Here is a 57,671-nt window from a genome sequence, read left to right on the forward strand (position 1 = left end):
GTCTTAATCCTTATTATACTGGAAGTACTCTATGAGATATGAAAGTAACAAAGAAAGATATTCTAAGCATTAGTCTTAATCCTTATTATACTGGAAGTACTCTATGAGAGTTATCATTATAATCACGTCATTTTCAACAGAAAACAACAGAAAGCATAAAAGAGTCACCCTAAAAAAAGAAAAAAGTTCTCTTTTTAAAAGCCTGCAAAGATAAACAATATTTCAAAGAACGAAAACATAAACATTCTAAAAAAACAGTGTATTCTTAGAATTCATTATAATATCAATATCTATTGACTTCCCAATAATCTTCATAGAACGAAGAAAGTCTGTAGATATCGGTACGATCATAATGCTATCATGATTATCATAACAAGCCTGCACTTCTGATAAATCTGAACGAATCTGCTCATAGTCCTGATTATTCAAATCTGCCAAGAAAATAGAACGTTGAACACGAAAGCATCCTTTCCTCAACAAGTACTTAGCAACTTGATTACGTACTTTATTACTTTCTATATCGTACATGACAAAAAATAACATATTCAATGATTTTTTTTTAGGAACATTTAGTAAGCCTATCACCCGTTTGATACGTTCGTCTAAACTTTCAATAGAAGAAAGATCGTGTTGACGATTATAAATCATCTGGTTATTATCTACGCCTGCATGCATCAATTTATTCATCTTCTGTGGAAATGTCAATTCTTTCTTTTTACTCTTTCCCATATACCAATTAAATCATTTCGTTAGTCAATAAGTAAGATGTTATCAAATCAGCCAATAGTCTATTCAATTCATCCGATGTTCCACTACGAGGGGACTGAACAACACTAAAGCCACGCTTACCATAAAACAAATTGATTTCGCCCAAACGTACCCCCATTTTACAACGAATCTTCTTAGCATACTGAATATTCATTATTTCGTAAACGATCAGTCCCGTTTTTTCTATATATTTTTTCAAATCGTTTATTATATCATCCAAACATTCAGGCACATAAGGGACTTTCTTATTTTGCAATTTCTGTTTCAACTGAGGTTGCAATAATTGTTTTATTCGATTTATAGTTTCTTGATCCAGATCTTTTATCTTTTCATCCGGTGACACAACTGTTATCTTTTCTTTTTTTACCTGTTGTTCCAACTCATGTTTCAAATCGAACATAGAAGTAGTATCCGAAACAGACAGATAAGTGCTCATATCTACCGGAATTGATTCCGAACAATAATAAGCATACGGATCAATGCTTATAAAACAGGCTCGGCATACATCACAAGTACGTTCGTCAATCACCTGTTCCAAATGATATTGCTTTGAAAAAGCCAACAAAAATGCTTTATAGAACAAAGAATAAATTCCTGCATCATAACAGCGTTCCTTCAAACGAAACAATACTTTCAATCCATCCTCACTCGGAGATAAAAAAGAAAGCACAACCCTTTCGTCCCGTTCCACCTGATCGCGAATCACACCCAGATTCAACCCTTTTTCAGATATATGATCTATATCAACTATAAAATATTCAGTATAAGCAAAGTTCTCTGTTCGCCGATAAGGAGGATTGAACATTCCACATACAATATATGGAAGTTCACGTTTCAAAACTTTATATTGTTTTTCGTCCAAACTCCTCACAACACGCAACTGATGAATACGAGATTTCACTTCCTCTTTCGGATTCCGAAGGCTATGATATAAATAATCAACTGTGACTTTCCTGAGCGTATCCGAATCTCTCAAAAGATTTACTCCTGCAGATAACATATACTATTCATATTTTTTAAACAATTGTGCCAAATCCTGCGCATAAAGTTGAATCTGAGTCAAACGCGAGCGATTTACCCCTTTTACAGTGATTATCTCATCCAAATAATCATTCAAAGATTGAATAAGAACACGCCGTCCCAATGATTCTAACCAATAAGAGCCATCTTCACGAACCGAATAATATTCATCCGTTACTACTTGCTGTACAACCAAACTATACACGACATAATCTACCCAAATCCGATAAAGTTCTATCACATCATAGACCAATACTGGACGATTATAATCATCTCTATGCAAAATTCCGATATAAGGGTCAATTCCCGCTTTTATCAAAGCACCTTCTATTTTTCCATACAATACACCATAGCCATAGTTCAAAAAAGCATTTACCACATCCATAGCCGGATGTTGAGTACGCATTTCAAAACGGTATTCTTCAGGAATCAAATCGTTCAGTGTTTCAAAATAAATCTTTGAAGCTACGCCTTCCCACCCTCTCAGTTGAGCTGCCACATCTGAAACGATTTCACCGTTCAAAGAAGTGATTTTCGTTCGATAGTCTTCCAAACGAGCTATATTTTTTTCACGTTTCCGATTGATAGCTACATTATCTGTCCGCATCATCAACAACAAAGCTTGTTGGTTCTCTATTTTACGACGAATAATCTCCTTAATCCATTGCAAGGCATCGTTAGAAAACGTGAAATTCAACTGTCCTTTACGAATGGTAGATACAGAACCATACCTAGGACTCCAGATTCGCCCAATCGGCATACCGGACTTATCCATAAACAGCACTTCTATTTCATGCTCTATAGCAAGCATTACTGCATCGCTTGTGATCTGAGCTCCTCGACTAATCTGTATCGACTTTATTCCAGCTACAGGAATCCGCTGTCTGCCATCTTTATGAGTGACAACAAAACCTTCATTATCACGATTAAGAGAAGTTCCAAATGTATTCAAGACCAGTTCCATCTTCTATTTTTTTAAATTACCCAAAAATCATCTACAATATACAATTCTTGCTTAGCACGTGTCATCGCCGTATATATCCATTGATATACATAAGGCTTTTCAATACAAGGTACCGAACGAGGAATATCAAGAAACACGTATTCCCATTCTCCACCCTGTGCCTTGTGGCAAGTTAACGCATAACCAAACACAGCCCTCAAAGCATTCAAGTAAGGATCCTGCATCATCTGCCGATTAAATTCATCCTTTCCCTGCCGAATACCTCTCAGTTTCATTCGTTTATAAAAATCTATAAACAATTCTTTTTGTTGGATTTGTGAAAGATTTATCTGATTCTGATATAAAATATCCGCAATCATCAGTTGTGAATAGCTTTTCTCCGTGAACAGTTCTTTTACCGTCACATTCAAAAACGTCAATCCAGCTCGCACTTCTTTATGAGTTACAGATTCTACAACAACCAAATCACCATTCATCAATCCAGATATATAGTTATTTTGCGTCACCAACAATAAATCACCAATAGCCAACTCAGCACTGTTTATATTTAAGGATGGACGAACGATTTGAGTAATCGTATCACACTGCCGATTAGAATAACACAACAGGGTAGAGTTATTCAGACCTTTCTTCTTTATCCGCTGTATATACAGTTGTATCAATTCTACCTGACTATTTACAATATGTATGTTTTTACAACCACGAAATGGAAATTTCGCCCACTTCCACGGCTGTGGATTAGCATACAAACGCCTTATTTTTTGAGAGGAGAGTACAATATCGTTTCCTTTGTCTTGCCGCACGATTTCAGTCAATTCGACTTCTGATGCTAATATAGAGAAAACATCCCTAAAATACTGAAGAGATAATGCCGGAGACACCTTTTGAGAGATAGGTGGAAGTTGACAAGCATCACCTACAAACAGAAATTTACCCTTCGAATCATAATCCAACAAATCTTTCAACAATCTTCCGCTTCCAAATGAAGCCTGCACGGCTGTAGCATCTTCTTTATCAGAAATCATAGAGGCTTCATCCACAATGTAATACCACTCTTCAGTCCTGTTTGTATGAGAAACCGGATTCAACTCAAAATTAAGCAACAACTGTCCGCTAGAATCAACCCCTTTTGCTTCGCGTTGTTGGATCAATTCTTCCAGATTTTGATTCAAATCATTGTATTTATAGATTGTACCATGTACAGTTGCAGCTTGTTGACCCGTTGTGTTACTCAGAATTTTTGCAGCCCTACCCGTAGAAGCTAATAAGGAAAAGTGCAAATTTCGACGTTTCAACTCTTCTATCAGAACTTTCATCATCGTAGTTTTACCAGTACCCGCATATCCTTTCAGAATAAAAACTTTCTTATCCTTATTGCGAATAAAATCCTGCAACAACTCAAAAGCCCGCTGCTGCCCATCTTTCAGTATGATTTTCTTATTTGCAGCCATATTCTCTAAAACGTTCAAAATTGAAAACAACTTGCTTTATACTATTACCCACAATTTCAACCTGCCGTTCGGCACAAGAAGCAATACATTTAATGCCATTTTTGCGCAACTTTTCAATTAGCGAACAAGAAAAAGTAAATTCCCCCATCACATGAACAGTTAATTGACGGTCACCTCTCATTTTTTGGATTTTATCAAAATATTCCTTCGCCAAGCGTTCTATCTCTGTTTCATCATAAGATGGTTCTATATTCGGAAAAGGTAAGTCGACACATTCACCATAGACTTCAGCAGCATCTCGTTGTTTCTGTTCCCACAAAGCATAAGGATGATTAGACAAATTTATCAATAATTTCTCACCCATTTTTGGTACGGTCGGCATTTCCAACGACTGATCGAGTATTGAAAAACAGGCCTCTATTGTTTCCTGAAGTTGTTTAATAATCAGCGTTGCACTGACTGTACCCAAAAAACCGGCATGATTAATCTGATTTCTATTCGTTGTCATTTTCCCATACGGTTTCCGCAATTGCTTTACCCATTCTAATGAAAAGAAAGCTCTACTTAATAAACGATGTCGGGTTAATGTTATGTTCCATTCTTTCTCATCATTCACGTATTTTACATTAATTCCTAAAATAGCAGCTATATAGCTACGGAATTCTTTTTCCTCTGTAGGAGCGAATGGATTAACAGCCTTCATTTTTTCGCACAAAATAGTGATTATAGATTCTTGTCCCAAAGTATATGCTTGCTGCACCATATTATATTTAATGCACCAATTGATAGCATATCGCAAATTATCAACCGATTCATTAGAGAACTGCATAATCCCATCTTTCAGACTTCGCAAGATTTCTTTTATAGGTTGAGGGAAACTACTGTCTAACGCCATATCGATATGCTGTTTGACAGCATTCACAGCGTCTCCTTTTAGCAGTTCACGTCCTCTGCAAGTCACTATACGTTTTTCAAATTCATTGATATTATTCTTTAAGTTTATGATTGACTCTTTTACTCTTCTTTCTTGCTTGGTCGCTATGGACCAACGATTGGTAACAGAAACAATAGAAGTAGTCAAATCTCCCATTTTTCCGAAGTTCTTAAAGTTTGCAGCTGCAAAAGTCCACTCCTGTAAAGCAACCAAAGGTAATAAATCAATGATGGGAGCCTGATTCATTAGCAAATCACGTGCTTCATAATTACCATAAGATATATGCTTCACGGTTGTATCTTTTAAAAACTTTGCATAATTTCCAAAAACCAAAATCAGCATTGGAAGATAACGGAAACTGTGAGTCAAATCAAAATATAATTCATCACCGCTATCTAATACATCGAAAAGTTTCGTAAAAATCTGCCACATTTCTTCTTCATTTTTTCCATCAGGAATGGAAATGTCATGAACCAGACAAGGCAAATTCATTTCTTTCAAAACAGCTTGCAAACTTTTATAAGATTCTACTTCATTCGTCCGAAAGTTTTTTCTAGAAGTAATCTCCATATCCCAATTATTCTTTCGGGAGCCATCCGTCAATAAAATGAAGACTGCATCGTCCACACCCCAATGAGCAATATCCACGTACTCCATAGTGGCTTGTTGTACAAAACGAGTTTCCGAAGAGATGAAATCACCTTTTACATAACTACAAGAGCTATAAAAACCTGTTCCAAGCACAGATATAAAGACTTTTCGATTCATAATTTGTTACGATTTCTATTTTTTATTAATAGCAAATAATTCTTGTTCCAACTTTAGATGCAACATCTCTTGAATACTAAAAAAAGATTGGTTACAGTCTTGAATACTAAATGATGAAATGCCACTGTCTTCACATTTCTCCGCAGCAGTCTCCTTCATTCGAGCATAGGTCACAAATAAAGCTTTGCAGGCCATGCCACCATAATTTTTCACAGCAGTTCTGAATTTATCAATGTCTGTAATGTCGTTTATCTGCGTTTTACATTCCACAAACAAAAGGCGATTGCCCGTATTTACAATCAAATCAATCTCATTCTTCGGATTCCGCTCCGCATTATAAGGGAACTTGACATTCATGCGTATTTCCTTTGCATATTGCCATGTAGAAAGCAGACTCGCAACTTCATATTCAAACCAACCTGTATGAAAAAACAGATTAAATATATGCGGGGAAGTCAGCATATCATTTAATTTTTCTGATTTATTATTTATCAGCAATATCTTGATTGTTGTTGTTTCCTTGTCCCATTCTATCTGACTACCGTCTTCCAGCCTCCAACTGCCCAACTTCTTTTGTTTCAACTCATTCTCCCATTTTTTATTTGGAATAGAAAAAGCATTAAATTTTTCATAAGAATGACGACGAAGTTTTTTGATTCTATTAATACAGTTTTTATCAGCCTCTGTATAATCTTGATATAACAAATAGGATTCTGCTTTCGTTCCATTCAAACGGAGCACAGAATCGGTATCAAACGAAACAACAGATTGATACTTCTCCAAAGTAACAAGATTGCAGACACAATTATTTTGATCGATATAAATCAGTTTGGCATTGGAATATCGCTTAAAATATTCATAAAAAGCTATAGACCATAATTTAGTTCCACCGGTTATATTAACCGTATAAATATCATCCGAAGAAAGTCGTGTAAAGTTCTTTTCCAACTGATGATAGATGCTCTGAATATCAACAGGATCAAATTCCAGCAAATGAGTAGGAACATCAATCTCTTGTTGTATGCGTTCTGCTTCTTCTCTCGACTGAGAAGAATGAATCAATATAATCCCATCCGGATTTAAATCTGCAATACCCAAATACACAGGATAAGATTGACCACCGATTAAAGAAATATGAATATGAGCCATTATTCAGTTAGTATTGATAGTTTCACAAATCCAAGTACATCACACTCTTCATCAACACGCCTTGTTTTTGGAAAATGAAATTGCGTATATTTTTGATTGTTACGACGAGCCGCAGGGACAACTGTTGTTTCAAAAGTTCTCCAATTTTCAGTCCAAGCACCGGTTATAAAACGCCAACCGGATCCAGCACCTACACGCAAAACACACTCTTTATCAGGCTGACATTGTTCTACTTCCGCCAATAGTTGTCTCATTCTTTCCAAATAGTCATCCACTTTACCGCTATCATCTTTGTCTTGACGTTCCATCCAGTATGAGATTTCTTGTTTTATCAAATTCTTTGTATACTGATTAATCGTTTGAAACAATTCAGGCAATGTATGCATACACTCAGGCAACAAAGCGGTAGCAACTTTTGCTCTCTCATAAAGTTCGGTTTTCAACCTCAATTCAAAAATCGCTTCATCATCTGGAGACAACACCTCCAGCAATTGTGACTTCGTCATATCCCAGAAACCGGCTTTCTCTCGCTCATTAATATTCACCATGCGAACAGCCGCCTCATAATTTTTCCCGAAAAAAGCATCACCAACATGCAAGAAACGAAACACATCAGAATTAGCATCCTTTCCAAAGAACTTTTGTTCTATTATTTTTGCTGTCACTTTGCCTGATTTATTTCTAGCATATTGTTCCAAATCGTCTCTTTCTTTGCAACAACTTGCCAAAACTGCCGTTCGAATCGCTCCTTTTATAGAACTACCCGGAATATAAGGTCTACCCAATCCGTCATGAATATATTCTTTCAACGTATCTGTCGGCTTTATCTCATTTGCCCATGACAAGATGATACGACGAGAATACTGTTCAAGTTTCGCTGAGGGAGCATACTGCTTCACTATTTGGTCCGTAGAACGTCCCCCATCAATCGCTGTTACCCATGCGTCCAGATTTTTTTCTCCAATTAGTGCCAATACTTGTTTTGGTTCTACAATGCCTATGATGGAATCACCGTCCGCATCTTTTCCCCGAACAAAATCATTTCCATATTGAAACGTCTCTCCCGAACCAATATGGACGGATGTCAAGGTTTTTATTGTTATTTGACTCATAGCTAATTCAATTTAACAGGTAAGCAAAATGGACGTCCACTGCGCAAAACCGTATGCATCCGCTCGTCATTCCAATTGGGTCGCAAATCCACAATCTTGCCTTTTAATGGCTGAGTAGTGAGAAATACCGAACCTACACCAAACGCATATATAGATTTCTTACGCAAATGGCGCAGACTCTCTTCCCGGCTTCCTGCCATATATCCACCACGTAATAACAACGTATACTTTGATTGTGACAAATTCAAAAACTCGGTTTCATCTTTTGTCGGAATATATAAAGACAACAATTGCATAGCATTTGCATCTCTGACACTTTCAATAGAAAGAGTACTTGTTTCAACAGAGAATTTTCCTCCTCCTATATTTTTGTCCGTTCCCAATCCCGTCTCTCCCAAAAGAATAAACAACTGGATTATTTCATCCAACAATTCGCCCTTTGCATCTGTCAAACAGTACAATCCGGCTTTTCGGTCAAAGAATTTCCAATCAAAAAAGAAAGGTTCAGCATCTTCTGAAGCTCTGGATACACTAACCCTTTCGCTTACTTGCGATTTACACACAGAAATACCATCTTCTTTCTTCAACAACAAATCTCCTTGAATCTGTTGGATGGTTTCTAACTCCAACGTTTCTCCTCTCGACAATTTTTGCCAAAGTTCAGATTCTATATAGTGAATTTTCTTCAAACTCTTCCGATATTCAGATTCCGCTTTTCCTTTCACGACAATCTTTATTTTTCCCTGCATTTTAGGAAGAAAATAACGGTTCTCATAAAAAGGAAAAGCTGAGCTCAACAGAAAAGAAGAAAGAAAAGATTCTAAATTCTCCGTCTGCCCCATCTGCACCCTCATTGCCGCTAAAGCAGATAAAAGAGTATCCGAATGTAAGTCAGAAGCCGAAAAATCATAGTTTTCCTTTCCCGTACCGATATGCAAAGGAGAAAAATGAGTCATTTTTATAACGGTAAACGTAGCCATGATCAATACGTTTTAAATTCTTCCTTTACTATTTTTACCGAAACCTGTCCATAGCCACGTGACCCGTTTCCTCCCAAATAATCATCTTCCAAAAGACTAATGGCTTGAACCACTGTTGCTTTTAAAGAAGATTCATCTTCTCCTTCAAAAACATTCAGAACCATATTCAGTTTGAACTGGGCACCTGCCGGAACACGCTCGAACGTACGCGGATTTGCCTTTGCTGTAATCCGATCTATCGCAACCTCCGTCTTACTTTCCGTATAGGGAAGATCCGTATGGCTGAAATCTGGAACATCTTTCCGAGTTAATCCATACAGATTCAATTCATCCTCTGTGTCCAGCTCCGTAATCATCACTGAATCTCGTACAATCAAACGGGATGGATGTCCACCTGCATCAGCCGAGACACCAAACAATGCACCTGCCTTTGTATCTACTCTGTTTGTTGGTTTACCACCATTCGTTTCTCCATTTAGAATCTCTACCAAAGCACGCATCTTCCCTTTCAACGAACTTCCTGGTATATATGGGATGTTATCAATCGGATTGCGTACTACAAAGTTATCAGGACCGCCTATATTCAAAGACGCGTTTGTTCCACCAATATGTAAACCGGTCTTCAATGTGATAATCCCGGTATAAACTATTTTCTTTTCCAATTTTATTGTTGCCATGATCTAGTGTATTAAATTATATTAGTCAATCTCCTCCATTCGCTTTGTGATAAGCCAGAATAGCTTCCAACAAGTTGCAAAAATTATGATATGTTTTTTGATCCGACACATCTTTGGCTGACCTGTCAAAGATGAATTTAAACAACTGTAAACCCTTATTTTTGTTATCCCGCCCTAAAGCATAAGCGACTTTAGGCTTCAATAAATAAAAAGAGGCTTTTTCTTTTTCAAATTCGCCCATTTGAATGCGCTTGATTTCTCCATAGATACTACGAATCTTTGAATTAGTCAATTTATTATCAGCCATATATTTCCCCATTTTATCCGCAAATTCCGGCAATAGGGCATCCGCTTCGTTAGTTATCCACTCCGCCTTATAACCCGCACTCTCAAATATGTATTTAGGATCCGCAGCTTGATTCTCATTTGAATATCCACCTTGCCTATCCGATGAATATTTTTTCGTTTTTTGATAATTGTCTCCCATCATAAATTTATTATTTAAACGTTATTACTACTTTTCTGTCTAATCTCTAATTCTGCCCACCGACATGCCATTGCCCATAGTTCCAACAAATGATAATCAGTCTCTATCGGTTGTCCGTTCAGTGATCCGTTGTTTGTACAAACTTCTGTTTTACAACAATTAATCATATTTCTCACTAATAGATCCGATATGCGACTGCACATTCGGCTTAAATCATAAGTTATCATCCAATAAGTCTTTATGGCTTCTATTTTATGATTTTCCATTTCCGCATTGGCCAAATGACTTAAAATTTTTGATATGAAAGATTTAGGCAACTGGTTCTTTGCATTGGCTGCTACTATTTCATCCTTCAAAGATTGTACCTGCGGAAATTCACGTTCCCAATTCAAAGGCATACCCATAAATGAAACCGAATTTTTCGTCTGTCCGAAGTTTTGATGTCCTTTAGCCCTTTTTTCTTCTCCATCGCTCTCTTCCGCACCTTTCATGATGGGGAATTTGGGAGAAACAATAGCAATCCCCCCCGATAGCGAGAATACTGGATTTTCGCAGGTAAACTGTTTGAAATCACCACGTATACGTTCTGCTATTTTAATCGTAATTTCCCAACTACCTACAATAAAGACATCATCACCACCACTATATATAATGAAGGATTGCTCAGGAAAATTCTCTTTCCAAATTGTATTCAGGTATCCAGAAAAGAAATAATCAAACGAACGACTTAATGCAGCATATCTTGACAAGGTTGCTCGCTCCGGAAGGATTCCCTGTTGGAAAATTTGGCCCAAATTATCTACATCCATTCGCAAAACGCCCAATCTTTTGAAAGCATCTTTCGCTATGTGCTTGTTACACATATCCTCAAATGTTGGCATTTCCTTCTCTCCTATTTCATTTCCACCGTAGAATTCCAAACCGTAAATGTTATTGATTCCGTCAATTTTGCTCATAAAATCGCAATTCCCATTTTTCCCGTTCAACGTGATAACAGAAACCTTATCAGCAGAAGCACGAAGTTGCTTCTGCATCGCATACAAGTCTTCTTTCTGAAGGAAATAATAATGAAAACCCAAACCACCAGGTTCTATCATTTTCTTATCTGCCCAGTAGGCAATCGGTTCTGTCGAGATAACCATTATTTCAGATTCCCTCAAAACACGCCCCAATACAATCTGATCTTTTGTTATTTGCTTCAGCGGCTTCAATTCTCCTTCCGACACATATTTTTCACCTGGCAAGAAGTCTTCTCCTGTCACGACATCTCGTCCTACAGTATCATCATGTTCAATAGGCATAAAGAACGCCTCATAATGTTCTTCTATTTGTGATGCAAATTTAGCGCATTTTTTCTGTTCCCGTTTTTCAAACAACTCTTTCCACACTTTTTGCAGATTTTCTCCAGAAGCATGAATCAACGCATCCTTAGACACAGAGACACTATCAATAGCCACAAACAATGCGGTCCCATGTATTTTAAACAACTGCTGTTCAATCTTCTTCACGGCTTTTTCTAATCTGGTTTTCGTTGCTGTAGTATCAGGCGCAATCATATAAAATCCTCCACCAGAATTATAAACAACATTTGCCTGAAACAACCCTAATTCTTTCAACAAAAAGCGAACAATAGAATCGGACAGTATACGCAAATAGAAAGAACGTCCTTTCAAATTCTTACCAGCATATTTAGAGACAACCTGATAAATGTAAGATTGTATGCCACTCAAATCCGCTCCTATCAACAAAAAAGGATTTTCCGGTTTTTCCTCAGACTGTCGAACATCATACAAACATACAGCCAACGCAGCGGTCGTCTTCAAATGATCGTACAAAGACACATCTGGAAAATTGATGGTACTGGCAGGAATACAAGTTGTATATTTAAACAAAAGATTTAAAAGAGTTTCAGAGAATGCATGATAAGTGTTCGCCTGAATAAATTTAAATTCATTCAGAAACTGCCCCCACAGTTTCGAATAATCAGGATCACCCTCCGATTTACCTGACTGCGGAAAACATCTTTTGTGCAAAGAAAGACTTTCTACAGGTAAATAATGCCATTGACATTTTTCATTCTCCAATTCCGCCTTAGACAATCCGACGGTTTCTAAGACTGAAATCATCCGTTTCTTCTTGAAAGCATCCCAATTCGTATTCTCATCCTGTTCGTCTCGCAATGCAATCTCCGAATTTCTATCCATACCGGAAGAAAGACAATCAGCTTCCTTAATCAGTGATCCCCATTCTGATAGCTGCTCATTTGACAAATGATGTCCGGCAGCCAAATTTATCAGATTATTTTTATTCGTCCAATCATCAAAGTCCTCTTTTACCAATTTCTGAAAAACCGATCTATATTCATCTATAAATTGCGCTGTCCATAAAACGTGTTTATGAGAATAACGTCCGTTAAACAAAGGACAAAAAGAACTTTCATCCTTACAATGTTCCTTCAAGTATCTACTTGTTTTCACAGAACCGGTATCTGCTCGCTGATAGAACTTTCCTATATCATGCAGCAAAGCAGCTAAATAAATATGTTCTCTCATTGTTTTCATTTATTTATCATTATTGTTTCATTACGTACATGAGTGACGACTCCATAGCCAATGCTAGCATTTTTTCCGATACCAATATAATCAGGTAAAGACATATTAGTAACAAACTCAATATCAAATGCCATTAGTTTAATGCCCTTATTTTTAACCAAGAAAGGATCATACAAGGATGTCAGCTTACACTGAATTTCTTTCTCCACATAAACCCCTATCCCTTTCGAAAAAGACAAAAGATTGGCTATCAGAATACTCTCCAAAAAAGAAATCTTTTCTGAAATGCCTTCCATTGCTTTATATCTCTGGTAATTTTCCGAATTAAGAGGTATCCATCTACGAATACGATACTTAAACATTGAGTTCCATGTCTGAACCAAGCATTTTCTAGACAATACGGATCCTAATTCCATTTTCACATAGCGATTGCCTAGATTAAAAGTAAAAGTTCCTTCTGAAAAAAATTGACCAATAGCTTCCGTTCCTTCTTTCAAACAAACAATAGCCGCTTTTCCCTGAATCCTTTTATATTGTATCAACGGATAAGAATAGCGAAATGATGATTCGTCAACATGATTATGAAATAATACATTCGCTTCACCGTGCAAAGCATGAAGAATTGCACCTCTGAAAAACGGTATTTCCAACAAAGAAATTTCATTTTTAAACCGTATAACTAATATATGTATATCGTTCTGCATATTATAATAGATTTGTCAGGACCAGCATTTTTCATATTTTTAAATTCACTCACAAATATAAAGTTTATGCGATAATAAACAACCTTTTATTCCATTTTTATCTCAGGAATAATTCAGGACTTGCCCCAGTTAGAATACACCCATACTGGGTGAACAAAAAATCCGAACCGCTAAAAGCGGTTCGGAAGTATAGTTTTGTCATAGAAGCCAATGATTGATTATTTGCTTCGTATGAATCATTCTGTAGATAGAAGTGAATATTTACGGATATTTTTTATTGGTGCTCCGCTGGCAATTTTTTCATAATATTCCCGGTTTATTTATTGTATGTGATTCTATATATATTGTCTTTTACCCAATCAGTTTGTTCATTTGACATAGCCACATTATAATACTCTGTAATAGAAACGGGGAAAGCATCCACTTCGGTAATAGTAGCCGTCCATACTTCGGTAGCTATGAATTTGATACCGTTGTTTAGGGTCGTTTCGTCGGCAAAGACTGTTTGTGTGGTTTGTGTACCTCCAGTCAGTTCAATTGTTTTTAAAGATTCGTCGTCTCCATCACTGCAACTTGCCATTGCTACGCCAATGGTCAATAAAGCTAAAAATAAGCTTTTCTTTAGTTTCATCATTTCAAAAAAATTTGTATTCCGCGTCCCCCCGGAATATTACAAAAAAACAGAAAGCGGAACTGCGTGCTATCACTTGTTTCTGAAGGTCCTAGGAAAACCCAAACGTACAAATGAAAAACAGCAGACCCACGCCTATACGACGTGAGAACCGACTATGCCATTCTTGTACGTTTTGAAAATTTCCTAGGTTTTCAGAAACAAGAATGAAGCACAACGCTTCTTACAATTTCTTCTTTAAATAAATATATAAAAGTCCATCACTACAGACTTTGTTCACAAATGTATGATTTTTTATTATAAACACAAAGATATGCAAAGGAATCTTTCATCCAAATACAGAAAAGAGATAAGACAAACACTCTCTCAACCTGACTAAATCAATCAACTACCTTTCAGAATCAGTCCATCATTGCTCTTTATCTCATTCATTATTACTTCTCTCCCAGTCTATTAACAAATAAATTATTTTTTATTACTGATAAACTTGCTTTTGACGAACAGATAACTTACCTTTGTGTAATAGCAAACTATAAATGAAAGTTTTGATTATAAAAACAGAACTTTCATTTTTATAAACGCAAGTTGCATTTATAAAAACAAAACTTCCGTTTACAGTTTACATTTAACCCAAAGGAACTTTTCTATTAGAGGAAAGGAAGTTTACTTCCAATAGAAAAGAACTTATCTATTAATACTTTAAACGACAGATAGTATGGCACGATACATTATGGAGGAGATGCCCGACATACAAAAGACGGGCAAAAGAATTACATATCCGAAGTTTGCACGGATAGACAATGCAAGCATAAAAGAGTTGGCACGACGGGTGGGCGATGTCAGCGGCTTCAGTGCCGGAGACATAGAAGGCGTACTGCTTCAGACAGCTATTGAAATGGCACACCTGATGGCAGAGGGACGTTCGGTAAAGATAGACGGGATAGGCACATTCACTCCGTCGCTCACCTTAGGCAGAGACAAGGAACGGGAAGATGCGGAAGAAGGTGGAAAGCACCGCAACGCACAAAGTATTTTTATAGGAGGTGTTAATTTCCGGGTAGACAGGGAAATGGTAAGAAATATCAGCGATAGATGCCGGTTGGAAAGAGCTCCTTGGAAAAAGCAAAAATCCTCGAATAAATTCACACCGGAACAACGACTGGCATTAGCCCTAAAGTATCTGGACGAACATCCTTTCCTGACCGTTTGGGAATATCGGAAACTAACCGGATTGCTACAAACAGCAGCAACCACTGAACTGCGACAATGGGGACATCAACCCGATTCGGGAATAGAAATCACCGGAAGAGGAACACATAGGGTATATACAAAGAAGAAAATAGTCGAAGAAGGGCAATAATAGTATGAGAAATGACTTAAAAAAGTATGAGAAATAACTGTTTTTAAGGCTTATTTCACCCGGAAATGATGAGAAATGCGATTTATTAAAAACATTTCTCATACTATAATTCACTGATTATATGATGATTAATGTAAAATCATGAGAATATGAGAAATAAAAACGTTTTTTCTTTTCTAGTAGAAGAATAATCCCTGACGTTAAAAACTGCGTTTATAATTAGATAAAAAATAAGCGCAAAAGAATGGAATATCCATTTCAAAAAAACTATCTTTGGTAATTAATTGTTTGGAAAACAAGAAGAAACAATCTGAAAAAGTTATGGGAACAATAAAAGGAATTCCTTATGGTATGTCCAATTTTGAGGATGTAATCACGCAAAACCGCTATTATGTGGATAAAACAATGTATATCCCCATGTTGGAAGATCAAGCCAACTATCTGATATTCATCCGTCCGAGACGCTTTGGCAAGAGCCTGCTACTAAGCATGCTTCGTTCATATTATGACCTTTCACAGAAAGATAAATTCCAGCAACTTTTCGGGAATCTCTGGATCGGGCAGAATACAACTCCGCTTCAAGGCAAATATCAAATGCTTTATCTTGACTTTTCCAAGATTGGCGGCAACATTGATGAACTGCCGCAAAGATTTGATTCGTATAGCGCAGTGCAACTGGATGGCTTTCTGAACCGTTATCGTGAATACTACACGGATGAGTTTATTGAACGCTTCAGTACAGCGGAAAAAGGGATTGATAAACTGCATATACTAGACGATGAAGCACGCCGTCAAGGGTATCCCCTATACCTTATTATAGATGAGTATGACAATTTCACAAATGTCGTACTCAACGAGAAAGGAAATGAGATATACCACGCCATCACCCATGCCAGCGGATTCTACAGAGATGCCTTCAAGAATTATAAAGGAATGTTCGACCGTATATTCATGATTGGGGTCAGCCCCGTAACTTTGGACGACTTGTCAAGCGGATATAACATAGGTTGGAACATCAGCACTAATCCACTGTTTAATCAAATGCTGGGATTTTCTGAAGAAGACGTACGTACTATGCTCCGATATTATCAGGAAGCAGGGCAGTTACAAGGAGACATTGAAGAAATGATTCAGGAGATGAAGCCATGGTATGATAATTATTGTTTTGCTCGCCAAAGTCTAAAATCAGATCCTAAAATGTTTAATTGCGACATGGTACTCTATTACCTACGTAATCGAATTCAGTTAGGAGAATCTCCTGAACAGATGATTGATCCTAATACCCGTACGGACTACAATAAGATGAAAAAACTGATTCAACTTGACCGTCTTGACGGTAACCGCAAAGGTGTTATCAAACGAATTGCCGAAGAAGGGAAAATCATGACTAACCTATACCAGTCTTTTTCTGCCGATCAAATTACGAATCCGGAAATATTCCCCAGCCTATTGTTTTATTATGGTATGCTAACTATCATCGGAACACGTGGAAATCTGACTATCCTGGGAATTCCCAACACGAATGTCCGTAAACAATATTATGAATATATCCTGGAAGAATATCAAAATCACCATTATATCAACCTGATAGATATAGAGATTCTATTCAATGATATGGCTTTTGACGGACAATGGCGACCGGCATTGGAATTCATAGCCAAAGCTTATAAGGAGAATACTTCCGTACGCAGCAGCATTGAGGGCGAACGTAACATTCAGGGATTTTTCACCGCTTACCTTAGCGTGAACGCCTACTATCTCACAATGCCTGAAGTAGAACTGAATCACGGCTTTTGCGATATGTTTCTGATGCCCGATCTGCAACGTTACGCAGAAGTAGCGCATAGCTATATCTTGGAATTAAAATATCTGCCGAAAGAAAAATACGACACCCAAGGCACCGCACAATGGCAGGAAGCCGTTGAACAAATTCATGGTTATGCTGCCGGTCCGAAAGTTCGCCAACTATGTCAGGGAACTCAACTTCACTGCATTGTCATACAATTCTGCGGCTGGGAATTAGTCCGTATGGAAGAGGTTTGATTACAAACTCTTACTGTGATGCCCGGCAAATCGCATGAAAGCTTGAGATAAACCTCCCTCCTGCCCTTGCAGTTGCACAAAATTAAACTCGCGCTGCATGGGCATTCCTTTTATCTCAACCACACGAAAATTACCGGCAACCAGTTCCTTATAAACAGAACGGATAGAAACAATTCCCATACAATCTGTATGTTCCAAAAAAAGCTTGATGCTCTCCGTACTACCGAGATACATCAATACATTCAAAGAAGAAAGTTTCAAATTATGGCGTAACAGGGAACGTTCAAACACATCCAACGTTCCTGAACCTCTCTCCCGCAAAACTAAGGGGATATTTGGCAAATCTTCCGGAGCGATCTCATCCGAAACAGCCAATTTACTATGGGTATGAACCACGGCAACCAGTTCGTCTTGCAAAAATGGAGTATACTTCAGATTAGGCAAACGGAAGATTCCTTCAACCAATCCCAAATCAATCCGATGTTCTTGTAAAGCAGCTTCCACTCCCCGGGAATTTCCATTAATCAAAGAAAGATTGATTTGTGGAAACTTGGCTATAAAATCCGCCAACAAAGGAGGAAGTACATATTGCGCAATCGTAGTACTGGCACCCAGTTTCAGTTCGCCGATATATTCATTATGCAACAAATGCATCTCATATTCCAACTGTTTATAATCGTCCAAAATCTTTTCGCTATGTTTCAATAATAGTTCTCCGGACTTAGTCAACGAGATCTTACTGCCCTGACGATCGAACAAACGAGTCTGATAATAAGCTTCCAGTTCCTGAATGTGCTTAGTGATAGCAGGCTGACTGACAAACAGCTCTTGCGAAGCCTTCGTAAAACTTAAATTCTTCGCCACGCTCTGAAATACTTTTAAACGAAAATCGGACATGGAAAATAGTGATTAACTTATTAGTGATTAGCGATTAATGACTGAAATGGGTAGCTATGGCTATAATTCATCGGCTCTGATTCCCAATGCCTGCATGACAGGAAAAGCCAACATATCCCATTTATAAGCTACCGGAGTATCCGGTTCGTTCATTCGGAATTGGACAATCTCCTTGCCCTGTACTTCATTCAAAGCATCAGTCACTTTCTTTCCATATTCTTCATTGAAAGATACCAGAATCATTTTTTTCACATCGGCCGAATCGGCTACAATGGATAATAAGTCTAAAAACAACTCCTCTCTCGACACCATCCCTTCCGACGGAACACTGGCAAACGAATATTCTCCATAAGGGCTTTGAAAAGCAACTCCATTCAACTCTTTCTCCAAGTCAGAAGGCTGGCAATGCGCAAGATTACCTGACTCTTTATCATAAACAAAAAGAAACTGCACTTCATTTTTTCCTTCCGCAATCCCTGCATCCAAAGTCAGATAGGTAGTCAACATCGAAAGATCGATCTCTTGTAAAGAACGTTGCAAAGTCTCTTCGAAGTATCTCTTCATATCCGTAATTACAAAATTCAGGAAAGCGGCATCAATCAGCACCACTGTCTCTGATAATTTTATTTGTGGTTTATCATTCATATCATTAGTCATCAATTAGAAAACAGATTTACTCTCTACTATAGGGCAAAGATAAACTTTCTTATCTTCTCCGGAAAGAATATTTAAAAAAAAGAGAAATTATCAGGCTATTACTCAACAAAGAGGTGTACCTTTGGAGAAAATTGACAAATTTATTAAATGACACGATAATGAATAAGAAAAAGAACCAAACTTCGATTGATCTCGATGCGATTATGACTGAAGTATTAAACTTGTTTACACCCGAAGAACAACAAGAAGTGATAGATATATTAAGCAATAACGGATTAGAAAAAATCTACCAACAAATGGAAGAAGCTTTCTATCACTATCAGCATCCGGACTATAGCTCGGAAGCAACCCCCATTGCAGCTTACCTGCAAAGGCTTTGGGATATGCAGACATGCAAAGACTACCCATTTGACGAGTTTAAAAAAGATTGCACGACAGTACCCGCTGCCGAATTAGAAAAAGATTTGCGCAACTTTATCCTGCATCTATTTATCCATTATCAAGGACCTCTCGAAAACGCAAAAGAAGAAGACAGGCCTTTTAAGTTATGGTATATCTACTGGGCAATGGAACATTACCGAATGGAATCTTCTCTAAATATCATCTTGGAAATAATGCGGCAAAGTCCGACTTTCCTCGCTTCCTACTGCCACCTCGTACAGGATGAAGCCACCATTGCCATCATTTACCAACTCGGGCAGCACCAATTGCCTTTGCTACTTAGTTTCATGAATGAAGACGGAATCGCTCCTTTCGGAAAAGAAGATATTTGTAGTGCTGTCGCACAAATTGCCATAACCAACCCTGAACGAAGATTGGAAATTATTAACTGGTTCTGCCAATTATTGAATTCTTATTACGATCAGTTTGAGCGTGGGGAAGATAATAATATCGCGATAATTGACTATATCACAAATACGTTGATGAATATCCGTGCCATAGAAACGTTGCCTATATTGGAAAAAATCTATAAACGATTCAAAATACCCAATACATTAACGAGAAAAGGAATCAAAGAGATAAAAAAAGAAATGCCACACGCAGAACTGAAGGGATTGGAGGTGGACAGTATGGAAGAACTAATGAACTTATTGAATGAGTTCTTTGCCTTCAATGAGAATAATGAATTTGATGATAACGAATTTGATGAAGAATACGATGACGAGTTTGACGATGATGAATACGACAACTCTTTCTACATTGGAGAACAAACCTCTAAAAAACTCAATATAAAAATTTCTTTGATTGATTCCGACCCGGAAATATATCGTATAGTGGAAGTCCCTTCCGACATCCGTCTGGAAAGTTTTGCGGATGTCATAAATACCGCAATGGGTTGGGAAGGCTATCACATGCATCTGTTTCAAAAAGGGAAAACAATATATACAACCGAAGAATCCGATGACGATTTTTTGTTTGATCCCGTTAAAACAGTCAACTCCTACTCTCTCTCTTTAGGAGAGATCCTTACCCGAAAAGGCTCACATATTAAATATGAATATGATTTCGGAGATAGCTGGATGCATCGGATTACCCTGGAATCACAACAAGCATATAAAAAGGACGAAACACAAGGCGTCTTTCTCATAGACGGAGCAAATGCATGTCCACCCGAAGATTGCGGAGGAATATATGGTTACCAAGAGATGTTGGAGGCATTAAAACAACCACACTCAAAAGCTGCAAAAGAATATCGGGAATGGTTGGGAAAGAATTTCAACGCACACAAATTTAATGCAAAAAAAGTAGAAAGAGAGCTTAGAGACTTCCCGATAAGAATCTTCTAACAATCGTCTCTCCACAGAATAGTAAACTTCATTGAAAACCCATCTTATTCTGAAGCCCATCCTATTCTGTGGAGTATATGGTAAATTCGTCAGTCATATCTAGATAAAAAAGGTCATTTTGTCCTTTAACTCCTTAATACTCATGCTATTTTGTCATATTTTTATACTTGGCAAATCTTTTGAGCCCCTTTAGGTGTTATTAAAAACGTGAAATAAGAAAGGAGAACAAAGATATGAACTTTAACAATTTTACCATTAAATCTCAAGAAGCGGTACAGGAGGCCGTAAACCTGGTACAAAGCCGGGGACAACAAGCCATTGAACCTGTCCACATCATGCAGGGAGTAATGAAAGTAGGCGAAAACGTCACTAATTTCATCTTCCAAAAACTTGGTATGAATGGACAGCAAGTAGCTCTCGTGGTCGACAAGCAAATCGACTCCCTGCCGAAAGTATCCGGCGGAGAACCGTATCTAAGTCGTGAATCCAACGAAGTTTTGCAGAAAGCAACACAGTATTCTAAAGAAATGGGCGACGAGTTTGTTTCATTAGAGCCTATCATACTGGCATTGCTGACCGTTAAGAGTACCGTCTCCACGATCTTGAAAGATGCCGGTATGACGGAAAAAGAATTGCGCAACGCTATCAGCGAATTGAGAAAAGGAGAAAAGGTTACATCACAATCCAGTGAAGATACTTATCAATCATTGGAAAAGTATGCTATCAACCTGAACGAAGCTGCCCGTAGCGGAAAACTGGATCCCGTAATCGGACGTGATGAAGAAATCCGCCGGGTATTACAGATATTGAGCCGCCGTACAAAGAACAACCCGATTCTGATTGGTGAACCGGGTACCGGTAAAACGGCTATCGTAGAAGGTTTGGCACATCGTATCCTTCGCGGAGACGTGCCCGAAAACCTGAAGAACAAACAAGTTTATTCACTGGATATGGGAGCACTGGTTGCCGGTGCAAAGTACAAAGGTGAATTTGAAGAACGATTGAAATCAGTTGTCAATGAGGTGAAGAAATCAGAAGGTGATATTATTCTGTTCATTGATGAGATTCACACGCTGGTAGGTGCCGGAAAAGGTGAAGGTGCCATGGATGCCGCCAACATTCTAAAGCCCGCCTTAGCTCGTGGAGAACTACGTTCCATCGGAGCAACAACCCTCGACGAATATCAAAAATACTTCGAAAAGGATAAAGCATTGGAGCGTCGTTTCCAAATCGTGCAAGTGGACGAACCGGATAACTTGAGTACCATTTCCATCCTTCGCGGATTGAAAGAACGTTACGAGAACCATCATCACGTACGTATCAAAGACGACGCAATCATTGCAGCCGTCGAATTGAGTAGCCGTTACATCACCGACCGCTTCCTGCCGGATAAAGCCATTGACCTGATGGACGAAGCCGCAGCCAAACTGCGTATGGAAGTAGATTCCGTTCCTGAAGAACTGGATGAGATTTCCCGTAAAATCAAGCAGCTGGAAATTGAGCGCGAGGCTATCAAACGTGAAAACGATAAACCGAAACTGGAAATTATCGGTAAGGAACTTGCCGAGCTTAAAGAACAGGAAAAGTCCTTTAAAGCTAAATGGCAAAGTGAGAAAACGCTGATGGATAAAATCCAGCAGAACAAGGTTGAGATAGAGAATCTTAAATTTGAAGCAGAAAAAGCCGAACGTGAAGGCGATTATGGTAAAGTAGCCGAAATCCGTTATGGTAAACTTCAGGCTTTGGATAAAGAAATAGAAGATACTCAAAAGCAACTGCGTGATATGCAAGGCGATAAAGCCATGATTAAAGAGGAGGTAGACGCTGAAGATATTGCTGATGTTGTTTCCCGCTGGACTGGTATTCCTGTCAGCAAGATGCTGCAAAGTGAAAAAGATAAACTGTTGCACTTGGAAGAAGAACTTCATCAACGTGTAATTGGTCAGGACGAAGCGATTGAAGCGGTGGCAGATGCTGTGCGCCGTAGCCGTGCCGGATTACAAGATCCGAAACGTCCGATCGGGTCATTTATCTTCCTGGGAACCACCGGCGTAGGTAAGACCGAATTAGCAAAGGCATTGGCAGAGTTCCTGTTTGATGACGAAACGATGATGACTCGTATCGATATGAGTGAGTATCAGGAAAAGCATAGTGTCTCCCGTCTGGTCGGAGCGCCTCCGGGATATGTTGGATACGATGAGGGCGGTCAGTTGACAGAAGCTATACGACGGAAACCTTACTCTGTTGTTTTGTTTGACGAAATAGAAAAGGCTCATCCGGATGTCTTCAATATTCTGTTACAGGTATTGGATGACGGACGACTGACTGACAATAAAGGAAGGGTGGTCAACTTCAAAAATACCATTATCATCATGACTTCAAATATGGGCAGTTCTTATATACAAAGTCAGATGGAGAAGTTGCATGGTTCCAATAAGGAAGAAGTAATCGAAGAAACGAAGAAGGAAGTGATGAATATGTTGAAAAAGACAATTCGTCCGGAATTCCTGAACCGTATTGATGAAACGATTATGTTCTTACCATTGAACGAAAAAGAAATCAAGCAAATCGTACTTTTACAAATTAAAGGAGTACAGAAAATGCTTGCCGAAAACGGAGTGGAACTGCAATTGACAGAAGGAGCATTGAACTTCTTATCGCAAGTGGGTTATGATCCTGAATTTGGAGCTCGTCCGGTGAAGAGGGCTATTCAACGCTATCTGCTGAATGATCTATCCAAGAAGTTACTATCACAGGAAGTCGACCGAAGCAAAGCAATTATCGTTGATGCTGACGGAGACGGATTGGTATTCAGAAATTAAAAGTCATCATTCAAATAGAATGGGACTGTCTAACAAGTCTCTAAAATTAAAAATCACTCCTATCAGAGTTTGTTTGAACTCTGATAGGGGTGAAATCGTTAAAAAGAAACATGTTAGGCAGCCCCTTTTTTATATTCCTAAATATGTAATTCGCCGAACTTCCGGTTGGCAGTTCGGATGACTCATCACCAAAACATAAGTGCCCGGTTGGGGTATTTCCATAGTCAATGAAGGCAAAGCAAATTTATGTTTGCCTCTTAGTTCTCCCTGTGAATCGTAAAGGAATACCATTGTACCTGCCAACAAACCTGTCAGGCATAATGTCCCTTTTTCATTGTCCAAACGGACGTTTACTTCTTTATTTGTTATTGTCTCCATACCCAACATTAAAAAACGTTATTCAGCATCCACGAGCTATATTCCCAAGAATGGTGAACAGCGACAAAGATACATAAAAAGCATCATTATTTACAATATAAGTAGAAGATATTTATTATTGCAAAAGATTACCCAAATAATACTAATTTTTTCCTAAACCTACAAGTGTTTATATAAAAAAACATGATAACCACCTTAAATGATTATCATGTTCTTTATTCCTATCAAATAAACTATACAGATTACTCTGCAACTTCTTCTTCCTTAATCTCTCCTTCCGGTTTGAATTCTGTAATTCCATTAGAAATTAAGATGTTATACCAAGCAACCAATTTCTTAATATCGGCTACATATACACGTTCACGATCAAAATTAGGTAATACTTCAGCCAAGTATTCACGCAATTGTTCGGGAGTCGCTTTTTTCGGATCAATAGAAGCCTGCGCTGATTTTTCTTTCTCTTTTATTGACTCCAACACATCATACAAAGGAACTTCTGCATCGTCCGTGTACATTGCTATATCTGCCAAAGAGATAATTTTTTCATTACCATAAGCAGGGAAACGTTTCTTTTCAGCATTGACTGATTCAACAATTAACATATTTTTTCCTTGCGAAATAAGTTTGTATAATCCCGGTTTACCTGAGATAGACAAGATAGTCTTCAACATAGTATATATCCTTTTATTTATTAATTATTTTTTTGCGGAGCAAAGGTAATGATTATTTTTAGATAGCAAAGAAATAAGCTCCAAAACCTGTGGAATTACCGGTGTTTCATCATCATTCACTATCACGAAATCGACATGGCTTCTCTTTACTTCATCACTCATTTGAGCTTCGATACGCTTCATCACCAGTTCTCTTGACGAACAGTCCCGCTTTACAGCACGTTCCACTCTCACTTCCAGCGGCGCATATACCATAACCAGAAAATCAACTTCATCCTTAAAACCAGCCTCCACCAGTATTGCAGACTCCATACCCACCAGCAGTTCACTTTTCAACCGGGCAGCCCATTGACGGAAATCTTCTTTCACTTGCGGATGAATAATCTCATTCACTTTCCGCACATGATCCTGATGACCGAACATATAAGAAGCCAACAAAGAACGATTCAACTCTCCACCCTGAAACACATCCTGACCAACCAGATCACAAAGCCCCCGGCGAATCACCGGATCTGTCTGTGTGATTCGCTTTGCTTCTATATCTGATATATAGACAGGTATTCCCATTATTCCGAGTAGTCTGGAAACAACACTTTTTCCACTACCAATACCACCGGTTATGCCAATCTTAATCGCCATTAGAAGTAATTTGTTCTATCAGGAAGTCCACTTGCTCGGGAACAATACGTATTTGATTTATTCCACTTGGAAACGACTTCAATTTAACCGTATATTTATCAGAGCCAAGCTTCAGCAATTCTTCATAAGAAATATTGATGATAAAATCGCTTGCTTTTATACTGCGGAACCGTTTTAACCCCACTTGAAAAGTAATCTGAACTTTGGAAGGAAAAGTACGTAACACCTTATCTGCCGGAAAATTAACTCCATGCAATGGCACTTCGACCGTTTTCTCCGTATAAATATCCACCGGGAAAGTCATTTCTACCGAAGCCGGAACAAACTTCACTCCTCTTTCAGAAGTCAGCGGAACTCGTCGCCGGGTTGTATCGGATATATTCTCCAAAGTTATATTTTGAGTATATGCAGTTGTTATAGTATCCAAAATTCCTTCCGGAGCATAAACCAATACAGAGTCCGGCTTACAAATGGTGTCAGATACATAATATTGAAGTCCGGCTGTCACTTTCCCCTGAAAACGAACAGGAACCAGCTTGGACTTTCCTTCGGAATAGATATATTCTAATGTATCCGGCTTGATCGATAGGATTTTGGAGGATACATTCAGTTGGCTTAATATTTTTTTCTCAAAGTCGGAAGCATAAATTTTCACATGATTATCTTTTCCTTTATAATCAAGAAAACCTAGATTGACCGGAAAGAAACTTTTCCCCAACATATAATTGAGAAGCACTGTTCCTTTATCTTTCACTCTGACACGAAGTTCGGAAGGAGGTTCCGAAGTCAACACTACATTGTTAGGAAGATCTTTCATTCGCACCGGGATAGAAAACTCCGCTTCATAATCATTATTGAGCGTCTGAAGCAACCAGAATCCACCGGCTATCAGGAAGAAAAATAAAAAAATTAAGAACTCTCTGCTCTTATCACTAAGCAGAAAATCCTTAATTTTCTTAGATAGTTTTAAATATGTATATTTTATATTCCTACGATCAAACATAGGCATTTATTTACCAACTATTTATTTAGACTGATTGCTAGCCGCTGAAGCATCAGCGAATATAGAATTCTTGTCTATTTTAATCTTTACATTAGAAGCAATCTCAAGTACTATATAGTCGTCAGTAATTTCCTTGATTGTTCCGTGGATACCACCTGCAGTAATCACATTCTGATTTACCTGAAGAGATTTACGGAAATTAGCTATTTCTTTCTGCTTCTTATTTTGAGGACGGATCATAAAGAAATACATGATAACAAACATAGCTATCAGCATGATCCACATCATACTTCCACCTCCGGCAGCACCGGCAGGAGCTTGCAATAATACAGTCAATACGTTCATAAATAATCTGTTTTAGTTTCTACTATATGGACAAAGGTATCAGTTTTTAGTCAACTTACCTTCTTTTTTTAATTGATTAACTATTCCATCCAGCGTACCGTTGATAAAGCTACCGCTTTTAGCTGTGCTATACAACTTCGCAATCTCTACATATTCATTTAACGAAACACTGACCGGAATGTTCGGGAAACTAAGAATTTCTGCTAATGCAGTCTGCATAATGATTACATCCATAAATGCGATGCGGTCCAAATCCCAGTTTTTTGTATTCTCACTCACCAAATGACGGTAATAGTCAGAATTCAAAATGGTGCGACGGAACAGACGACGTGCAAACTCCTGATCTTCGTCATCCTTAAATTCCGGAAGCAGTTCCTGGTTGGCACCCTTCTTTTCATCAAAGCGTTTGATTGTTTTCAAGACGAACGTGTCTACAATTTCTTTATCATCATTCCAGTACAGACTCTGGTCTTCCAATACCTGGTCAAGAGAATCATTATTGAAGATGTATGTCTTATAGATTTTTCTCCACAGTTCACGATCAGCTTCGTATGAGTTGTCATCAGAAGCCATATAATCTTTATAGATATCGGTTTCTACAATTTTCTCATAAAGCTCTTTGATAAAATCCTGGTCGTTTGTCCAGGTTCTTTTCTGATTAGCTATAAACTCCGTCAATTGTTTATTGACTTCCAATTGAGCAATAAACTTGTTATCTACGAACTTCCTGTTGGGATACAATTCCTCTGTCGTAGGTGCCAATTTAGCTTTTGCCGCATCAATACGTTTTTGTGCATACTCTGTCAATGCTATCATCAGCATTAACAAATAGTTGTAAAGGTCATACGCCTTTGAAAGACTAAAGAATAACTCTTTCTCCGCTGAGTCTAGATTTTTGCTGCCATTCTGATAATAGGCATATACTATCTGTATAATCTTAAGACGAATAAGAACTCTGTTGATCATAATTCAAATTAATACTGTTGTTATCGAACTGCAAAAGTAGATATTTTTAATGAGTTTCCACTAATAAATCACATTTTTTAATGCAGTATTTGATTCTCTGCGCTTTTTCTTTTGACAGTTTAAAAAAAATATCCAATTTTGAAGCCGATTATAAACGGACCGAAAGATATGGAAGATTTAAAAAAGAAAATGAGCGCAGACATGAATGATAAGGAGATCGTATTCTCCAAGTCCATTAAGGCAGGTAAACGCATCTATTACCTCGACGTAAAAAAGAATCGTAAAGATGAAATGTTCCTGGCTATTACAGAGAGCAAAAAAGTGATAACGGGAGAAGGCGATGATTCTCAAGTTAGTTTCGAGAAACACAAAATCTTCCTATATAGGGAAGACTTTCAGAAGTTTATGGCAGGACTCGAAGAAGCAGTCAATTTCATTGAGTGCAGCGACGCAAACGAATATATCGCCCGCCTGAACATCGAAGCTGATGAAGAAAATGAACGGAAAGCAATCGAAGAAGCCCGGGAAAACAAATTGGAGAGCGAAATTAAGATTGATATTGACTTTTAAGAAAGTAACTCTTTGATATTTCAAAAAAAAGATGTACTTTTGCACCGCTTTTTTGCAACATCGTGTGATAATCCACATCGTGTGATGGTGAATTAAGCAAACTAACTTAATTTAGAGTAACACAAATTTTTAAAGAAATGAAATCAATTGAAGTAAAAGGAACTGCAAGAACAATTGCAGAACGCTCTTCAGAACAAGCAAGAGCTTTGAAAGAAATTCGTAAGAACGGTGGTGTACCTTGTGTACTTTACGGAGGTAATGAAGTAGTTCACTTCACAGTGACTAACGAAGGACTTCGTAACTTGGTTTATACTCCGCACATCTACGTTGTAGACCTGATTATCGATGGCAAAAAAGTAAACGCTATCCTGAAAGATATTCAGTTCCACCCGGTAAAAGATACTATCCTACACGTTGACTTCTATCAAATTGACGAAGCTAAACCTATCGTAATGGAAGTTCCTGTACAGTTGGAAGGTCTTGCAGAAGGTGTGAAAGCCGGTGGTAAACTTGCACTGCAGATGCGTAAGATCAAAGTGAAAGCTTTGTACAATGTAATTCCTGAAAAGTTGACCGTTAACGTTTCTCACCTGGGATTGGGTAAGACTGTTAAAGTTGGCGAATTGAGCTTCGAAGGTCTTGAACTGATTAGCGCAAAAGAAGCCGTTGTATGTGCTGTTAAGTTGACTCGTGCAGCAAGAGGTGCAGCAGCAGCCGCTGGTAAGTAATTGAGATTATCCCTGTAAAGAGATATACTTCAAACGCAGATTAATGCAGATTAAAGCAGATGTTCAGTCTGCATTAATTTGTATTAATCTGCGTTTCTCTTTCTATATTAATGAACTGTTTTACAGAAATACGATGATAAAATACTTAGTTGTCGGACTGGGAAACATTGGTCCCGAATATCATGAAACCCGACATAATATCGGATTCATGACAGTAGAAGCATTGGCTAGAATCAATAACGCTCCCCCTTTTATGGATGGACGATATGGATTCACTACCAGCTTTTCTATCAAAGGACGCCAGTTGATTTTGCTTAAGCCATCGACTTTTATGAACCTAAGCGGACTGGCCGTTCGCTATTGGATGCAGAAAGAAAATATTCCATTGGAAAATGTACTGATCGTAGTAGATGATCTGGCTCTTCCCTTTGGAACTTTACGCCTGAAGGGAAAAGGGAGTGATGCAGGACATAATGGATTGAAGCATATCGCCGCTATTCTGGGCACTCAAAACTATGCCCGCCTGCGATTTGGTATCGGAAATGATTTTCCACGTGGCGGACAGGTTGATTATGTACTCGGACACTTCACTAACGAAGATTGGAAAACAATGGATGAAAGACTGGAGATGGCAGCGGAAATTATAAAAAGTTTCTGCCTCGCCGGTATTGACATCACAATGAACCAGTTCAATAAAAAATAATGGACTAGCCCCCCCAAAAAAAATAAAGATGACAATGAACGGTTAGCGATAAATGACAACGTCAACTGATACTAACCAAAGAATTATTTATCACTAAATAACTAACTAAAATGGCCGAAGCAAGAATAGATAAATGGATGTGGGCTGTCCGCATCTTCAAGACACGTACGATTGCAGCAGAAGCCTGCAAAAAAGGACGCATTACCATCAACGGTTCTTTAGCCAAAGCTGCCCGTATGATAAAACCGGGAGACGTTATTCAGGTGAAGAAACCGCCTATCACTTATTCATTCAAGGTATTACAAACTATTGAAAAACGTGTGGGTGCCAAACTTGTATCGGAAATGATGGAAAACGTAACTACTCCCGATCAATACGAACTGCTTGAAATGAGTAAAATCAGCGGATTCATAGATCGTGCACGTGGAACCGGACGACCGACCAAGAAAGACCGCCGGGAACTGGAAGAATTTACAACTCCGGAGTTCATGGATGATTTCGACTTTGATTTCGATTTCGACAGTGAAGAATAATAAATGGGAATTTAGCGGTTAGGCTGAAAGCCTTACAATTATATATTTATTGAAGTGCTCTGAAAGAGCTTAATTATATAGCGTAGGGCAACGCCCTACGAAAAAAGCACACCAGCCACAAGCCCTGAAAGGGCGGAACTGTATACAATTATGCCCTTTCAGGGCGCAAATTCAGATTGCCGTTTTTACGTAGGGCGTTGCCCTACGCTATATAATTAAGCCCTTTCAGGGCACCCCGCAAAATTTACCGTTTATAGGTTTGCCTTAACAGCATCAATCAATTCCTGATATTCTGCATCAGTCAGATAAACCTTTCCCGGGTTCATTTGGAATATACCTCCATAATCAGGTCCATCCACATACTTAGGAGCTAAATGAAAATGTAGATGAGACAATTTATCCGAGTAAGCACCATAATTAATCTTTTCCGGTTGGAAAGCTTTTTGCATGGCACGAGTGACACGCGCTACATCTGCCATAAAAGCATTACGGTCTTCATCACTCAATTCATTTAAATCGTTCACATGGTCTTTGTAAGCAACAAGACAACGTCCACGATAGGTTTGTTCTTTAAACAGAAACACACGTGACACACTCAATTGCGCTATCTCAATCATCAGATTATGCAGCGTTTCATTGTTCTGGCAATACAGACATTCTTTCGGATCACTCTTCATGATATTATTATTTTAAGTTTTTATCGTTGCAAAAATAAGTATTCCATTCTTATCCGGCTTGTACTTTTTCGTTTTTTTGATCGACTAATTGGTATACATCCTCTTTTTCACCTACCACCCAAACAACATCACCTTCTTCGAGCGGAGCATTTACATCGGGAACCATCAACGTACCGTCTTCACTCTCAACGCCCGCTATCATGCAATGATATTTGTCGCGAATACCCGATTCACGAATCGTTTTACCCAGAAAAACAGAATCACTGTCAATGATAAATTGCTTCAAAGCCATTTCACTCTTTTCATAGACCTCCCAGTCTATCTTCGCTCCATTTTGCATCGCTTCATTAAAGACGCTCAATTGTTCATCTGTTCCTATCACCTGTATCTTATCCATTGGAAACAACCGGACAGAACCGCCCGGAATATTAATACGCCTCTTTCCACGAAGGATAGAAGCCACATGAACTCCAAACTTCTTTCCCAGATTCAGTTCCATCAATGTCTTTCCTGCCCAACAAGATTCACCCGGAATTTCCATATCAGCAAGATGTAAATCATGCGACAACAAACGCCCGGCATATTCCGGTTTTTTCTCTCCTAAATACTCTGCACGTACATCTCTGGAACGAAGATTCTGAAAAAAGCGACGTTCAATCAATATCGATTGCTTCTTCAGACGGCGAGACCATACCATCAGCAAAACGACAAGTACGGCCACACCAATAATCAAGCCGATAGACGCCTTAAATAATCCGGAAATAATAAAGATGACAAAAAGCACTGCTATCATAATGCGAATCACGATTGTTGATAACAATGGTGCACGATTAGCACGATTATCATGCCATAAAGTCATAAACTCGACCGAATGGTTCTTTTTCACCATGATGGCACGCAAGAAAGGGGCAATACATAGGATAATAAATGCGGCTCCTAATAACGACGCCCAGAAATGAGGCAGATTCTCTTTAAAGAATGGCACAACAAAACGAAAAGAGAGCGCAACAATCGATATGCTGACAATTGAATAAACAACTGTAATACGTACCATTGCCAAGATTAGCTTCTTCCACAAATTCTCATGATTGAGTGCTGTTTGCGAACCGGAGGAGTAACGCATCATCATTTTTTTCCATGATTCCGGAAGATGCGCATCTACAAAAGTGGAAGCCGGCTCGGCAAAACGAATCATGTAAGGAGTCAGGAAAGTAGTAATGACAGAGACTGCTACTACTATCGGATACAGAAAATCACTCGTTACATGCAAGGAGACTCCCAAAGAGGCAATAATAAATGCAAATTCACCAATCTGCGTTAAACTAAAGCCGCATTGCATAGCCGTCTTTAATGGTTTTCCGGAGAGTATGACACCGAAAGTACCAAAAACAGACTGCCCCAAAATAACAGCCAAAGTGATTACTATAATAGGAACAGCATATTCTACAATCATTGCCGGATCTACCATCATACCAACCGATACGAAAAAGATAGCTCCGAAAAGGTCCTTAACAGGCTTCACCAGCCGGTCTATGGATTCCGCTTCAATCGTTTCTGCCAAAATAGAGCCCATAATAAATGCACCAAATGCAGCAGAGAAACCTGTATGAGCTGCCATCACTACCATACCAAAGCAAAGCGCCAACGACACAATAAGCAAAGTCTCCTCTCCCATCAATTTCCGGCAGCGCTTTAAGAATTCAGGAATCAGATAAATGCCGACAACAAACCACAGGATAAGGAAAAACAATAATTTGCCGATACTCTCCAACATTTCGGTCCCTTCAAAATTATGGCTGACCGCCATCGTGGAAAGCATCACCATTAATACAATGGCTAAAATATCTTCCAAAATCAAGATACTCAACACTAGTCCGGTAAACTGTTTCTTCCTTAATCCCAAATCGTCAAAAGCTTTATAAATAATAGTGGTAGACGACATCGCAATCATACCACCCAGAAACAGACTGTCCATCCGGTGCCAGCCAAAGCCCATACCGACTCCTATACCTAACAAAATCATACAAAAGATGATGGTACAGGCAGCTATGATGGCAGAACCACCCACCTTGACAATCTTCTTAAAACTAAATTCCAAACCGAGAGCAAACAGTAAGAAAATGACACCAATATCTGCCCATGTCTTAATATTGGCAGTATCCATCACTGAAGGAGTATACGGCATATGCGGACTTGCCAGGAATCCGGCAACTACATATCCCAAGACCAGAGGTTGCTTCAACTTCTTAAACAACAAAGTCATAACACCGGCACAGATCAATATCAGTGCGAGGTCAGCTATAAGAGTAGGTAATTGAGACATTATTTCATCGTATTTGATGACAAAATTATATTATTTCTATGGGATAAACAACATATCTACGGATATGTTTTGCAATAACGTCCTAAAATAAGTTAGCCCCGGATAGAGTCGATACTTATCCGGGGCTATACACAACAACCAGCTTATTTCTTATTTTCTAAAAGGAGGTTTCACTACCACTGCTTTTAACTTCCGACCACGCATATCAATACAGATTTCCGTGCCCACTTTACTATATTCCGGCTTTACATATCCCATGCCGATACCAATCTTACGGGTAGGCGACATCGTACCGGAAGTAACCACTCCTACTTGCTCGCCTTCAGCATTTACCAGTTCATAGCCGTGGCGGGGAATCCCGCGGTCAACCATTTCAAAACCAACCAGTTTACGGGTAACACCTTCCATTTTCTGTTTTTCCAGCAGCGGACGGTTGATAAAATCCTTACCTTCCACAAACTTAGTAATCCAGCCCAGTCCGGCTTCTATCGGAGAAGTAGTATCATCCAAGTCATTACCATACAGACAGAAGCCCATTTCCAACCGAAGTGTATCACGAGCTCCCAAACCGATAGGTTTAATGCCGTATTCCTCACCAGCTTCAAAAACCGCTTTCCATATACGATCAGCAACAGACGGATAGAAATAAAGTTCGAAACCTCCCGCACCGGTATAACCCGTATTGGAGATTATCACATTCTCTTCACCTGCAAACGTTCCAACTTTAAATGTATAATATGGAATAGAAGCAAGATCAATGTCCGTCAACTTTTGCAGAGCTAGAACAGCCTTCGGGCCCTGTACAGCGAGTTGAGCTATGTTGTCCGAAGAGTTTTCCAACTCGGCCCCTTCCGTATTGTGAGAAACACACCAGTTCCAGTCTTTTTCCATATTGGCAGCGTTGACTACCAACATGTATTTTTCCGGCTCGTACTGATACACCAGCAAATCATCTACAATACCTCCCTCTTCATTGGGAAAACAGGTATATTGTATTTTACCCGGAGCCAATGCCGCCACATTATTGGAAGTTATTTTCTGCAGAAAGGCTAATGCATGTGGACCTTTCACCCAAAATTCTCCCATGTGCGACACATCAAATACACCGACACTTTGACAAACAGTCAGATGTTCGTCAATGATACCAGAGTATTCAATAGGCATATTATAACCTGCAAACTCGTGCATTTTAGCACCGAGTATGATATGTTTCTCTGTAAACGGAGTGATTTTCATTATTTTAAAGTATTAAGTATTAATCAAGTATTAAGTTTTAAGTATTACCAGTGTTTACCACCTTTTTTATTTGGAAGCTACCAGTTCAGCTATTTTCACGATCACTTTCATCGCTTTTTCCATATTCTGGATAGGTACGAATTCGTAACGTCCGTGGAAATTCAGACCACCGGCAAAGATATTCGGACAAGGCAATCCTTTGAAAGAGAGCTGTGCACCATCCGTACCTCCACGAATCGGTTTTACGTTCGGTTTCACGCCAACGGCTTCCATAGCTGCAAAAGCAGTATCGATGATGTGCATTACCGGTTCTATTTTCTCACGCATATTATAATACTGGTCGCGCAGTTCGAGTGTCGCAGTACCAGCTCCATATTCAGTGTTCATTTGAGCTACCAGACGTTCTATCTCTTTTTTGCGGTTCTCAAATTTTGCACGGTCATGGTCGCGGATGATATAAGACACAGTGCTTTGCTCCACATCCCCCTGAATACCGATCAAATGATAAAATCCTTCATAGCCGGTCGTATGTTCTGGTCTTTCCTGTGAGGGAAGCATCGTGATAAACTGATTGGCAAGATAGATAGAGTTAATCATCTTATCCTTGGCATATCCCGGATGCACATTACGTCCTTTAAAGGTTATTTTTGCGGCAGCGGCATTAAAGTTCTCAAACTCCAACTCCCCTACTTCACCTCCATCCATCGTATATCCCCATTCGCAACCGAATTTCTCTACATCGAATTTATGAGCACCTTCACCGATTTCTTCGTCAGGATTGAAGCCGATACGGATTTTACCGTGTTTGATTTCAGGATGTTCCTTCAGATAAACCATCGCAGATACAATTTCCGCAATACCCGCTTTGTCGTCGGCACCGAGCAACGTTTTTCCGTTGGTTACAATCAAGTCTTCCCCCTTATGATCCAGCAATTCCGGGAATTGCGACGGAGAAAGAATCACATTCTCTTCAGCACAAAGCACAATATCCGAGCCATCATATTTTTCCACAATCCGCGGAGTGACATCTTTACCTGTCATATCAGGACTTGTATCCATGTGGGCAATAAATCCGATAGTGGGTACTTCTTTATCTATATTGGCAGGAAGTGTAGCAAAAAGATAGCCATGCTCATCCAAAGTAATATCTTCCAATCCCAAAGATTCCAACTCTTTTTTCAAGTATTCAGCAAAAATCATCTGCTTAGGAGTACTTGGAGTAAGCCCAGTCGATTCATCAGATTGTGTATCGAAGCTTACATACTTTAAAAATCTGTCTACTAAAGTCATTTCTATTTACGATTTAACGATTTACAATTTACAATTTGATAGTTTATAGTGCCGTAAAGGTAAAAAAAGAGCCGTGAATTACAAAGCAATTCACGGCTCTTTTTTATGGTATACTTTTATCCGGATATTTAAATATCCTATTTTACTGCTTTAAAAGTGGCTGCTACCATCAAAGCAATGTGTACATACTTTGCATTTAGGTAAGCCGATAGCCTCAATCAACGTTTCCAGCGTGTTAAACTTCAATGAACTTAGTCCGAAACGCTCGGCAATAATGCTAACCATCTTTTCGTATTCCGGAGAACCGGTAGTGGCATATTTCTCCAAATTCTTATTTTCATCACCCTCCAGTTCCTTGATAATGCGACGGGTTATCAACTCCAATGCATTTTTGGAAGCCGAGAAACCGACAAACGGACAAGCGTAAATCAATGGCGGACAAGCGATACGCATGTGTACCTCCTTTGCTCCATAATCATACAGAATCTTCACATTATCACGCAGTTGAGTTCCCCGTACAATAGAATCGTCACAGAACAACAAACGTTTATTTTGCAACATCGCACGGTTAGGAATCAGCTTCATCTTGGCTACCAGCGAACGCATCTCCTGATTGCTGGGAGTAAAGCTACGAGGCCACGTCGGTGTATATTTCGAGATAGCACGATGATAGGGAACTCCTTTTCCTTCGGCATATCCTAAAGCCATACCCACTCCCGAATCAGGAATACCGCAGGCGCAGTCTACTTCCGATTCATCTGTCTGCCCCATTTTCAATCCGCTGGTGAAACGCACTTCTTCCACATTCTTTCCTTCATAGCAAGAAGTCGGGAAACCATAGTACACCCACAGGAACGAGCAAATTTGCATATCCTCATTGGGTTTGCGAAGCTGGTCGATGTGATCGTCATACATGCGAACAATCTCACCGGGACCTAAATATCTCTCAATCTCATAATCCAAATTCGGGAAGCTGGACGATTCGCTCGTTGCAGCATAAGCACCGTCTTTCTTTCCAATCACTACCGGAGTACGTCCCCATCGGTCACGGGCAGCGATGATGCTACCATCTTCCGTCAGGAGCAGCATAGAGCAAGAACCTTTAATGTGATTAAACACATTTTCGATACCTTCAACAAAGGTTCTACCTTGTATAATAAGTAATGCGATAAGTTCCGTCTGGTTGGTGCTGCTCGAACTAAGCTCGGCGAAGTGCATGTTTTGACCGAGAAGTTCTTCTTCCAATTCCTGGATATTGGCTACTTTAGCGACTGTGACAATGGCGAAGCGCCCGAGATGAGAATTGATGATGATAGGCTGTGCGTCTGTGTCGCTAATGATGCCGATGCCGGCGTTTCCTTTAAATTTGTCTAGTTCTCCTTCAAATTTGGTTCGGAAATAAGTACTTTCCAAATTGTGAATGGAGCGGATAAACCCTTTTTCCTCACTGTATGTTGCGAGTCCTCCTCGCTTGGTACCCAGATGTGAGTTATAATCTGTGCCATAGAATAAATCAGTCACGCAACTAGTTTTCGAGACTGTTCCGAAAAAACCTCCCATGTTGTTCTCTTTATTGATGATGTTTTAAAAAAGATGGCGCAAAAGTACAAAAAAGAATCCGTCCTATAAAAAAAGTACTCCGCAAAGTTTTAGTTTTCTTTGCGAAGCACAACTAATATTTATTAAAAAACGAGGAATCCGTAAACAATCTTTTTACCTAAATCTTATTTCCATTTCCTGATTGTTTTCAAGTCGGCAGGAGTTGCTTCTATCAGACTTATCGCAAATCCTCCACTGCGTGCCAGCTTCACAGACATCTTATTTTTGTTTGTCACCAATCCTTTTTTTATCTGATAAGAGGTCGGATTCTTTTCAAAGTCAGCATCTTTTCCGTCAGCATAAAGAGTGGCTACATATTGTTTTCCCGGTTCAAGAAAATCAAGCGTAAAAGCAGAGGTACGGGGATTTTCGTCGGTGATGCCGCCTACAAACCAGTTACCAGTGCCTTTTGCCTTACGCGCCACCGTGATATAATCTCCCGGTTCTGCTTCCAGATATTTGCTGTCATCCCAATCAACAGCTACGTCTTTGATAAATTGAAACGCGTCCATGTGGCGTTCGTAGCTTTCCGGAAGGTCGGCTGCCATTTGCAAAGGGCTGTACATCGTTACATAAAGCGCTAATTGTTTAGCTAAAGTAGTACGTACAAAGCTGTGATCGCCCGACAGAAAAGATAGTTTGGTATCAAAAATACCTGGCGTATAATCCATCGGTCCGCCAATCTGACGGGTGAAAGGAAGCAAAGTGGTATGGAACGGTTTGTTGCCTGCAAAAGCTTCATATTCCGTGCCACGAGCCGATTCGTTACCAATCAGATTCGGGTAGGTACGACATAATCCTGTGGGACGGGTTGCTTCGTGGGCATTTACACATATCTTATATTCGGCAGCTTTTTCTACCGCATATAAATAATGGTTATTCATCCACTGTCCGTAATGATGTTCTCCACGAGGAATAATGTTACCTACATATCCACTCTTCACAGCATTATACCCGTTATCTATCATAAACTGATATGCTTTATCAAGATGACGTTCGTAGTTACGTACAGAAGCAGAGGTCTCGTGATGCATCATCAGCTTCACCCCTTTTTCCTTTGCATACGCATTGAGCATTTTCACGTCAAAATCAGGATACGGAGTGACGAAATCAAAGACATAATCCTTCGAATTTCCAAACCAGTCTTCCCAACCTTCATTCCAGCCTTCCACCAATACCTGATCGAATCCATGTTCGGAAGCAAAATCGATATAACGTTTCACTTTATCATTGTTGGCTGAATGGCGTCCGTTTGGCTTTGTTTGGGAATAATCCGTCTGTCCAAGTTTCACCGAATAAACATCATCCGTATACGACCAGGAACCTTTTCCGGTGATCATTTCCCACCACACTCCGATATATTTCACCGGCTTAATCCAGGAAACATCTTCATAAATACAAGGCTCATTCAGGTTCAGAGTCAATTTAGAAGCCAGAATATCACGGGCATCATCACTTACAATCACCGTACGCCAAGGTGAACGACAGGGAGTCTGCATATACCCCTTATCTCCTTTCGCATCAGGAGTCAGCCATGATTCAAAAACCAGGTTCTGATCGTCCAGATTCAGATGCATACAAGAGTAGTCGATCAAAGCGGCTTCATGCAGATTGATATACAATCCGTCGGCCGTTTTCATTTGCAGGGAAGTTTGTACACCTGTCGGAGAGAAAGGTGTTTGAGAAGCATTTGGAGTAATTGCCCCTTGCAATAATCCGCGAATTTCTGAAAGTTTGGATTCGGTATAGTCATATTCCTGCGTATCATAATCGCCGGGAATCCAGAAGGCTGTATGATCGCCAGCCATAGCGAATTGAGAATGTTCTTCTTTGATAACGAAGTAATTCAGATTTTTCTGCTGTGGAAATTCATAACGGAATCCCAAACCATCGTTATAAAGACGAAAACAAATAATCAGATTACGACCTTGTGCTTTTTGATTCAAGGTGACAGCCATTTCATTATAATGGTTGCGGATGGATTTCACCTCTCCCCACACAGGTTGCCATGTTTCGTCAAAAGTAGCAGTTTTTGTATCGATCAGCGTGAATCCGTTCATCAGTCCCGGATCATTCTTTAATTCCAATCCCAGCTTCGATGGTTTAATTACTTCTTTTCCTTTATAAGAGAGTTCGTACACAGGTTCTCCTTGCGCATTGACAGAGAAATTAAGCTTTAATTGTCCGTCAGGAGAAGTGATACTTTCGGCTTTAGCTGATGTGCCGAAGAAAAAAGAGAGCAACAGACAGAGCCCTATTACAGTTCCTATTTTCATGTTCTTCATGATATAAATGAGTTAGTTAATAATCGTATGGCAAAGATAGACCGGAAACACAAGAGGTGTTTTTCTTTATAAAGAAAATATAGAGGGATACAGAACAAAAAACAGAATAAGTATTTAAGAATAAAGCAGATAACATATTTTGAGACTAGAAAAAATATAGTGTCTATGGTGAATAAATTAAAAGGATTAAATATGAATATTGCATAATCTTCCTATATTTGCAAATTATTATCTCAATCACAATAAACATTTTATTATTCATATGGCACAACGCCTTAATTTATCCCGGAGGTTTCGAGCAACTCGAAAAGGATTTTGAAGTCGCCTAAATAATATCAATCTTTCAATCAAATGAGCAAAGAAGTTATCTATATCTTTATCGGCGGAGGCACGGGTAGTGCATTGCGTTATTTCATTCAATTGTTAATGCACGAACGGATCGTTCCCTACCATTTTCCATGGGCTACTTTCACTGTCAATCTCCTCGGTAGTTTTCTTATCGGCCTGTTTTATGCCCTTTCAGAACGGTTTCACCTTCCGTCCGAAGCCCGTTTGTTTCTGACAACGGGCTTATGTGGAGGTTTCACAACGTTCTCTACTTTCTCCAGTGACGGCGTAGGTCTACTGAAAGGAGAATTTTACGGAGCATTTATTCTATATACATTAATAAGTATAGGTATAGGATTGGCCGCTGTGGTAGCTGGCGGATATGTGGGAAAGGCATGATGAAAAGAAACCCAATCAAACCCGTCCGCGTTGTTCCTCCCATGATGGAAGAGCAGGAAGTCAGTACTACTACCCTGCAGGAATGGCTCGACAGAGAAGAAACCGTCTCTCATCTTTTATTCTGTAAAGGAAAAGAAGAAGGTATCGACAAATCTTATAAAAGTTTCAAGAACTGTACTTTCCAAAATCAGACATTCAGCGAATGTAAATTCCATTCTTCCCAACTGACCGATGTCAGGTTCGAGAACTGTGATTTATCCAACATCTCTTTTGCTGAAAGTTCGCTCTACCGGGTAGAATTCATTTCCTGCAAACTATTGGGTACCAATTTATCTGAAACAACGATGAATCATGTCTTGCTGCACGACTGCAATGCCGGTTACATCAACCTCGCCATGAGTAAAATGAATCAGGTACGTTTTGCACACAGCCAGCTCCGCAACGGAACTCTGAACGACTGCCGTTTTTCATCTGTCGCTTTTGACGGTTGCGACCTTGTAGAAGCCGATTTCTCACATGCTTCACTCCGCGGAATAGATTTGCGCACTTCCCGCATCAGCGGAATCACGCTCAACATCAGTGATCTGAAAGGGGCTGTCATCACCTCCTTGCAGGCTATGGATTTGCTTCCACTGTTAGGGGTTATTATCGAAGATTAAAATCCTACAAATTCACCCCGCCACACTCAAACAAAAAACATCGTCCCGTTGTTATAATATAAGGTCGGACTAACGACATATAGGGAATAGGTTCAAAAAGAATACCTATTTATAGTGATTTCTCACTCCCTGTCAAGTCCGTACTTTTGCAGAAATCTTATTCAAAAACAATAGAAACGATGAAAATTGAAAAAATTGTAGCTCGAGAAATTCTCGATTCAAGAGGTAACCCCACAGTAGAAGTTGACGTAGTATTGGAATCCGGCATCACAGGACGTGCATCTGTACCGTCTGGTGCTTCTACAGGTGAACATGAAGCATTGGAGCTTCGCGATGGTGATAAAAAACGCTATGGTGGAAAAGGAGTACAAAAAGCGGTTGACAATGTAAATAAAATCATCGCTCCAAAACTGGTTGGTATGTCTTCGCTCAATCAGAGAGGTATCGACTACGCAATGCTGGCATTGGACGGCACTAAGACTAAATCCAATTTAGGTGCCAACGCTATTCTCGGTGTATCTCTTGCAGTAGCCAAAGCTGCCGCCAACTATCTGGATCTTCCTCTATACCGTTACATCGGTGGAACAAATACCTATGTAATGCCTGTACCGATGATGAACATCATCAACGGTGGTTCACATAGCGATGCTCCTATCGCATTTCAGGAATTTATGATTCGCCCTGTCGGTGCTCCTTCTTTCAGAGAAGGTCTGCGGATGGGTGCTGAAGTATTCCATGCCTTGAAAAAGGTTTTGAAAGACCGTGGTTTAAGTACTGCCGTAGGTGATGAAGGAGGTTTCGCTCCTAATCTCGAAGGTACAGAAGATGCCCTGAACTCGATCCTTGCCGCTATCAAAGCCGCAGGCTACGAACCGGGCAAAGATGTGATGATCGGTATGGACTGCGCTTCTTCTGAATTCTACCACGATGGTATTTATGATTATACCAAGTTTGAAGGCGAAAAAGGCAAGAAACGTACCGCTGAAGAACAAATCAACTATCTGGAAGAACTGATTAACAAGTTCCCTATCGACTCTATCGAAGACGGTATGAGCGAAAACGACTGGGAAGGTTGGAAGAAATTGACAGAACGCATCGGCAACCGCTGCCAGTTGGTAGGTGACGATTTGTTCGTGACTAACGTAGACTTCCTTGCCATGGGTATCGAAAAAGGTTGTGCCAACTCTATCCTGATTAAAGTAAACCAAATCGGTTCGTTGACAGAAACATTGAACGCTATCGAAATGGCTCACCGCCATGGATACACCACTGTTACCTCTCACCGTTCGGGTGAAACAGAAGACGCTACTATCGCTGATATCGCAGTAGCTACCAACAGCGGACAAATCAAGACAGGTTCGTTGAGCCGTTCGGATCGTATGGCTAAATATAACCAACTGCTCCGTATCGAAGAAGAACTCGGCGACTTGGCTGTATATGGATACAAGAGAATCAAGGGCTCAGTCTGAAACCTTGGGGGATTGCGTTAAAATTCTTATTTTTGCATCATGAAAACATCCTCTTCCCAAACGATTGATCCTGTTGCTTCTTTAAGCTTGTTCTTGCCTTCAGGAATCCTTGATTACTTTACCCTAGTCAATCATGTTTCTCAGGATACTTGCTTTATTCTTTATTTAGAGGAGAAAGCCACTATTCCTGCTGAGTACTCTGATCTCCATCTTCACTCAAAAGGTTTCCTCCCTGAGATTGAAGTTCAGGACTTCCCTATCCGTGGTAAAGCCGTTTATTTACGTATCAAGCGTCGTCGCTGGGAAGATCCATCCACTGGGCAGACATATAGTCGTGACTGGAGTTTGGTAGCCACCGGTACTCGCATAACCGCTGAGTTCGGTGCTTTTTTAAAAGAATTACTTAGATAATCACGCCGTTAGCTGCCAAAGTGTAGCTGAGCATTACTGTATGGATGGCAAACAGCTTCAAAGCCAATATAAAGACCACCTGAGTGACTTCCAGAATTGGGATCAGAGAGCACATGCCCAAGAGTATATCCTTTATCCAAAGAATATGGGTTATCACCTATGTATTGACGAAACGGCTTTAAGTAAGGGAGATCTTTATACCATCTTAATAAATAGAGATAAGCGAGGTAGGAAAGGTTCTATTATAGCTGTAATTCAGGGCACTAAAACCGATGATATCATTGCGGTACTTACAAAGATGCCACAGGAGCTGCGTAATCAGGTCAAAGAAATTACACTGGATATGGCAGGGAGCATGCAAAAGATTGCCAAAACGTGCTTTCCACGTGCCATGCAGGTGATTGATAGGTTTCATGTACAAAAACTTGTATACGAAGCTGTACAAGAGTTGCGCATTACATATAGATGGCAAGTGATAAAAGAGGAGAATAAAGCTATGAAAGCGGCAAAAGAGAAGGGGGAAGTATATAAAGCAGAAGAACTCGAAAACGGAGATACACTCAGGCAATTATTGGCCAGAAGCAGATATTTATTATTTAAATCACCTGATAAATGGACCAAGAGTCAGAAAATCAGGGCAGAATTACTTTTCAAGCAGTTTGAAGATATTAAGCACGTATATTACTACTCATTGGAGTTGGGAAAGATCTTTTCCACAAACTATGACAAGGATGTAGCAAGAGCAAAGCTGGCACTATGGTATAATAAGATTGAAGAATATGGATACGATACATTCACAACAGTAGCAAACTCTATTGAGAATCATTATGAAAGGATTCTGAACTTCTTTGTGAACAGGAGTACAAATGCAGCAGCGGAAGCATTTAATGCTAAAATCAAAGCATTTAGGGCATCATTTAGAGGAGTAGTGGATATGAGCTTCTTCCTTTTTAGGCTAGCAAAGGTATATGCATGAAGGGAATTGACTAAACTTAATCCCCCAAGAATTACAACTGAGCCGAATCAAGTAAATCTCTATGCTAGATTATAAAAAAAGCATTCAAGTAAACTACCTGAATGCTTTTTTCTTTTTGAGCCTCTTGTCGGATTCGAACCAACGACCCCGAGATTACAAATCACGTGCTCTGGCCAACTGAGCTAAAGAGGCGGGTGGGTAAGCTATCTATATCGCGCCGCTACAACCAACTACCTTTGCTGCGATCAAGCCCTGGAGGATTCGAAGGGAGCTGGCCGTATAGGACTTACCCGTTTTGCGGTTGCAAAGGTAGACATTTTTATGTATTCTGCAATAGCTGCAGATAACTTTTTTACGAATAAAATACTAACAAGCTACGTTTCAAGCAATTAAAATCGCAAAAAAATATTCAGACAGCAACTTCCCCTGCTTTATTAACTTTAACAACCAGATTTCCCCTACCAACCGATATTATTTGTACCTTTGTGCGCAATTTATAAATGAAGATGACAGAGAACAGAAGCTATTTACAAAAATATGCCATGCATTTTGGCACGTACATGGGAATCTACTGGATATTGAAGTTCATATTATTTCCGCTGGGATTCCACATACCTTTCCTTTCGCTTTTATTTGTAATCCTGACATTATCCGTACCTTTCATCGGATATCACTACGCGAAAATGTATCGGGATAAGATTTGCGGGGGGAGTATCCAATTTTCGCATGCCATGCTCTTCACTATATTTATGTATATGTTTGCTTCCCTATTGGTAGCCGTGGCCCACTACGCCTATTTCCAGTTCATCGATCACGGTTTTATCGTCAACTCTTATATCCAGCTATGGGACGAGTTGATGGCCAACACTCCGGCTTTGATAGAAAACAAAGAAGTTATAAAAGAAACGATAGATACCGCCCGTTCACTTACTTCTATCAATATCACCATGCAGTTATTGTCATGGGATGTATTCTGGGGAAGTATCCTGGCCATCCCTACCGCATTGATGGTAATGAAAAAGGCCAAACCGGAAAATGACGGACCCGTTCAATCATAATTTATAAATCATAAATCATAATTCGTACAATGGATATATCAGTTGTAGTCCCATTATTCAATGAAGAAGAGTCACTACCCGAACTCTATGCTTGGATAGAACGGGTAATGCAAGCCAACGGATTCTCATTCGAAGTGATTTTCGTTAATGACGGAAGTACCGACCATTCATGGGAAGTGATCGAAAAGCTGAAAGCTCAATCGGAACATGTAAAAGGTATCAAATTCCGCCGTAACTACGGTAAATCACCCGCGCTCTACTGTGGATTCGCAGAAGCGGAAGGAGACGTAGTCATAACGATGGATGCTGACCTACAAGATAGCCCGGATGAAATTCCCGAACTCTATCGGATGATTACCGAGGACGGTTACGACTTGGTTTCCGGCTGGAAACAAAAGAGATATGACCCTATTTCGAAGACCCTGCCGACCAAGTTGTTTAATGCGACCGCCCGCAAAGTGTCGGGCATCAAAAACCTGCACGACTTCAACTGTGGTCTGAAAGCGTATCGAAAAGACGTTGTAAAGCATATCGAAGTCTATGGCGAAATGCACCGTTATATCCCTTACCTGGCCAAGAACGCCGGATTCAAGAAAATCGGTGAAAAGGTGGTACACCACCAGGCACGTAAATACGGCACGACGAAATTCGGACTAAACCGTTTCGTGAACGGATATTTGGATTTACTTTCTCTTTGGTTTCTTTCCCGATTCGGTATCAAACCGATGCATTTCTTCGGACTGCTGGGATCATTGATGTTTCTCGTCGGAATGATTTCTGTCATCATTGTAGGTGCCAGTAAACTATATGCTATGTCCAACGGTCTCCCCTATCGACTGGTGACCGACTCTCCCTATTTTTATTTGTCACTGACGGCAATGATTATAGGTACACAATTATTCTTAGCCGGATTCCTTGGCGAATTAATCTCCCGCAATGCACCGGAACGGAATAACTATCAGATAGAAAAGAAAATTTGATTCACATTCAATAAGCTGACTATGAAGAATTTAATTCGTATCTTTCTCCTATTGATAATCGTTGGCGGTGCTGTCAGCATTCATACCTCGTGCTCGGACGAGAACGATTGCTCATTGGCAGGACGTCCGATGATGTATTGCACGATATATACCATCGATCCGGACAACCCTAATATTGCACTAAAAGACACGCTCGATTCGTTGACAATCACCGCATTAGGCACTGACTCTATCATTCTGAACAATGAAAAGAATGTGCATACGTTAATGCTTCCACTACGATATACAAGTGACTCTACTGTATTCATATTCAGATATGATCCAAAGCGTAAAAAAGATGATGTTGACACATTATACATTGTACAACAGAATACGCCTTATTTCCAATCAATGGAATGTGGATATATGATGAAACAAAACATTATCAGTGCCAAATTTGGCAAACCAGGAAGACCCGGCCTTCCTCCTCCGTATGGCAATGGACAACCGGACCAAATAGATTCTCTTCATATACAAAATAAAGAAGCCAATACAAATGAAATCCAGAACTTGCAGATATTCTATAATTATCGGCCAGAACGCACACCTGATGAAACGACTAATTAGTCTGCTCCTACTCTTTTGCATTGGACTTCCGTTGCTGGCCCAACAACAGCGGCCTACGCAAACACCCAAAAGAGATCAGAAAAAGAAAGAGGTTGCCGAGATAGATACCATTCCACTTTACAATGGTACGTATATCGGTGTGGATTTATACGGCATCGGAAGCAAGCTTCTGGGAGGCGACTTTATGAGTTCTGAAGTCAGTGTGGCCGTCAATCTTAAAAACAAATTCATCCCTACCTTTGAGTTTGGTATGGGAGGAACAGATACCTGGAATGAAACAGGTATACACTATAAAAGCAAAATGGCTCCATTCTTCCGAATCGGTGTGGATTACAACACCATGGCAAAGAAGAAAGAGAAGAACAGCTATTTATATGCAGGACTTCGCTATGCGTTCAGTTCATTTAAATATGACGTCTCCACAATGCCGGCGGACGATCCCATCTGGGGAGATGCAGTAGGTAACCCCAGTTTAGGAGATGGTTACTGGGGCGGAAGCGTACCTTTCAGCCACTTGGGAATGAAAGGCTCCGTGCAATGGCTGGAAATTGTTTTAGGCGTTAAAGTGCGTATCTACAAAAACTTTAACATGGGGTGGTCGGTACGTATGAAATACAAAACCAAAGCATCTACCGGAGAATATGGAAATCCATGGTACGTGCCCGGCTACGGAAAATTTAAATCAAACAATATGGGAATCACTTATTCCCTTATTTACAAATTGCCTCTTTAGAATATAATGACAGGACTAGAGATTTGGTTGCTTGCAATAGGTCTGGCGATGGATTGTTTCGCTGTCTCCATTGCAAGCGGTATCATTTTGAAGCGTACCCGATGGAAGCCCATGCTAATCATGGCTTTTACATTCGGACTTTTTCAAGCAATCATGCCTTTTATCGGATGGATGTTCGCCAAAAGCTTCAGCCATTTCATAGAAAGTATAGACCATTGGATTGCCTTTGCCATTCTTGCCTTCCTTGGCGGCAGAATGATTTGGGAATCTTTCAAAGAAGAAGAGTGCTGCCAGCTATTCAACCCGACCAGTCTGAAAGTGGTATTCACTATGGCCATCGCAACAAGCATCGACGCGCTGGCAGTCGGTATTTCGTTTGCCTTTTTAGGAGTGCAAAATTATAATGAAATCCTGTCCCCTATCCTTATCATCGGACTTGTTTCCTTCGTCATGTCACTCATCGGGTTGGTCTTTGGTATCCAATGCGGCTGTGGTATCGCCCGAAAACTGAAAGCAGAGTTATGGGGAGGTATCATTCTGGTCATCATCGGATTAAAGATATTAATTGAACATTTATTTCTCCAATAAAATGAGTTTTCTCATCAAAAAGAAGAGCGTATGAAAACAAAAAAAAGTTTCCTTTGGCTGGCTTTCCTGATTTTGGCAACCATCTGGATATTAGTCAGGCATAATCAACAAGCTGGCTATTACAGTGTCAAAGGTTTGGTATTTGGGACGGTATACAAGATTACTTACCAATATGACGGCGATTTAAAACCGGAAATAGAAGCTGAACTGAAACGCTTCGATCAATCTCTGTCTCCATTTAACGACAGTTCAGTTATCAGTCGCGTCAACCGCAACGAGGAATTAGTTACCGATAGTTTCTTTCAGAAATGTTTCAACCGTTCGATGGAAATTTCCCGCGAGACAAACGGTGCTTTCGACATCACAGTAGCCCCCCTTGCCAATGCTTGGGGATTCGGTTTCAAAAAAGGCACTTTTCCTGATTCAATCATGATAGATAGCCTGTTGCAAATCACCGGATATGAAAAGGTAAAAATGGACAACGGCAAAGTCATTAAGCAGGATTCCCGTACCATGCTAAGTTGTAGTGCCGTTGCCAAAGGGTATTCGGTAGACGTAATTGCGCAACTGCTCGACCGTAAAGGCATAAAAAACTATATGGTAGATATAGGCGGTGAGGTGGTTGTGAAAGGCAAAAACCCCTCCAAAGGCTTATGGCGCATCGGAATCAATAAGCCCGTCGACGATTCACTGGCCGTAAACCAAGACTTACAAACAATACTTGAAATTTCGGATTTAGGCTTGGCAACTTCTGGAAATTACCGCAACTATTATTACAAAGACGGAAAGAAATATGCTCATACCATCGACCCGAGAACGGGTTATCCGGTACAGCACAGCATCTTGTCTTCCACCGTAATCGCTAAAGACTGTATGACTGCCGACGCCCTGGCTACCGCCTTCATGGTGATGGGACTGGAAGAAGCGGAAGCCTTCTGCAAAGCGAACCCGGAGATTGACGCCTACTTTATTTATAGCGGAGAAAACGGAGAGTTTAATACTTTCTACACGGAAGGAATGAAAAAATACATAGCGAAATAAGATCCGCTTCTTTTCTTTCATTCTCTTCACATGAGGATAAGTCTCAAGCTTTCAACCGTTTCGTGTGATTACTCAAAGAAATATGCTTCTTCACATCCTTCACAGTCATTACCGTGAAGGATGTGCCGCATCTCTGGATACGCCATAATAACCGGGAGCAGGCACATACATCGGCTGATTGCGCAAACCGATATTCACCAGTTTTCCTTCTCCACGCAAACGTACCAAATGCGTTTTGGCCGTAGTACGTGCCAAACCACACACTTCCTGAAAATCACGGCGGGTCATCATCTGATGTTCGGCAAAATATTCTTTCAACAGCATATCAATCTCCACCTCTGACACCTTCTCCGAATGACGGACATACTTGGACTGACTGGCGCGAACACCCACAAAATGTCCTTTCAGATTACTGTCAGGGCGAAATCGGACAGTTTTGAAAGCCACCTTATTAGTCTTATGCGGAGTGCTGCGAGTCACTTTCCCCGTAGCCTCCAAAGTGGGATAAAAATAACCGATCCCCTCGATATGCACTTCTTTTCCCTCACGCAACGACTCGCCAAGAATCTTCGATAAGTTATCAAGCACATTCTTTACATCGCCCACAGTCAACGAACTGTAGTCATGAATCTTGTAACAAAGAGTATCCGTATCCACCTTTCCATTCATAAAGATACGCGGATGCAACGCTGCTTCTTCTTCCGAAGAAGCATTAGGATTTTCATACCAATCAAACACAATAGCCATTACTTCTTATCAATTTAAATGTGTAACTTCATCATAGGACAACTTTAATCGGCTATTCGGACGACTGGAATCGGCTGTTCAGTCAACTATTGTCAGCCAACCGGACAACTCCAGTCGGCTTTTCCTAAACAAGCACTAAAGATACGATAAAGTAACGACTTATCCGCATAAGAAAGCTTGTTTTTCATTTCAGGAGAAAATAAACTTTTTCTTAGTTAAATACTTGCAAACCCCATATCTCATGTTATACCTTAGCAGCATCAACCGGTCGAAAAAACAACATTTATTCATTTAAAAAACAAGAAAAATATGAAGACATTAGAATATAACTCAAAACGTTTGGCGAAAAGAATACGGGTATTGATGAAAGAATCGTCAAACGTCATCGTTTCACCGAACATTTCAAAAGAAGAGCTCAAAATGCAAGAATTGCATGAGCAGGAAGCAGATAAGAAAGAAGTACATAAACAGGAAACACATAAGCAACCCGTCCTTCTGACGCAACAAGTGATCGACTTTTTAAAAGTGCGATATGATTTCCGCTACAACCTGCTCACCGAAGAAACTGAATTTCGGCCATTCGGCCAACGAGAAATTCCTTTCTGCCGCATAGACAAGCGAGAACTGAATACTTTCTGCCTGGAAGCCCACAAAGAAGGAATCAATTGCTGGGATAAGGACCTTCAAAGGTACATCTACTCTACCCTAGTGGAAAGCTACCATCCTTTCCGGCTTTATATGGACGAACTACCTATATGGGACGGAACGGACCGGCTGAAGTCTCTGGCGAAACGAGTATCTGACGCCCCTATATGGATAAAAAGCTTTCACACCTGGATGCTCGGACTTGCTGCCCAATGGCTGGGAGTGAATCAAACACAAGCAAACAGCGTAGCCCCGATACTTATCAGCGAAGAACAGGGACGCCATAAATCTACTTTCTGCCGTATGCTGATGCCACCACAACTAGCCCGTTATTATTCGGATAATCTGAAACTAACCGCACAAGGCAATCCCGAACGTCTCCTTGCCGAGATGGGATTACTAAACATGGACGAATTTGACAAATTCGGAGCACAAAAGATGCCATTACTGAAAAATCTGATGCAAATGTCCAGCCTCAACATCTGCAAAGCCTATCAGAAAAATTTCCGGTCACTACCTCGTATCGCTTCGTTCATCGGAACGAGCAACCGAACTGACTTACTATGTGATCCGACAGGCAGCCGCAGATTCATCTGCATTGAAGCGGAACATGATATTGACTGTACCGGAATTGAACATTCACAAACCTACGCCCAACTGAAAGAGGAATTGCTTGCAGGTGCCCGCCACTGGTTCAGCAAAGAGGAAGAACATACCTTACAGCGTCATAACAGCGCCTACTATCATGTCAACCCCATAGAAGACATTGTGCGCAACACATACGCGCCTGCCACGTTGGATGAACCGGATTGTCTGTCACTCTCCGCCGCCATCATTCATCAGGAATTGAAAAAGAAGTTCCCAGCCGTACTACGCAACTGCACTTCTATCCAGCTAGCACAAATCTTGACCGCAGCAGGTATCAGCCGACAGCATACGAGATTGGGGAATGTGTATTTGGTGAAGAGGGTGAAGGGTGGTGAAGAGTAAAAATAATGCCATTCATTCACAGGAAGTAGGTGTGAATGAACGGATAAGCTTTATGTGAAAAGAGTGGAGAACGATTTATAAAAATAAAGTACATTATTCAAGAACAAAAAAGTTTTAGAATCATCTCCGAGTATTTGGATATTATTCGTTATCTTTGAAAACTTTATTTCATTAATTAATATCAATTTGAGATGATGAGAGAAGCCCAAATAGAAGAACTATTTATAAAAAAGTTAGAAGAACTCAAATACTCCTATCGCAGAGATATTCGCGACAGAAACTCTCTTGAACAAAACTTCCGAGAAAAGTTTGAGTCTCTCAACCGGGTAAGGCTGACTGAAAACGAATTTGAACGGCTGAAAACCGAAATTATAACTCCTGATGTATTTGCCGCTTCGAAGTTGCTGCGTGAAAGGAATTATTTTCAACGTGAAGATGGCACTCCTCTACATTATACATTAGTGAACATAAAAGACTGGTGTAAGAATGAATATGAGGTTATCAACCAATTGAGAATAAATACAGGAAACAGTAACCATCGATATGATGTCATTATTCTTATTAATGGTATTCCGGTAGTTCAGGTCGAATTAAAAACATTAGACGTATCACCTAGGAAAGCAATACAACAAATTATTGATTACAAGAATGATGTTGGTAACGGTTATACCAACTCATTACTTTGTTTTATGCAATTATTTATTGTTAGTAATAGGAGTGACACCCGTTACTTTGCCAACAATCAAAATCAACATTTTAGTTTTGATGCCAACGAGCAATTTCTGCCTGTGTATCAACTTGCAAATGAGCGGAATAGAAAAATCAGACATTTAGACTCTTTTGCAGAACTATTTTTGCCCAAATGTACATTGGGAGAAATGATTAGCAAATATATAGTTTTGGTAGAAAGCGAGCAAAAACTATTAATTATGCGTCCCTACCAAATCTATGCAGTAAAAGCAATTGTAAACTGCATTCATCAAAATCGGGGTAACGGTTATATATGGCATACTACAGGTAGTGGAAAGACGCTTACTTCTTTCAAAGCCTCCACGTTATTAAAAGATAATCCGGACATAGAAAAATGTCTTTTCGTTGTTGACCGCAAAGACTTGGACAGGCAAACCCGTGAAGAGTTTAATAAGTTTCAAGAAGGAAGTGTAGAAGAAAACACCAATACCGAAACACTTGTAAGACGACTACTTTCTACAGATTATGCAGATAAAGTCATTGTAACGACTATCCAAAAGTTGGGTTTAGCATTGGACGGAAACCATAAAAAGAACTATAAAGAACGCTTAAATCCATTGAGTAAGAAACGAATGGTTTTCATCTTTGATGAATGTCACCGTTCACAATTTGGTGAGAATCATAAAGCTATTAAGGAATTCTTCCCTAATGCTCAATTGTTCGGCTTTACCGGAACACCTATTTTCAATGATAACGCAACACAAAAGACTATAGAAGATGAACATGCTTCCAACAAGACTACTAAAGATATTTTCGAAAAGGAACTGCATGCATACACTATTACAAATGCAATTGATGACAAAAACGTATTGCGTTTTCATGTAGAATATTTTAAAGGAAAAGGGAACATTAATCCTAAGCCGGGAGAAACCATTACTCAACAAGCAGTGATTGAGGCTATTATAGACAAGCACAATGCCGCAACCAATTCGAGGAAGTTTAATGCGATTCTGGCAACCGCTTCCATAAACAATGCCATAGAATATTATAATCTTTTCAAAGAAATCCAGAAACAAAAACAAAAAACAAACAAAGACTATCTACCTCTAAATATAGCCTGCGTTTTTTCACCTCCGGCAGAGGGTAATAAAGATATTCAGCAAATTCAGGAAGACTTGGAGCAAGAAAAAGAAGACAACAAGCAAAATCCTGATGAGAAGAAAGCAGCATTAAAGAGTATTATCAGGGATTATAATAAACAATACGGAACAAATCACAACATTAATGAGTTTGATTTGTATTACCAAGATGTACAAAAGCGCATCAAAGACCAACAATACAGTAATGCGGATTATCCTCACAAAAATAAAATTGATATCGTCATTGTAGTAGATATGCTACTTACGGGTTTTGACTCTAAATATCTCAACACTTTGTATGTAGATAAAAATCTAAGATATCATGGACTGATACAGGCTTTTTCACGTACCAACCGTGTACTAAACGATACTAAACCATACGGAAATATATTAGATTTCCGCCACCAGGAAAATGCCGTAAACGAAGCTATCGCTTTATTCTCAGGAGAAAAATCTAAAGAGCAGGCGAAAAAAATCTGGTTAGTTGATCCAGCTCCTGTAGTAATTGAAAAATATAAAGAAGCCGTAGCAGCTTTAGGTGATTTCATGCGACAAAATAATTTAGCCTGCGAACCTCAGGAAGTGTATAATTTGAAGGGGGATACTTCTCGAATCGCTTTTGTCAAAAATTTCAAGGAAGTACAGCGCTTAAAAACCCAGCTCGACCAATATACAGACTTAAACGAGGAACAACAAACTCAAATTGAAGAGATATTGCCTGAAAACACTTTCCGTTCATTTAAAAGTTCGTACATAGAAACGGCTAAGCAATTTAGGGAAATACAACAAAAAGGCGGCGATAACATTCCTGTAGATATACAGCAACTTGATTTTGAGTTTGTACTTTTTTCCTCAGCATTGATTGACTATGATTACATCATGGGACTAATTGCCGACAGCACTCAAAAGAAACCATCTAAACAAAAAATGACAAAAGCACAAATCATCAACCTGCTTTGTTCAAGCTCTAATATGATGGATGAACAAGAAGATTTAACTGAATACATAAAAAGTTTGGATTGGAATAATGGTCAAGATGTACAATCACTACATGATGGTTATAATGCTTTTAAGATAGAGAAAAATGAAAAAGAGCTATCCGATATCGCAAACAAACACGGACTAACCGCATCTGCCTTAAAAGATTTTACAGATAAAATTATGCAACGCATGATTTTCGACGGTGAAAAACTAACGGATCTCCTTGAACCGTTAGAACTAAGTTGGAAAGAACGCCGTACGAAAGAACTTGCATTGATGGCAGACTTAGTCCCTCACTTAAAAAAACAAGCTCAAGGACGTGAGATTTCAGGATTAGCTGCTTATGAATAACATGAAAAAAAGAATATGAGTAACCAACCTAAAATATATAAATATAAAGATTTGTCGGGATTAGCCGCAAGGTTACGTGGCGATCTGATTGAACACGATTTCGTCTTACTCTACGCTCATAATGGAACAGGGAAAACCCGTTTATCTATAGAATTCAAGAATAAAGGAAAAAAGAAAATAAATGGAGACACTCTCTATTTTAATGCTTTCACCGAAGATCTGTTTCATTGGGACAATGACTTAGAAAATGATATGGACCGTGTTCTTAAAATAAATGCTGATTCAAAATTCTTCAATGCATTTAAAGAATTGGCCTTAGAAGAGAAAATCTTCGCATACCTAGAACGTTATGCGGAATTTGACTTCAAATTTGATTATGAAAAATGGGAAATAAGCTTCAGCAAGCAGGTTCCCAATCCCAAACATAAGTTTAACAACAAAGAGCCTGAGTATATCATTCAGAACAATATTAAAATTTCTCGTGGCGAAGAGAATATTTTTATCTGGTGTATCTTTCTTGCCATCTGCGAACTGGCAATTGATGGTGCAGAAGCTTACAATTGGGTTGAATACATTTACATAGACGATCCAATCTCCTCGTTAGATGACAACAATGCTATTGCTGTAGCCAGTGATTTATCTCAGTTGTTGAAAAAAGGAAAAGATAAGGTCAAATCTGTTATTTCATCTCACCACAGCTTGTTTTTCAACGTCGTTTACAATGAATTAAAGCAAAAACCATGCAAACGATATTTCCTACATAAGAATGGAACTGACGGATATACTCTACAAGCAACTGACGAAACACCTTTTTTCCATCATATAGCCATATTGAGCGAACTCAAACAAGTGATGGAGTCGGGTAAAATCAATACATATCATTTCAATATGTTACGCAGTATTTTAGAAAAGACATCTACGTTCTTCGGATATGACGACTTTTCAAAATGTATTCATGGAGTAGAGGATGAAGTGCTTTACTCACGAGCACTAAACCTACTGAGCCATGGAAAGTATTCTATTTACGAACCTGTAGAAATGGGAGATGACAACAAAGTTCTTTTTATAAAGATATTGCGAGCGTTTTTGGATAAATATCAATTTGACTTACCTATTCTTCTAATTGAAGAAGAAAAAGAAGTGATTGATGCGATTAACAAAGAAAAAATGAGAAATTAAATATGACAGTACAAGATCAAAAACAATTAGGCAAAACCCTTTGGGAAATAGCAGACGGGTTGCGTGGAGCAATGAATGCAGATGACTTTCGCGATTATATGCTATCATTTCTTTTTCTACGCTATTTGTCTGATAATTACGAAGAAGCTGTAAAGAAAGAATTAGGGAGAGATTATCCTCAGTTGGAAGAAGCCAACAAACATAGAGCTTTGGGAATATGGTATAAAGCAAATGAAATGGACGTACCGGAATTTGAAAAACAAATGCGCCGTAAAGTTCATTATGTCATAAAACCTCAATATTTATGGAGTAATATTTCAGAAATGGCTCGTACTCAGAATGGAGAGTTGCTACAAACACTTGAAGAAGGCTTTAGATACATTGAAAATGAGTCATTTGAAAGTACTTTCCAAGGCTTATTTTCGGAAATAAACTTGAATTCGGAAAAGTTAGGCAGAACAGCCTCGGATAGAAATAAGAAACTTTGCACTATTATTCAAAAAATAGCAGAAGGAATTGCCAGATTCTCAACAGATACAGACATTTTAGGCGATGCTTATGAATATCTTATCGGTCAGTTTGCCGCAGGCTCGGGGAAAAAGGCCGGAGAGTTTTATACTCCGCAACAGCTATCAACTATTTTATCTAAAATTGTAATCTTAGATAGTCAAGACCCGGCATTAGGAGAAAAAAATAAATTAGACAGAGTATTGGATTTCGCATGTGGCTCCGGCTCCTTATTATTGAATGTTCGCAGACAGTTAGTGGAAACCGAAGGAAGTATAGGGAAAATATATGGACAAGAAAAGAATATTACCACCTACAACCTTGCCCGTATGAATATGCTGTTGCATGGACTCAAAGATACAGAATTCGAAATACACCATGGCGACACATTGATCAATGACTGGAATATTCTGAACGAAATGAATCCTGCAAAAAAGATGGAATTCGATGCTATCGTTGCAAATCCCCCTTTTAGCTTACGTTGGGAACCTACTGACACGCTAACAGAAGATTTCCGTTTCAAGAACTATGGCATTGCCCCTAAATCAGCTGCTGACTTTGCATTCTTATTGCACGGTTTCCATTTCTTGTCCAATGGAGGAACAATGGCTATCATACTCCCGCATGGGGTATTGTTTCGTAGTGGAGCAGAGGAACGTATCCGAACCAAACTACTGAAAGATAATAATATAGATACAGTGATAGGTTTACCTTCTAATCTGTTCTTTTCAACAGGGATTCCGGTTTGCATTTTAGTATTAAAGAAATGCAAGAAATTTGATGATGTTCTTTTCATCAATGCCAGCGAGCATTTTGAAAAAGATAAGAGACAAAATCGTCTACGAGAAGGAGAAGATGGCAAGCCTAATGATATTCAAAAAATCATAGAAACATATCAATTCCGAAAAGAGGAAGAACGATACTCCCGACGGGTATCTATGGACGAGATTGAACAAAACGGTTATAATCTTAATATTTCTCGGTACGTAAGCACGTTCAAAGAAGAAGAGCCCATTGACATACATGCAGTAATGGCTGAAATCAAAGAACTTGAAGCTAAACGAGCTGATTTAGACAAAGAAATAAATGTTTATCTGAAAGAACTTGGATTGATAGAGTAATAACGATGCCGAAGAATTTTGAAATAAAAAATAGTACAGCCGAGTTCCTCATGTTCGTGATGGAAGGTAAAGAAAACGGTGTACAAGTGACGTATAAAGACGAAACAATTTGGTGCACGCAGAAGGCAATGGCTACACTGTTTGATGTAGGTGTTCCTGCCATCAGTAAACACTTGAAGAATATCTTCGATACAGGTGAACTTTCAGAAAAATCAGTTATTTCCATTTTGGAAACAACTGCCTCAGATGGCAAATCCTATAAAACTTCTTTCTATTCGCTCGATGCTATTATTTCTGTTGGTTACCGTGTGAATTCCGTCCGTGCCACTCAATTCCGCCAATGGGCAACCTACATATTGCGACAA

General features: G+C 39.4%; 52 protein-coding genes and 1 tRNA gene (1 of these 53 running past the window's edge). 24 read left to right on the plus strand and 29 right to left on the minus strand.

Going from position 1 to position 57,671, the window contains the following annotated elements; genetic code table 11:
- Positions 1-246: 246 nt before the first annotated feature.
- From cas2 to HMPREF9009_RS21075, 13 genes are all read right to left on the minus strand, one after another.
- Entirely contained in the window at positions 247-729 is a 483-nt protein-coding gene (gene cas2, locus HMPREF9009_RS21015; RefSeq protein WP_049703170.1) for a CRISPR-associated endonuclease Cas2, read from the minus strand.
- A 7-nt stretch (positions 730-736) separates the two neighbouring features.
- Entirely contained in the window at positions 737-1,768 is a 1,032-nt protein-coding gene (locus HMPREF9009_RS21020) for a CRISPR-associated primase-polymerase type B (RefSeq protein ID WP_049703171.1), read from the minus strand.
- Between the two features lie 3 nt (positions 1,769-1,771).
- On the minus strand, positions 1,772-2,752 hold the full coding sequence (cas1, locus tag HMPREF9009_RS21025; RefSeq protein WP_049703172.1) for a CRISPR-associated endonuclease Cas1: 981 nt from the start codon (positions 2,750-2,752) through the stop codon (positions 1,772-1,774).
- 11 nt (positions 2,753-2,763) lie between these two features.
- The gene (locus HMPREF9009_RS21030) at positions 2,764-4,203 is read right to left on the minus strand and encodes an ATP-dependent DNA helicase (protein WP_049703173.1); all 1,440 of its coding nucleotides are present in this window, start codon (positions 4,201-4,203) and stop codon (positions 2,764-2,766) included.
- On the minus strand, positions 4,190-5,905 hold the full coding sequence (gene csx2, locus HMPREF9009_RS21035) for a TIGR02221 family CRISPR-associated protein (protein WP_049703174.1): 1,716 nt from the start codon (positions 5,903-5,905) through the stop codon (positions 4,190-4,192). The genes HMPREF9009_RS21030 and csx2 overlap by 14 nt, the downstream gene beginning before the upstream one ends.
- Positions 5,906-5,920: 15 nt before the next feature.
- Positions 5,921-7,054, minus strand: a complete 1,134-nt coding sequence (locus HMPREF9009_RS21040) for a Card1-like endonuclease domain-containing protein (RefSeq protein WP_049703175.1) — start codon at positions 7,052-7,054, stop codon at positions 5,921-5,923.
- A complete protein-coding gene (csm5, locus tag HMPREF9009_RS21045; RefSeq protein WP_083444227.1) occupies positions 7,054-8,166 on the minus strand; it encodes a type III-A CRISPR-associated RAMP protein Csm5 in 1,113 nt (370 codons plus the stop codon). The genes HMPREF9009_RS21040 and csm5 overlap by 1 nt, the downstream gene beginning before the upstream one ends.
- 2 nt (positions 8,167-8,168) lie before the next feature.
- Positions 8,169-9,146 (minus strand): type III-A CRISPR-associated RAMP protein Csm4, encoded by a 978-nt coding sequence (gene csm4 / locus HMPREF9009_RS21050; RefSeq protein WP_049703177.1) that lies wholly within the window; start codon positions 9,144-9,146, stop codon positions 8,169-8,171.
- Between the two features lie 2 nt (positions 9,147-9,148).
- Positions 9,149-9,823 (minus strand): type III-A CRISPR-associated RAMP protein Csm3, encoded by a 675-nt coding sequence (gene csm3 / locus HMPREF9009_RS21055; protein ID WP_049703178.1) that lies wholly within the window; start codon positions 9,821-9,823, stop codon positions 9,149-9,151.
- 25 nt (positions 9,824-9,848) lie between these two features.
- A complete protein-coding gene (gene csm2 / locus HMPREF9009_RS21060) occupies positions 9,849-10,313 on the minus strand; it encodes a type III-A CRISPR-associated protein Csm2 (RefSeq protein WP_053095323.1) in 465 nt (154 codons plus the stop codon).
- 11 nt (positions 10,314-10,324) lie between these two features.
- Complete coding sequence (gene cas10 / locus HMPREF9009_RS21065; protein ID WP_049703179.1) at positions 10,325-12,871, minus strand: type III-A CRISPR-associated protein Cas10/Csm1; 2,547 nt, start codon at positions 12,869-12,871, stop codon at positions 10,325-10,327.
- On the minus strand, positions 12,868-13,566 hold the full coding sequence (locus HMPREF9009_RS21070) for a CRISPR-associated endonuclease Cas6 (protein WP_049703180.1): 699 nt from the start codon (positions 13,564-13,566) through the stop codon (positions 12,868-12,870). The genes cas10 and HMPREF9009_RS21070 overlap by 4 nt, the downstream gene beginning before the upstream one ends.
- A 316-nt stretch (positions 13,567-13,882) precedes the next feature.
- On the minus strand, positions 13,883-14,200 hold the full coding sequence (locus HMPREF9009_RS21075; RefSeq protein WP_157446493.1) for a hypothetical protein: 318 nt from the start codon (positions 14,198-14,200) through the stop codon (positions 13,883-13,885).
- A gap of 712 nt (positions 14,201-14,912) precedes the next feature.
- On the opposite strand from HMPREF9009_RS21075, the gene HMPREF9009_RS21085 reads away from it, so the two are divergent.
- Positions 14,913-15,557 carry an HU family DNA-binding protein gene (locus tag HMPREF9009_RS21085; protein WP_049703183.1) on the plus strand — a complete coding sequence of 215 codons (645 nt, stop codon included), beginning with the start codon at positions 14,913-14,915 and terminating at the stop codon, positions 15,555-15,557.
- 321 nt (positions 15,558-15,878) lie between these two features.
- Positions 15,879-17,600 (plus strand): ATP-binding protein, encoded by a 1,722-nt coding sequence (locus HMPREF9009_RS21090; protein ID WP_032851498.1) that lies wholly within the window; start codon positions 15,879-15,881, stop codon positions 17,598-17,600.
- Here HMPREF9009_RS21090 and HMPREF9009_RS21095 read toward each other — a convergent pair whose 3' ends face one another.
- Together HMPREF9009_RS21095 and HMPREF9009_RS21100 are read right to left on the minus strand one after the other, a co-directional pair.
- A complete protein-coding gene (locus tag HMPREF9009_RS21095) occupies positions 17,601-18,497 on the minus strand; it encodes a LysR substrate-binding domain-containing protein (protein ID WP_008021299.1) in 897 nt (298 codons plus the stop codon).
- Positions 18,498-18,557: 60 nt separating this feature from the next.
- Positions 18,558-19,142 (minus strand): DUF6621 family protein, encoded by a 585-nt coding sequence (locus tag HMPREF9009_RS21100; RefSeq protein ID WP_032811814.1) that lies wholly within the window; start codon positions 19,140-19,142, stop codon positions 18,558-18,560.
- 170 nt (positions 19,143-19,312) lie between these two features.
- On the opposite strand from HMPREF9009_RS21100, the gene HMPREF9009_RS21105 reads away from it, so the two are divergent.
- Together HMPREF9009_RS21105 and clpB are read left to right on the plus strand one after the other, a co-directional pair.
- The gene (locus HMPREF9009_RS21105) at positions 19,313-20,941 is read left to right on the plus strand and encodes a plasmid pRiA4b ORF-3 family protein (protein ID WP_049703184.1); all 1,629 of its coding nucleotides are present in this window, start codon (positions 19,313-19,315) and stop codon (positions 20,939-20,941) included.
- Between the two features lie 233 nt (positions 20,942-21,174).
- Positions 21,175-23,763: an ATP-dependent chaperone ClpB gene (gene clpB, locus HMPREF9009_RS21110; protein ID WP_004313964.1), complete on the plus strand. Its 2,589-nt coding sequence runs from the start codon at positions 21,175-21,177 to the stop codon at positions 23,761-23,763.
- Positions 23,764-23,892: 129 nt separating this feature from the next.
- Here clpB and HMPREF9009_RS21115 read toward each other — a convergent pair whose 3' ends face one another.
- From HMPREF9009_RS21115 to nusB, 6 genes are all read right to left on the minus strand, one after another.
- Complete coding sequence (locus tag HMPREF9009_RS21115; protein ID WP_004313966.1) at positions 23,893-24,150, minus strand: hypothetical protein; 258 nt, start codon at positions 24,148-24,150, stop codon at positions 23,893-23,895.
- Positions 24,151-24,383: 233 nt separating this feature from the next.
- Entirely contained in the window at positions 24,384-24,812 is a 429-nt protein-coding gene (locus tag HMPREF9009_RS21120; protein WP_004313967.1) for a DUF5606 family protein, read from the minus strand.
- 24 nt (positions 24,813-24,836) lie between these two features.
- On the minus strand, positions 24,837-25,451 hold the full coding sequence (coaE, locus tag HMPREF9009_RS21125; RefSeq protein ID WP_049703185.1) for a dephospho-CoA kinase: 615 nt from the start codon (positions 25,449-25,451) through the stop codon (positions 24,837-24,839).
- Positions 25,441-26,454: a CdaR family protein gene (locus tag HMPREF9009_RS21130; protein WP_049703415.1), complete on the minus strand. Its 1,014-nt coding sequence runs from the start codon at positions 26,452-26,454 to the stop codon at positions 25,441-25,443. The genes coaE and HMPREF9009_RS21130 overlap by 11 nt, the downstream gene beginning before the upstream one ends.
- Before the next feature lie 21 nt (positions 26,455-26,475).
- Positions 26,476-26,799 (minus strand): preprotein translocase subunit YajC, encoded by a 324-nt coding sequence (gene yajC / locus HMPREF9009_RS21135; protein ID WP_004302063.1) that lies wholly within the window; start codon positions 26,797-26,799, stop codon positions 26,476-26,478.
- 39 nt (positions 26,800-26,838) lie between these two features.
- A complete protein-coding gene (gene nusB / locus HMPREF9009_RS21140; protein ID WP_004313974.1) occupies positions 26,839-27,765 on the minus strand; it encodes a transcription antitermination factor NusB in 927 nt (308 codons plus the stop codon).
- 168 nt (positions 27,766-27,933) lie between these two features.
- On the opposite strand from nusB, the gene HMPREF9009_RS21145 reads away from it, so the two are divergent.
- The 4 genes from HMPREF9009_RS21145 to HMPREF9009_RS21160 all read left to right on the plus strand — a co-directional run bounded on the left by HMPREF9009_RS21145 (position 27,934) and on the right by HMPREF9009_RS21160 (position 30,299).
- Entirely contained in the window at positions 27,934-28,335 is a 402-nt protein-coding gene (locus tag HMPREF9009_RS21145; RefSeq protein ID WP_004309787.1) for a PUR family DNA/RNA-binding protein, read from the plus strand.
- 137 nt (positions 28,336-28,472) lie between these two features.
- Positions 28,473-29,063: a 50S ribosomal protein L25/general stress protein Ctc gene (locus HMPREF9009_RS21150; RefSeq protein ID WP_004309786.1), complete on the plus strand. Its 591-nt coding sequence runs from the start codon at positions 28,473-28,475 to the stop codon at positions 29,061-29,063.
- Positions 29,064-29,199: 136 nt separating this feature from the next.
- Entirely contained in the window at positions 29,200-29,766 is a 567-nt protein-coding gene (gene pth, locus HMPREF9009_RS21155) for an aminoacyl-tRNA hydrolase (RefSeq protein WP_049703416.1), read from the plus strand.
- Between the two features lie 110 nt (positions 29,767-29,876).
- Positions 29,877-30,299 carry an RNA-binding S4 domain-containing protein gene (locus HMPREF9009_RS21160; protein WP_024986441.1) on the plus strand — a complete coding sequence of 141 codons (423 nt, stop codon included), beginning with the start codon at positions 29,877-29,879 and terminating at the stop codon, positions 30,297-30,299.
- Positions 30,300-30,550: 251 nt separating this feature from the next.
- On the opposite strand, the gene HMPREF9009_RS21165 is transcribed toward HMPREF9009_RS21160, so the two are convergent.
- From HMPREF9009_RS21165 to HMPREF9009_RS21190, 6 genes are all read right to left on the minus strand, one after another.
- On the minus strand, positions 30,551-30,976 hold the full coding sequence (locus HMPREF9009_RS21165) for an HIT family protein (RefSeq protein ID WP_004309783.1): 426 nt from the start codon (positions 30,974-30,976) through the stop codon (positions 30,551-30,553).
- 49 nt (positions 30,977-31,025) lie between these two features.
- A complete protein-coding gene (locus HMPREF9009_RS21170) occupies positions 31,026-33,299 on the minus strand; it encodes a monovalent cation:proton antiporter family protein (RefSeq protein ID WP_049703186.1) in 2,274 nt (757 codons plus the stop codon).
- A gap of 150 nt (positions 33,300-33,449) precedes the next feature.
- Complete coding sequence (gene gcvT, locus HMPREF9009_RS21175; protein ID WP_049703187.1) at positions 33,450-34,535, minus strand: glycine cleavage system aminomethyltransferase GcvT; 1,086 nt, start codon at positions 34,533-34,535, stop codon at positions 33,450-33,452.
- Between the two features lie 66 nt (positions 34,536-34,601).
- The gene (pepT, locus tag HMPREF9009_RS21180; protein ID WP_049703188.1) at positions 34,602-35,825 is read right to left on the minus strand and encodes a peptidase T; all 1,224 of its coding nucleotides are present in this window, start codon (positions 35,823-35,825) and stop codon (positions 34,602-34,604) included.
- 150 nt (positions 35,826-35,975) lie between these two features.
- A complete protein-coding gene (locus HMPREF9009_RS21185; RefSeq protein ID WP_049703189.1) occupies positions 35,976-37,385 on the minus strand; it encodes an amidophosphoribosyltransferase in 1,410 nt (469 codons plus the stop codon).
- 164 nt (positions 37,386-37,549) lie between these two features.
- Positions 37,550-39,709, minus strand: a complete 2,160-nt coding sequence (locus HMPREF9009_RS21190; RefSeq protein ID WP_049703190.1) for a glycoside hydrolase family 97 protein — start codon at positions 39,707-39,709, stop codon at positions 37,550-37,552.
- 351 nt (positions 39,710-40,060) lie between these two features.
- Here HMPREF9009_RS21190 and crcB point away from each other — a divergent pair, with 351 nt between their 5' ends.
- From crcB to HMPREF9009_RS21215, 5 genes are all read left to right on the plus strand, one after another.
- Positions 40,061-40,435 carry a fluoride efflux transporter CrcB gene (crcB, locus tag HMPREF9009_RS21195; RefSeq protein ID WP_049703191.1) on the plus strand — a complete coding sequence of 125 codons (375 nt, stop codon included), beginning with the start codon at positions 40,061-40,063 and terminating at the stop codon, positions 40,433-40,435.
- Positions 40,432-41,094: a pentapeptide repeat-containing protein gene (locus HMPREF9009_RS21200; protein WP_049703192.1), complete on the plus strand. Its 663-nt coding sequence runs from the start codon at positions 40,432-40,434 to the stop codon at positions 41,092-41,094. Before crcB ends, HMPREF9009_RS21200 begins: the two co-directional genes overlap by 4 nt.
- Before the next feature lie 179 nt (positions 41,095-41,273).
- Positions 41,274-42,563, plus strand: a complete 1,290-nt coding sequence (gene eno / locus HMPREF9009_RS21205; RefSeq protein WP_049703193.1) for a phosphopyruvate hydratase — start codon at positions 41,274-41,276, stop codon at positions 42,561-42,563.
- 39 nt (positions 42,564-42,602) lie between these two features.
- Positions 42,603-42,974, plus strand: coding sequence for an ISAon1 family transposase N-terminal region protein (locus HMPREF9009_RS21210; RefSeq protein ID WP_008640050.1), 372 nt, complete (start codon positions 42,603-42,605; stop codon positions 42,972-42,974).
- A 40-nt stretch (positions 42,975-43,014) separates the two neighbouring features.
- Positions 43,015-43,950 (plus strand): ISAon1 family transposase, encoded by a 936-nt coding sequence (locus HMPREF9009_RS21215; protein ID WP_008025715.1) that lies wholly within the window; start codon positions 43,015-43,017, stop codon positions 43,948-43,950.
- Positions 43,951-44,068: 118 nt separating this feature from the next.
- On the opposite strand, the gene HMPREF9009_RS21220 is transcribed toward HMPREF9009_RS21215, so the two are convergent.
- Positions 44,069-44,142: transfer RNA gene (locus tag HMPREF9009_RS21220), tRNA-Thr, on the minus strand.
- Between the two features lie 308 nt (positions 44,143-44,450).
- Here HMPREF9009_RS21220 and HMPREF9009_RS21225 point away from each other — a divergent pair.
- From HMPREF9009_RS21225 to HMPREF9009_RS21250, 6 genes are read left to right on the plus strand one after another with little or no spacing between them, the layout of a single operon-like run.
- Complete coding sequence (locus HMPREF9009_RS21225; RefSeq protein ID WP_032811718.1) at positions 44,451-45,008, plus strand: DUF4199 domain-containing protein; 558 nt, start codon at positions 44,451-44,453, stop codon at positions 45,006-45,008.
- 29 nt (positions 45,009-45,037) lie between these two features.
- Positions 45,038-45,988 carry a glycosyltransferase family 2 protein gene (locus HMPREF9009_RS21230; RefSeq protein ID WP_008021262.1) on the plus strand — a complete coding sequence of 317 codons (951 nt, stop codon included), beginning with the start codon at positions 45,038-45,040 and terminating at the stop codon, positions 45,986-45,988.
- A 21-nt stretch (positions 45,989-46,009) separates the two neighbouring features.
- Complete coding sequence (locus tag HMPREF9009_RS21235) at positions 46,010-46,594, plus strand: DUF6452 family protein (protein ID WP_049703194.1); 585 nt, start codon at positions 46,010-46,012, stop codon at positions 46,592-46,594.
- Positions 46,578-47,327, plus strand: coding sequence for a DUF6048 family protein (locus HMPREF9009_RS21240; protein WP_049703195.1), 750 nt, complete (start codon positions 46,578-46,580; stop codon positions 47,325-47,327). The genes HMPREF9009_RS21235 and HMPREF9009_RS21240 overlap by 17 nt, the downstream gene beginning before the upstream one ends.
- A gap of 6 nt (positions 47,328-47,333) precedes the next feature.
- Positions 47,334-47,915: a manganese efflux pump MntP gene (locus tag HMPREF9009_RS21245; RefSeq protein ID WP_008021255.1), complete on the plus strand. Its 582-nt coding sequence runs from the start codon at positions 47,334-47,336 to the stop codon at positions 47,913-47,915.
- A 30-nt stretch (positions 47,916-47,945) separates the two neighbouring features.
- The gene (locus tag HMPREF9009_RS21250) at positions 47,946-48,956 is read left to right on the plus strand and encodes an FAD:protein FMN transferase (protein WP_049703196.1); all 1,011 of its coding nucleotides are present in this window, start codon (positions 47,946-47,948) and stop codon (positions 48,954-48,956) included.
- A 108-nt stretch (positions 48,957-49,064) separates the two neighbouring features.
- Here the strand turns inward: HMPREF9009_RS21250 and HMPREF9009_RS21255 are convergent, their stop codons facing one another.
- Entirely contained in the window at positions 49,065-49,703 is a 639-nt protein-coding gene (locus HMPREF9009_RS21255) for an HU family DNA-binding protein (RefSeq protein WP_008021253.1), read from the minus strand.
- Between the two features lie 309 nt (positions 49,704-50,012).
- On the opposite strand from HMPREF9009_RS21255, the gene HMPREF9009_RS21260 reads away from it, so the two are divergent.
- From HMPREF9009_RS21260 to HMPREF9009_RS21280, 5 genes are all read left to right on the plus strand, one after another.
- Entirely contained in the window at positions 50,013-51,338 is a 1,326-nt protein-coding gene (locus HMPREF9009_RS21260) for a VapE domain-containing protein (RefSeq protein WP_049703197.1), read from the plus strand.
- A 191-nt stretch (positions 51,339-51,529) separates the two neighbouring features.
- The gene (locus HMPREF9009_RS21265) at positions 51,530-54,499 is read left to right on the plus strand and encodes a type I restriction endonuclease subunit R (protein WP_049703198.1); all 2,970 of its coding nucleotides are present in this window, start codon (positions 51,530-51,532) and stop codon (positions 54,497-54,499) included.
- A gap of 15 nt (positions 54,500-54,514) precedes the next feature.
- Complete coding sequence (locus tag HMPREF9009_RS21270) at positions 54,515-55,678, plus strand: AAA family ATPase (RefSeq protein WP_049703199.1); 1,164 nt, start codon at positions 54,515-54,517, stop codon at positions 55,676-55,678.
- Between the two features lie 2 nt (positions 55,679-55,680).
- Positions 55,681-57,306: a type I restriction-modification system subunit M gene (locus tag HMPREF9009_RS21275; RefSeq protein ID WP_049703200.1), complete on the plus strand. Its 1,626-nt coding sequence runs from the start codon at positions 55,681-55,683 to the stop codon at positions 57,304-57,306.
- A gap of 5 nt (positions 57,307-57,311) precedes the next feature.
- Positions 57,312-57,671: the beginning of a virulence RhuM family protein gene (locus HMPREF9009_RS21280; RefSeq protein WP_049703201.1), read on the plus strand. It continues 669 nt past the right edge of the window; 360 of the gene's 1,029 nt are visible here — the first part of the coding sequence; its start codon is at positions 57,312-57,314; the stop codon falls past the right edge of the window.

The sequence above is a fragment of the Bacteroides sp. 3_1_13 genome, from assembly GCF_001185845.1.
In the GTDB taxonomy this organism is placed as follows: Bacteria; Bacteroidota; Bacteroidia; order Bacteroidales; family Bacteroidaceae; genus Bacteroides; species Bacteroides xylanisolvens.

What these genes read in the sequence shown, in the direction of transcription:
- csm4 (WP_049703177.1), bottom strand. Translation starts at nt 9,146, where the DNA reads ATGGCTACGTTTACCGTTATAAAAATGACTCATTTTTCTCCTTTGCAT.
- HMPREF9009_RS21170 (WP_049703186.1), bottom strand. Translation starts at nt 33,299, where the DNA reads ATGTCTCAATTACCTACTCTTATAGCTGACCTCGCACTGATATTGATC.
- cas10 (WP_049703179.1), bottom strand. Translation starts at nt 12,871, where the DNA reads ATGAAAACAATGAGAGAACATATTTATTTAGCTGCTTTGCTGCATGAT.
- csm2 (WP_053095323.1), bottom strand. Translation starts at nt 10,313, where the DNA reads ATGATGGGAGACAATTATCAAAAAACGAAAAAATATTCATCGGATAGG.
- HMPREF9009_RS21250 (WP_049703196.1), top strand. Translation starts at nt 47,946, where the DNA reads ATGAAAACAAAAAAAAGTTTCCTTTGGCTGGCTTTCCTGATTTTGGCA.
- HMPREF9009_RS21100 (WP_032811814.1), bottom strand. Translation starts at nt 19,142, where the DNA reads ATGAATGATAAACCACAAATAAAATTATCAGAGACAGTGGTGCTGATT.
- HMPREF9009_RS21105 (WP_049703184.1), top strand. Translation starts at nt 19,313, where the DNA reads ATGAATAAGAAAAAGAACCAAACTTCGATTGATCTCGATGCGATTATG.
- HMPREF9009_RS21115 (WP_004313966.1), bottom strand. Translation starts at nt 24,150, where the DNA reads ATGTTGGGTATGGAGACAATAACAAATAAAGAAGTAAACGTCCGTTTG.
- gcvT (WP_049703187.1), bottom strand. Translation starts at nt 34,535, where the DNA reads ATGAAAATCACTCCGTTTACAGAGAAACATATCATACTCGGTGCTAAA.
- crcB (WP_049703191.1), top strand. Translation starts at nt 40,061, where the DNA reads ATGAGCAAAGAAGTTATCTATATCTTTATCGGCGGAGGCACGGGTAGT.
- eno (WP_049703193.1), top strand. Translation starts at nt 41,274, where the DNA reads ATGAAAATTGAAAAAATTGTAGCTCGAGAAATTCTCGATTCAAGAGGT.
- HMPREF9009_RS21130 (WP_049703415.1), bottom strand. Translation starts at nt 26,454, where the DNA reads ATGTTTGATCGTAGGAATATAAAATATACATATTTAAAACTATCTAAG.
- HMPREF9009_RS21260 (WP_049703197.1), top strand. Translation starts at nt 50,013, where the DNA reads ATGAAGACATTAGAATATAACTCAAAACGTTTGGCGAAAAGAATACGG.
- HMPREF9009_RS21040 (WP_049703175.1), bottom strand. Translation starts at nt 7,054, where the DNA reads ATGGCTCATATTCATATTTCTTTAATCGGTGGTCAATCTTATCCTGTG.
- cas2 (WP_049703170.1), bottom strand. Translation starts at nt 729, where the DNA reads ATGGGAAAGAGTAAAAAGAAAGAATTGACATTTCCACAGAAGATGAAT.
- HMPREF9009_RS21095 (WP_008021299.1), bottom strand. Translation starts at nt 18,497, where the DNA reads ATGTCCGATTTTCGTTTAAAAGTATTTCAGAGCGTGGCGAAGAATTTA.
- HMPREF9009_RS21185 (WP_049703189.1), bottom strand. Translation starts at nt 37,385, where the DNA reads ATGGGAGGTTTTTTCGGAACAGTCTCGAAAACTAGTTGCGTGACTGAT.
- nusB (WP_004313974.1), bottom strand. Translation starts at nt 27,765, where the DNA reads ATGATCAACAGAGTTCTTATTCGTCTTAAGATTATACAGATAGTATAT.
- HMPREF9009_RS21145 (WP_004309787.1), top strand. Translation starts at nt 27,934, where the DNA reads ATGGAAGATTTAAAAAAGAAAATGAGCGCAGACATGAATGATAAGGAG.
- HMPREF9009_RS21090 (WP_032851498.1), top strand. Translation starts at nt 15,879, where the DNA reads ATGGGAACAATAAAAGGAATTCCTTATGGTATGTCCAATTTTGAGGAT.
- HMPREF9009_RS21020 (WP_049703171.1), bottom strand. Translation starts at nt 1,768, where the DNA reads ATGTTATCTGCAGGAGTAAATCTTTTGAGAGATTCGGATACGCTCAGG.
- HMPREF9009_RS21200 (WP_049703192.1), top strand. Translation starts at nt 40,432, where the DNA reads ATGATGAAAAGAAACCCAATCAAACCCGTCCGCGTTGTTCCTCCCATG.
- HMPREF9009_RS21085 (WP_049703183.1), top strand. Translation starts at nt 14,913, where the DNA reads ATGGCACGATACATTATGGAGGAGATGCCCGACATACAAAAGACGGGC.
- HMPREF9009_RS21030 (WP_049703173.1), bottom strand. Translation starts at nt 4,203, where the DNA reads ATGGCTGCAAATAAGAAAATCATACTGAAAGATGGGCAGCAGCGGGCT.
- HMPREF9009_RS21230 (WP_008021262.1), top strand. Translation starts at nt 45,038, where the DNA reads ATGGATATATCAGTTGTAGTCCCATTATTCAATGAAGAAGAGTCACTA.
- clpB (WP_004313964.1), top strand. Translation starts at nt 21,175, where the DNA reads ATGAACTTTAACAATTTTACCATTAAATCTCAAGAAGCGGTACAGGAG.
- HMPREF9009_RS21270 (WP_049703199.1), top strand. Translation starts at nt 54,515, where the DNA reads ATGAGTAACCAACCTAAAATATATAAATATAAAGATTTGTCGGGATTA.
- HMPREF9009_RS21255 (WP_008021253.1), bottom strand. Translation starts at nt 49,703, where the DNA reads ATGGCTATTGTGTTTGATTGGTATGAAAATCCTAATGCTTCTTCGGAA.
- csm5 (WP_083444227.1), bottom strand. Translation starts at nt 8,166, where the DNA reads ATGAGTCAAATAACAATAAAAACCTTGACATCCGTCCATATTGGTTCG.
- HMPREF9009_RS21190 (WP_049703190.1), bottom strand. Translation starts at nt 39,709, where the DNA reads ATGAAGAACATGAAAATAGGAACTGTAATAGGGCTCTGTCTGTTGCTC.
- HMPREF9009_RS21165 (WP_004309783.1), bottom strand. Translation starts at nt 30,976, where the DNA reads ATGAAGAGTGATCCGAAAGAATGTCTGTATTGCCAGAACAATGAAACG.
- HMPREF9009_RS21240 (WP_049703195.1), top strand. Translation starts at nt 46,578, where the DNA reads ATGAAACGACTAATTAGTCTGCTCCTACTCTTTTGCATTGGACTTCCG.
- HMPREF9009_RS21235 (WP_049703194.1), top strand. Translation starts at nt 46,010, where the DNA reads ATGAAGAATTTAATTCGTATCTTTCTCCTATTGATAATCGTTGGCGGT.
- HMPREF9009_RS21225 (WP_032811718.1), top strand. Translation starts at nt 44,451, where the DNA reads ATGAAGATGACAGAGAACAGAAGCTATTTACAAAAATATGCCATGCAT.
- HMPREF9009_RS21075 (WP_157446493.1), bottom strand. Translation starts at nt 14,200, where the DNA reads ATGATGAAACTAAAGAAAAGCTTATTTTTAGCTTTATTGACCATTGGC.
- csm3 (WP_049703178.1), bottom strand. Translation starts at nt 9,823, where the DNA reads ATGGCAACAATAAAATTGGAAAAGAAAATAGTTTATACCGGGATTATC.
- HMPREF9009_RS21265 (WP_049703198.1), top strand. Translation starts at nt 51,530, where the DNA reads ATGATGAGAGAAGCCCAAATAGAAGAACTATTTATAAAAAAGTTAGAA.
- HMPREF9009_RS21245 (WP_008021255.1), top strand. Translation starts at nt 47,334, where the DNA reads ATGACAGGACTAGAGATTTGGTTGCTTGCAATAGGTCTGGCGATGGAT.
- HMPREF9009_RS21210 (WP_008640050.1), top strand. Translation starts at nt 42,603, where the DNA reads ATGAAAACATCCTCTTCCCAAACGATTGATCCTGTTGCTTCTTTAAGC.
- HMPREF9009_RS21120 (WP_004313967.1), bottom strand. Translation starts at nt 24,812, where the DNA reads ATGTTGAAGACTATCTTGTCTATCTCAGGTAAACCGGGATTATACAAA.
- coaE (WP_049703185.1), bottom strand. Translation starts at nt 25,451, where the DNA reads ATGGCGATTAAGATTGGCATAACCGGTGGTATTGGTAGTGGAAAAAGT.
- pepT (WP_049703188.1), bottom strand. Translation starts at nt 35,825, where the DNA reads ATGACTTTAGTAGACAGATTTTTAAAGTATGTAAGCTTCGATACACAA.
- HMPREF9009_RS21215 (WP_008025715.1), top strand. Translation starts at nt 43,015, where the DNA reads ATGGATGGCAAACAGCTTCAAAGCCAATATAAAGACCACCTGAGTGAC.
- yajC (WP_004302063.1), bottom strand. Translation starts at nt 26,799, where the DNA reads ATGAACGTATTGACTGTATTATTGCAAGCTCCTGCCGGTGCTGCCGGA.
- cas1 (WP_049703172.1), bottom strand. Translation starts at nt 2,752, where the DNA reads ATGGAACTGGTCTTGAATACATTTGGAACTTCTCTTAATCGTGATAAT.
- HMPREF9009_RS21160 (WP_024986441.1), top strand. Translation starts at nt 29,877, where the DNA reads ATGGCCGAAGCAAGAATAGATAAATGGATGTGGGCTGTCCGCATCTTC.
- csx2 (WP_049703174.1), bottom strand. Translation starts at nt 5,905, where the DNA reads ATGAATCGAAAAGTCTTTATATCTGTGCTTGGAACAGGTTTTTATAGC.
- HMPREF9009_RS21150 (WP_004309786.1), top strand. Translation starts at nt 28,473, where the DNA reads ATGAAATCAATTGAAGTAAAAGGAACTGCAAGAACAATTGCAGAACGC.
- HMPREF9009_RS21070 (WP_049703180.1), bottom strand. Translation starts at nt 13,566, where the DNA reads ATGCAGAACGATATACATATATTAGTTATACGGTTTAAAAATGAAATT.
- HMPREF9009_RS21275 (WP_049703200.1), top strand. Translation starts at nt 55,681, where the DNA reads ATGACAGTACAAGATCAAAAACAATTAGGCAAAACCCTTTGGGAAATA.